Source organism: Pseudooctadecabacter sp. (genome assembly GCF_965657175.1).
GTDB lineage: Bacteria > Pseudomonadota > Alphaproteobacteria > Rhodobacterales > Rhodobacteraceae > Octadecabacter.
The window spans coordinates 1-56420 of the sequence record NZ_CBFHNH010000013.1 but is presented as its reverse complement, the minus strand read 5'-3'; the positions used below and the strand labels follow the sequence as shown (position 1 = coordinate 56420).

Annotated in this window: 58 protein-coding genes and 1 tRNA gene (1 of these 59 running past the window's edge); 37 read left to right on the top strand and 22 right to left on the bottom strand. The window is 59.9% G+C overall.

The genetic code is table 11. The features are described from left to right. From ACTG36_RS11710 to ACTG36_RS11655, 12 genes are all read left to right on the top strand, one after another. On the top strand, window positions 1–46 hold the final stretch of the coding sequence (locus ACTG36_RS11710; protein WP_375280717.1) for a hypothetical protein. 158 nt of this gene lie to the left of the window's left edge; 46 of the gene's 204 nt are visible here — the last part of the coding sequence; the start codon falls outside the window, past its left edge; it ends in the stop codon at window positions 44–46. A 170-nt stretch (window positions 47–216) separates the two neighbouring features. After that, the gene (gene sucC / locus ACTG36_RS11705; protein WP_375280716.1) at window positions 217–1410 is read left to right on the top strand and encodes an ADP-forming succinate--CoA ligase subunit beta; all 1194 of its coding nucleotides are present in this window, start codon (window positions 217–219) and stop codon (window positions 1408–1410) included. A gap of 47 nt (window positions 1411–1457) precedes the next feature. Beyond that, window positions 1458–2339, top strand: coding sequence for a succinate--CoA ligase subunit alpha (gene sucD, locus ACTG36_RS11700; protein ID WP_375280715.1), 882 nt, complete (start codon window positions 1458–1460; stop codon window positions 2337–2339). 48 nt (window positions 2340–2387) lie between these two features. Beyond that, complete coding sequence (locus ACTG36_RS11695; RefSeq protein ID WP_375280714.1) at window positions 2388–3446, top strand: hypothetical protein; 1059 nt, start codon at window positions 2388–2390, stop codon at window positions 3444–3446. Beyond that, the gene (locus ACTG36_RS11690) at window positions 3443–6403 is read left to right on the top strand and encodes a 2-oxoglutarate dehydrogenase E1 component (RefSeq protein ID WP_375280713.1); all 2961 of its coding nucleotides are present in this window, start codon (window positions 3443–3445) and stop codon (window positions 6401–6403) included. Before ACTG36_RS11695 ends, ACTG36_RS11690 begins: the two co-directional genes overlap by 4 nt. Continuing rightward, window positions 6403–7941 carry a 2-oxoglutarate dehydrogenase complex dihydrolipoyllysine-residue succinyltransferase gene (gene odhB, locus ACTG36_RS11685; RefSeq protein ID WP_375280712.1) on the top strand — a complete coding sequence of 513 codons (1539 nt, stop codon included), beginning with the start codon at window positions 6403–6405 and terminating at the stop codon, window positions 7939–7941. The genes ACTG36_RS11690 and odhB overlap by 1 nt, the downstream gene beginning before the upstream one ends. A 78-nt stretch (window positions 7942–8019) precedes the next feature. Continuing rightward, complete coding sequence (locus ACTG36_RS11680; protein ID WP_375280711.1) at window positions 8020–8403, top strand: cupin domain-containing protein; 384 nt, start codon at window positions 8020–8022, stop codon at window positions 8401–8403. 14 nt (window positions 8404–8417) lie between these two features. Beyond that, entirely contained in the window at window positions 8418–8804 is a 387-nt protein-coding gene (locus tag ACTG36_RS11675; protein ID WP_375280710.1) for an MAPEG family protein, read from the top strand. Then, window positions 8801–9337, top strand: coding sequence for a hypothetical protein (locus ACTG36_RS11670; protein ID WP_375280709.1), 537 nt, complete (start codon window positions 8801–8803; stop codon window positions 9335–9337). The genes ACTG36_RS11675 and ACTG36_RS11670 overlap by 4 nt, the downstream gene beginning before the upstream one ends. After that, window positions 9334–9747, top strand: a complete 414-nt coding sequence (locus ACTG36_RS11665; protein WP_375280708.1) for an MAPEG family protein — start codon at window positions 9334–9336, stop codon at window positions 9745–9747. Before ACTG36_RS11670 ends, ACTG36_RS11665 begins: the two co-directional genes overlap by 4 nt. A gap of 72 nt (window positions 9748–9819) precedes the next feature. After that, window positions 9820–11208: a dihydrolipoyl dehydrogenase gene (lpdA, locus tag ACTG36_RS11660; RefSeq protein WP_375280707.1), complete on the top strand. Its 1389-nt coding sequence runs from the start codon at window positions 9820–9822 to the stop codon at window positions 11206–11208. Window positions 11209–11369: 161 nt separating this feature from the next. Next, window positions 11370–12212, top strand: coding sequence for a TerB family tellurite resistance protein (locus ACTG36_RS11655; RefSeq protein ID WP_375280706.1), 843 nt, complete (start codon window positions 11370–11372; stop codon window positions 12210–12212). Here ACTG36_RS11655 and ACTG36_RS11650 read toward each other — a convergent pair. Beyond that, complete coding sequence (locus ACTG36_RS11650) at window positions 12209–12859, bottom strand: GntR family transcriptional regulator (RefSeq protein WP_375280705.1); 651 nt, start codon at window positions 12857–12859, stop codon at window positions 12209–12211. The two genes, ACTG36_RS11655 and ACTG36_RS11650, sit on opposite strands and share 4 nt — an antisense overlap. Before the next feature lie 31 nt (window positions 12860–12890). After that, window positions 12891–13580, bottom strand: coding sequence for a M48 family metallopeptidase (locus tag ACTG36_RS11645; RefSeq protein WP_375280704.1), 690 nt, complete (start codon window positions 13578–13580; stop codon window positions 12891–12893). 105 nt (window positions 13581–13685) lie between these two features. On the opposite strand from ACTG36_RS11645, the gene ACTG36_RS11640 reads away from it, so the two are divergent. After that, window positions 13686–14018, top strand: a complete 333-nt coding sequence (locus ACTG36_RS11640) for a TIGR02300 family protein (protein ID WP_375280703.1) — start codon at window positions 13686–13688, stop codon at window positions 14016–14018. A 117-nt stretch (window positions 14019–14135) separates the two neighbouring features. Further along, window positions 14136–14211 (top strand) — tRNA-Ala (locus tag ACTG36_RS11635). 118 nt (window positions 14212–14329) lie between these two features. On the opposite strand, the gene ACTG36_RS11630 is transcribed toward ACTG36_RS11635, so the two are convergent. The 3 genes from ACTG36_RS11630 to ACTG36_RS11620 all read right to left on the bottom strand — a co-directional run bounded on the left by ACTG36_RS11630 (window position 14330) and on the right by ACTG36_RS11620 (window position 17153). Continuing rightward, window positions 14330–14536 (bottom strand): hypothetical protein, encoded by a 207-nt coding sequence (locus ACTG36_RS11630; protein WP_375280276.1) that lies wholly within the window; start codon window positions 14534–14536, stop codon window positions 14330–14332. Between the two features lie 75 nt (window positions 14537–14611). Further along, window positions 14612–15439, bottom strand: coding sequence for a glutathione-dependent disulfide-bond oxidoreductase (yghU, locus tag ACTG36_RS11625; protein WP_375280275.1), 828 nt, complete (start codon window positions 15437–15439; stop codon window positions 14612–14614). Between the two features lie 97 nt (window positions 15440–15536). Beyond that, the gene (locus ACTG36_RS11620) at window positions 15537–17153 is read right to left on the bottom strand and encodes a GMC family oxidoreductase (protein WP_375280274.1); all 1617 of its coding nucleotides are present in this window, start codon (window positions 17151–17153) and stop codon (window positions 15537–15539) included. Between the two features lie 117 nt (window positions 17154–17270). Between ACTG36_RS11620 and ACTG36_RS11615 the strand changes: the two genes are divergently transcribed. The 4 genes from ACTG36_RS11615 to ACTG36_RS11600 all read left to right on the top strand — a co-directional run bounded on the left by ACTG36_RS11615 (window position 17271) and on the right by ACTG36_RS11600 (window position 21526). Next, window positions 17271–18506, top strand: coding sequence for a TRAP transporter substrate-binding protein (locus ACTG36_RS11615; RefSeq protein ID WP_375280273.1), 1236 nt, complete (start codon window positions 17271–17273; stop codon window positions 18504–18506). Between the two features lie 146 nt (window positions 18507–18652). Then, the gene (locus ACTG36_RS11610; protein ID WP_439142415.1) at window positions 18653–19351 is read left to right on the top strand and encodes a TRAP transporter small permease; all 699 of its coding nucleotides are present in this window, start codon (window positions 18653–18655) and stop codon (window positions 19349–19351) included. A 1-nt stretch (window position 19352) separates the two neighbouring features. After that, on the top strand, window positions 19353–20759 hold the full coding sequence (locus ACTG36_RS11605; protein ID WP_375280271.1) for a TRAP transporter large permease: 1407 nt from the start codon (window positions 19353–19355) through the stop codon (window positions 20757–20759). After that, the gene (locus tag ACTG36_RS11600) at window positions 20759–21526 is read left to right on the top strand and encodes an IclR family transcriptional regulator (protein ID WP_375280270.1); all 768 of its coding nucleotides are present in this window, start codon (window positions 20759–20761) and stop codon (window positions 21524–21526) included. Before ACTG36_RS11605 ends, ACTG36_RS11600 begins: the two co-directional genes overlap by 1 nt. Here the strand turns inward: ACTG36_RS11600 and ACTG36_RS11595 are convergent. From ACTG36_RS11595 to ACTG36_RS11565, 7 genes are all read right to left on the bottom strand, one after another. Further along, entirely contained in the window at window positions 21523–21909 is a 387-nt protein-coding gene (locus ACTG36_RS11595; RefSeq protein WP_375280269.1) for a Na+/H+ antiporter subunit G, read from the bottom strand. The two genes, ACTG36_RS11600 and ACTG36_RS11595, sit on opposite strands and share 4 nt — an antisense overlap. After that, window positions 21906–22193, bottom strand: coding sequence for a K+/H+ antiporter subunit F (locus ACTG36_RS11590; RefSeq protein ID WP_375280268.1), 288 nt, complete (start codon window positions 22191–22193; stop codon window positions 21906–21908). The genes ACTG36_RS11595 and ACTG36_RS11590 overlap by 4 nt, the downstream gene beginning before the upstream one ends. Further along, window positions 22190–22690, bottom strand: a complete 501-nt coding sequence (locus ACTG36_RS11585) for a Na+/H+ antiporter subunit E (protein WP_375280267.1) — start codon at window positions 22688–22690, stop codon at window positions 22190–22192. Before ACTG36_RS11585 ends, ACTG36_RS11590 begins: the two co-directional genes overlap by 4 nt. Before the next feature lies 1 nt (window position 22691). Continuing rightward, window positions 22692–24233, bottom strand: coding sequence for a monovalent cation/H+ antiporter subunit D (locus tag ACTG36_RS11580; protein ID WP_375280266.1), 1542 nt, complete (start codon window positions 24231–24233; stop codon window positions 22692–22694). Further along, a complete protein-coding gene (locus ACTG36_RS11575; protein ID WP_375280265.1) occupies window positions 24230–24574 on the bottom strand; it encodes a Na+/H+ antiporter subunit C in 345 nt (114 codons plus the stop codon). Before ACTG36_RS11575 ends, ACTG36_RS11580 begins: the two co-directional genes overlap by 4 nt. Window position 24575: 1 nt before the next feature. After that, a complete protein-coding gene (locus ACTG36_RS11570) occupies window positions 24576–27458 on the bottom strand; it encodes a monovalent cation/H+ antiporter subunit A (protein WP_375280264.1) in 2883 nt (960 codons plus the stop codon). A gap of 143 nt (window positions 27459–27601) precedes the next feature. Then, window positions 27602–27886 (bottom strand): DUF1330 domain-containing protein, encoded by a 285-nt coding sequence (locus ACTG36_RS11565; RefSeq protein WP_375280263.1) that lies wholly within the window; start codon window positions 27884–27886, stop codon window positions 27602–27604. 176 nt (window positions 27887–28062) lie between these two features. Here ACTG36_RS11565 and ACTG36_RS11560 point away from each other — a divergent pair, with 176 nt between their 5' ends. Continuing rightward, window positions 28063–29397, top strand: coding sequence for an NAD(P)-dependent oxidoreductase (locus tag ACTG36_RS11560; RefSeq protein WP_375280262.1), 1335 nt, complete (start codon window positions 28063–28065; stop codon window positions 29395–29397). Then, the gene (gene preA / locus ACTG36_RS11555; protein ID WP_375280261.1) at window positions 29398–30702 is read left to right on the top strand and encodes an NAD-dependent dihydropyrimidine dehydrogenase subunit PreA; all 1305 of its coding nucleotides are present in this window, start codon (window positions 29398–29400) and stop codon (window positions 30700–30702) included. 49 nt (window positions 30703–30751) lie between these two features. Here preA and ACTG36_RS11550 read toward each other — a convergent pair whose 3' ends face one another. Next, a complete protein-coding gene (locus ACTG36_RS11550) occupies window positions 30752–31357 on the bottom strand; it encodes a TetR family transcriptional regulator C-terminal domain-containing protein (RefSeq protein ID WP_375280260.1) in 606 nt (201 codons plus the stop codon). 162 nt (window positions 31358–31519) lie between these two features. Here ACTG36_RS11550 and ACTG36_RS11545 point away from each other — a divergent pair, with 162 nt between their 5' ends. From ACTG36_RS11545 to ACTG36_RS11515, 7 genes are all read left to right on the top strand, one after another. Then, entirely contained in the window at window positions 31520–32770 is a 1251-nt protein-coding gene (locus ACTG36_RS11545; RefSeq protein WP_439142409.1) for a Zn-dependent hydrolase, read from the top strand. Window positions 32771–32835: 65 nt separating this feature from the next. Next, window positions 32836–34290, top strand: a complete 1455-nt coding sequence (gene hydA, locus ACTG36_RS11540; RefSeq protein WP_375280258.1) for a dihydropyrimidinase — start codon at window positions 32836–32838, stop codon at window positions 34288–34290. Window positions 34291–34299: 9 nt separating this feature from the next. Beyond that, window positions 34300–34797, top strand: a complete 498-nt coding sequence (locus ACTG36_RS11535; protein ID WP_375280257.1) for a DUF4760 domain-containing protein — start codon at window positions 34300–34302, stop codon at window positions 34795–34797. Beyond that, on the top strand, window positions 34794–35570 hold the full coding sequence (locus ACTG36_RS11530; RefSeq protein ID WP_375280256.1) for an ABC transporter ATP-binding protein: 777 nt from the start codon (window positions 34794–34796) through the stop codon (window positions 35568–35570). Before ACTG36_RS11535 ends, ACTG36_RS11530 begins: the two co-directional genes overlap by 4 nt. Further along, entirely contained in the window at window positions 35571–36497 is a 927-nt protein-coding gene (locus ACTG36_RS11525; protein WP_375280255.1) for an ABC transporter permease, read from the top strand. Beyond that, a complete protein-coding gene (locus tag ACTG36_RS11520) occupies window positions 36497–37336 on the top strand; it encodes an ABC transporter permease (protein ID WP_375280286.1) in 840 nt (279 codons plus the stop codon). The genes ACTG36_RS11525 and ACTG36_RS11520 overlap by 1 nt, the downstream gene beginning before the upstream one ends. Before the next feature lie 52 nt (window positions 37337–37388). Next, entirely contained in the window at window positions 37389–38381 is a 993-nt protein-coding gene (locus tag ACTG36_RS11515) for an ABC transporter substrate-binding protein (RefSeq protein ID WP_375280254.1), read from the top strand. A gap of 526 nt (window positions 38382–38907) precedes the next feature. Here the strand turns inward: ACTG36_RS11515 and ACTG36_RS11510 are convergent. From ACTG36_RS11510 to ACTG36_RS11480, 7 genes are all read right to left on the bottom strand, one after another. After that, window positions 38908–40179, bottom strand: a complete 1272-nt coding sequence (locus tag ACTG36_RS11510) for an ABC transporter permease subunit (protein ID WP_375280285.1) — start codon at window positions 40177–40179, stop codon at window positions 38908–38910. A 272-nt stretch (window positions 40180–40451) separates the two neighbouring features. After that, window positions 40452–41258, bottom strand: a complete 807-nt coding sequence (locus tag ACTG36_RS11505; RefSeq protein ID WP_375280253.1) for an ABC transporter ATP-binding protein — start codon at window positions 41256–41258, stop codon at window positions 40452–40454. A gap of 88 nt (window positions 41259–41346) precedes the next feature. Further along, window positions 41347–42348 (bottom strand): taurine ABC transporter substrate-binding protein, encoded by a 1002-nt coding sequence (locus tag ACTG36_RS11500; protein WP_375280252.1) that lies wholly within the window; start codon window positions 42346–42348, stop codon window positions 41347–41349. Window positions 42349–42626: 278 nt separating this feature from the next. Then, the gene (locus ACTG36_RS11495; RefSeq protein WP_375280251.1) at window positions 42627–43640 is read right to left on the bottom strand and encodes a biotin-dependent carboxyltransferase family protein; all 1014 of its coding nucleotides are present in this window, start codon (window positions 43638–43640) and stop codon (window positions 42627–42629) included. Continuing rightward, window positions 43633–44310 carry a 5-oxoprolinase subunit B family protein gene (locus ACTG36_RS11490; protein WP_375280250.1) on the bottom strand — a complete coding sequence of 226 codons (678 nt, stop codon included), beginning with the start codon at window positions 44308–44310 and terminating at the stop codon, window positions 43633–43635. The genes ACTG36_RS11495 and ACTG36_RS11490 overlap by 8 nt, the downstream gene beginning before the upstream one ends. A 3-nt stretch (window positions 44311–44313) precedes the next feature. Then, a complete protein-coding gene (locus tag ACTG36_RS11485) occupies window positions 44314–45111 on the bottom strand; it encodes a LamB/YcsF family protein (RefSeq protein WP_375280249.1) in 798 nt (265 codons plus the stop codon). Next, the gene (locus ACTG36_RS11480; RefSeq protein ID WP_375280248.1) at window positions 45065–45454 is read right to left on the bottom strand and encodes a methylglyoxal synthase; all 390 of its coding nucleotides are present in this window, start codon (window positions 45452–45454) and stop codon (window positions 45065–45067) included. Before ACTG36_RS11480 ends, ACTG36_RS11485 begins: the two co-directional genes overlap by 47 nt. Before the next feature lie 187 nt (window positions 45455–45641). On the opposite strand from ACTG36_RS11480, the gene ACTG36_RS11475 reads away from it, so the two are divergent. The 4 genes from ACTG36_RS11475 (at window position 45642) to ACTG36_RS11460 (ending at window position 47376) form a co-directional block, all read left to right on the top strand. Continuing rightward, window positions 45642–46019 (top strand): hypothetical protein, encoded by a 378-nt coding sequence (locus tag ACTG36_RS11475; RefSeq protein WP_375280247.1) that lies wholly within the window; start codon window positions 45642–45644, stop codon window positions 46017–46019. Window positions 46020–46091: 72 nt separating this feature from the next. Then, window positions 46092–46217, top strand: coding sequence for a hypothetical protein (locus ACTG36_RS11470; RefSeq protein ID WP_375280246.1), 126 nt, complete (start codon window positions 46092–46094; stop codon window positions 46215–46217). 81 nt (window positions 46218–46298) lie between these two features. Beyond that, complete coding sequence (locus ACTG36_RS11465; RefSeq protein WP_375280245.1) at window positions 46299–46688, top strand: hypothetical protein; 390 nt, start codon at window positions 46299–46301, stop codon at window positions 46686–46688. Window position 46689: 1 nt separating this feature from the next. Further along, on the top strand, window positions 46690–47376 hold the full coding sequence (locus ACTG36_RS11460) for a surface lipoprotein assembly modifier (RefSeq protein WP_375280244.1): 687 nt from the start codon (window positions 46690–46692) through the stop codon (window positions 47374–47376). A 27-nt stretch (window positions 47377–47403) separates the two neighbouring features. Here ACTG36_RS11460 and ACTG36_RS11455 read toward each other — a convergent pair whose 3' ends face one another. Further along, on the bottom strand, window positions 47404–48387 hold the full coding sequence (locus tag ACTG36_RS11455) for a hypothetical protein (protein WP_375280243.1): 984 nt from the start codon (window positions 48385–48387) through the stop codon (window positions 47404–47406). A 302-nt stretch (window positions 48388–48689) separates the two neighbouring features. Between ACTG36_RS11455 and ACTG36_RS11450 the strand changes: the two genes are divergently transcribed. The 6 genes from ACTG36_RS11450 (at window position 48690) to ACTG36_RS11425 (ending at window position 55571) form a co-directional block, all read left to right on the top strand. Then, the gene (locus tag ACTG36_RS11450) at window positions 48690–49283 is read left to right on the top strand and encodes a response regulator transcription factor (RefSeq protein ID WP_375280242.1); all 594 of its coding nucleotides are present in this window, start codon (window positions 48690–48692) and stop codon (window positions 49281–49283) included. A 51-nt stretch (window positions 49284–49334) separates the two neighbouring features. Then, the gene (locus tag ACTG36_RS11445; protein WP_375280241.1) at window positions 49335–51056 is read left to right on the top strand and encodes a sensor histidine kinase; all 1722 of its coding nucleotides are present in this window, start codon (window positions 49335–49337) and stop codon (window positions 51054–51056) included. Then, window positions 51053–52345 carry a sigma-54-dependent transcriptional regulator gene (locus ACTG36_RS11440; RefSeq protein WP_375280240.1) on the top strand — a complete coding sequence of 431 codons (1293 nt, stop codon included), beginning with the start codon at window positions 51053–51055 and terminating at the stop codon, window positions 52343–52345. The genes ACTG36_RS11445 and ACTG36_RS11440 overlap by 4 nt, the downstream gene beginning before the upstream one ends. Window positions 52346–52477: 132 nt before the next feature. Then, the gene (dctP, locus tag ACTG36_RS11435) at window positions 52478–53488 is read left to right on the top strand and encodes a TRAP transporter substrate-binding protein DctP (protein ID WP_439142401.1); all 1011 of its coding nucleotides are present in this window, start codon (window positions 52478–52480) and stop codon (window positions 53486–53488) included. 62 nt (window positions 53489–53550) lie between these two features. Further along, the gene (locus ACTG36_RS11430; RefSeq protein ID WP_375280238.1) at window positions 53551–54171 is read left to right on the top strand and encodes a TRAP transporter small permease subunit; all 621 of its coding nucleotides are present in this window, start codon (window positions 53551–53553) and stop codon (window positions 54169–54171) included. Then, entirely contained in the window at window positions 54171–55571 is a 1401-nt protein-coding gene (locus tag ACTG36_RS11425; protein WP_375280237.1) for a TRAP transporter large permease, read from the top strand. The genes ACTG36_RS11430 and ACTG36_RS11425 overlap by 1 nt, the downstream gene beginning before the upstream one ends. Before the next feature lie 79 nt (window positions 55572–55650). Here the strand turns inward: ACTG36_RS11425 and ACTG36_RS11420 are convergent. Further along, the coding region (locus ACTG36_RS11420) for an autotransporter domain-containing protein (protein WP_439142398.1) at window positions 55651–56420 on the bottom strand (770 nt) is incomplete at its 5' end.

Below are 56420 nucleotides of genomic sequence, written 5' to 3'. Positions count from 1 at the left end.
CAACCCGTTGCGCTGCGGGCCGCAGGCCCAGCCGATTCCGCGTTAAATCACTGTTAACCCTAACATCCGTTCGCGTTTGATATTTTGTGATCACACTTTTCAATCGTGTGATCACAAATGTCGCTTTTTCGGGTCTGATATCAAAAAAGTCATTTAGAGAGCGCTTCCGACAGGTTTATAGCGGGATCAACGCATATCAGACCGAGGGACGGCTTTATGAATATCCACGAATATCAGGCCAAGGCACTTCTTGCCCAGTTTGGCGCCCCTGTCAGCGACGGACGCGCTGTCCTGAAGGCAGAAGACGCCAAGACCGCCGCAGGCGAACTTGATGGCCCCCTTTGGGTGGTCAAGGCGCAGATCCACGCAGGTGGCCGCGGCAAGGGCAAATTCAAAGAGGCCGATGCAGGCGATGCAGGCGGTGTGCGCCTGACCAAATCCGTGCAAGAGGCCGCCGAGGAAGCCAAAAAGATGTTGGGCCGCACGCTGGTCACGCACCAGACCGGCCCTGCGGGCAAGCAGGTCAATCGCGTCTACATCGAAGACGGGTCCGGCATTGAAACAGAGATGTATCTGGCCCTGCTCGTCGACCGCGCCACATCGCGCATCGGGTTCGTGTGTTCCACCGAAGGCGGCATGGACATCGAAGAGGTGGCCGAGGCCACACCCGAAAAGATCCTGAACTTCACCGTTGATCCCGCCACCGGTTACCAGCCCTATCATGGCCGCCGCGTGGCCTTTGCGCTGGGTCTTGAGGGCCAGCAGGTCAAGCAGTGCGTCAAGCTGATGGGCCAGCTTTATAAAGCCTTCACCGAAAAAGACATGGAGATGCTGGAGATCAACCCGCTGATCGTCACCGACAAGGGCGACCTTAAGGTTCTCGATGCGAAAGTGGCCTTTGATGGCAACGCCGTCTACCGCCACAACGACATCGCCGCCCTGCGCGATGAGACGGAAGAGGACCCCAAAGAACTCGCGGCGTCCAAATACGACCTGAACTATATCGCGCTGGACGGCGAAATTGGCTGCATGGTCAACGGCGCGGGTCTGGCCATGGCGACGATGGACATCATCAAGCTGTACGGGGCTGAGCCTGCAAACTTCCTCGACGTAGGTGGCGGTGCAACCAAGGAGAAGGTGACCGAGGCGTTCAAGATCATCACGTCCGACCCCAACGTCAAAGGCATTCTGGTCAACATCTTCGGCGGCATCATGCGCTGTGATGTGATCGCTGAGGGCGTTGTGTCTGCGGTGAAGGAAGTGGGCCTGAAGGTGCCGCTGGTTGTCCGTCTTGAAGGCACGAACGTCGAAGAAGGCAAGCGCATCATCAACGAAAGCGACGTTGATGTGATTGCTGCTGACGACCTCAAAGATGGCGCGCAGAAGATCGTGAAAGCGGTCAAGGGCTGAACCCATTTCGCGGTTCGCCGCACCAAGATTTCTAAGGAGCCAACACCATGGCCATTCTCGTAAACGAAAACACTCGCGTGATCTGTCAGGGCCTTACGGGTTCGCAGGGGACGTTCCACTCCGAACAAGCCATCGCCTACGGCACCAAAATGGTGGGCGGCGTGACGCCGGGCAAAGGTGGGCAGACCCATCTGGACCTGCCGATCTTCAATTCCGTCCATGAGGCCAAGCACGTGACCGAGGCCAATGCCTCCGTCATCTATGTACCGCCCCCTTTCGCCGCAGATTCCATTCTTGAGGCGATCGATGCGGAGATGGAGCTGATCATCTGCATCACCGAAGGTATTCCGGTTCTCGACATGATGCGCGTCAAGCGCGCGTTGGAGGGCTCTGCCTCCCGTCTGATCGGGCCGAACTGCCCCGGTGTCATCACGCCCGATGCCTGCAAGATCGGCATTATGCCGGGTCACATCCACAAACGTGGGTCCGTGGGCGTTGTGTCCCGGTCTGGTACGCTGACCTATGAGGCTGTGAAACAGACCTCTGACAGTGGCCTCGGCCAGTCCACCGCCGTGGGCATCGGCGGCGACCCGATCAAGGGCACCGAACATATCGACGTTTTGGACATGTTCCTTGACGATGATGAAACCCAGTCGATCATCATGATCGGTGAGATCGGCGGCTCTGCCGAAGAGGAAGCCGCAGAATTCCTCGCCGAGCAGAAGAAGAAGGGCCGTTGGAAGCCCGTTGCCGGTTTCATCGCAGGCCGCACCGCGCCTCCGGGCCGCCGTATGGGCCACGCTGGTGCCATCGTGGCAGGCGGCAAAGGCGACGCTGAAAGCAAGATCGAAGCCATGAAATCCGCGGGTATCGTGGTGGCCGACAGCCCCGCGACACTGGGCGAGGCTGTGTTGAAGGCGATTGGCTAACATGGCTCAGCAGCGGCCCCTTTTCCTCAAACGTTCAGGGCTCGGCCTGTGCCGGGCGCTGCCATTTGGGCTGGGGGCCGTCTGACTATGGTGCCGGGGTCCGACAACCTGCGATATGATGGCGCAGAGGCTGATCGCCGCGCGATCATTCACATCGGGTTGCCGAAGACCGGAACGACGACCATTCAGTCGTTCCTTGCCCTGAATGCGGACGGGCTCAAGGCGCGGAACATTCACACACAGAACCCGGCAGACCATCCCGAATGGGGAAGAAATTTCCATGCAGGGGCCGCCACAGTGGCGCTGTCACGCAACAAGGTGCTGTATCAAAATCACCTCGTGCGCCGGAGCCTTGGGATTGAGACGTTCGATGATCAGGCTGAGTTGGCCGAGTCATTTGCGAAAAACTACGCGGCCTTCGTTAAACAGCGCGGGACCGGTTTGTATGTCATGTCCGGCGAGCCGATGTTCAACACCCTCAAATCGCCCGATCTGATCCGTGCGCTTGACGAATTTCTTGCGCAGTTCTTCGGAAAACGCACCTACCTCGTCTATCTCCGCGAACAGACCGACTGGGTCGCAAGTTCATTTTCGCAAGCGGCCGGCGCGGGGAGCGATATCTCGGTCGAAAAGATCATCAGCAACCTGACCCGCGAAAGCCAAAGCGCGCAGATCCAGAAGTGGGATGATATGCTGCCCGATGCAGGGTTCACATTGCGCCTCATGCATGCGGATCGGCTCAAGGATGCTGATCTGCTGTTGGACTTTTGCGCCGAGATCGGAACATCGCTGGACGGGCTCGAACGCCCGACCAACCGAAATATCGGATGGTCCGTGCCTGAAATTCGTATCTTATCCGCGGCACGCAAGATCGGGGCCTTTGCATCTGCCCGCTCCCTGCTTGTGCGCGCCCGCAATTACGGTCTGTTTCGCAAGGCGCCCAAATACCGCCTGACTGCCCAGCAGGCGCAAAAGGTGCGGACCCTCTGTGCGCCCTCAAATGAAACGCTGCGTCAGCGCTATTTTCCACATCTCACCGCCTTATTCCCGGACCCCAATCAGCCCCAAGACGGCACCCAACCGTACCCGCAAGAGGTCTCAACATGACTCACCAATCCCCCAACGACGTCTTCCATGCCTCCTCCTTCATGCAGGGGCACAATGCGGAGTATATCGAGCAGCTGTATGCCAAATACGCCGACAATCCCGGTGCAGTGGACGAACAATGGCAGGCGTTTTTCCGGTCCTTGGGCGATGCCCCTGCGGACGCCAAGGCGGAGGCCGCGGGGCCGAGCTGGGCACGCAGCGATTGGCCGCCGCAACCCAATGATGACCTGACTGCGGCACTCGACGGGCAGTGGGCGGCGGAGCCTGAGGCCGCTGGCAAGAAGATCAAGGACAAGGCCGCCGAGAAGGGCGTGCAGATCAGCGAAGAACAGGTACGGGCGGCCGTCCTCGATAGTATCCGTGCATTGATGATCATCCGCGCCTACCGGATCCGTGGTCATTTGGTGGCTGATCTGGACCCGCTGGGCATGCGTGACCAGACCCCGCATCCGGAACTGGACCCTGCGTCCTATGGCTTCACCGCCGCCGACATGGACCGCCCGATTTTCATCGACAATGTCCTTGGTCTGGAAATGGCCACGATGAATGAAATTCTGGCCATCGTGCAGCGGACCTACTGCGGCACGTTTGCGCTGCAGTACATGCATATTTCCAACCCCGAGGAAGCGGGCTGGTTAAAGGAACGCATTGAGGGCTTCGGGAAAGAGATTTCATTTACCCAAAACGGACGCAAAGCGATCCTGAATTCCATCGTGCAGGCCGAAGGGTTCGAGAAGTTCCTGCATGTTAAATATATGGGCACCAAGCGGTTTGGCCTCGACGGCGGCGAAAGCCTGATCCCGGCGATGGAACAGATCATCAAACGCGGTGGGCAGCTGGGCATGCAGGACATCGTGATCGGCATGCCCCACCGGGGCCGCCTGTCGGTCCTGGCCAATGTGATGAAGAAGCCCTACCGCGCGATCTTCAACGAATTCCAAGGCGGCAGCTTCAAACCGGAGGATGTCGACGGATCGGGCGATGTGAAATACCATCTCGGCGCGTCCAGCGACCGGGAATTTGACGGCAATTCCGTGCATCTGTCGCTGACCGCGAACCCGTCCCACCTTGAGGCCGTGAACCCGGTCGTTCTGGGCAAGGTCCGCGCCAAGCAGGACCAGATCAACGATGAAGACCGCACCAAGGTCATGGCGATCCTCCTTCACGGTGATGCTGCGTTTGCGGGCCAGGGTGTCGTGGCAGAGGGCTTTGGTCTCAGCGGGCTGAAAGGCCACAAGACCGGCGGCACCATGCATATCGTGGTGAACAACCAGATCGGCTTTACCACGGCGCCGCATTTCAGCCGGTCCAGCCCCTACCCCACGGACATCGCGCTGATGGTGGAGGCCCCGATTTTCCACGTGAATGGCGATGACCCAGAGGCTGTGGTCCATGCTGCCCGCGTGGCGACAGAGTTCCGCCAGAAGTTCCACAAGGACGTGGTCCTCGACATCATCTGCTACCGCCGGTTTGGCCACAACGAGGGCGATGAGCCCATGTTCACCAACCCGGTCATGTACAAAAAGATCAAACAGCAAAAGACAACGCTGACGCTTTATACCGAACGGCTGGTCCGCGACGGTCTGATCCCCGAGGGTGAGATCGAGGACATGAAAGCCGCCTTCCAGGCCCATCTGAACGAGGAGTTCGAGGCCGGGAAGGATTACAAACCCAACAAAGCCGACTGGCTGGATGGCAAGTGGTCCCATTTGGACAAGCGCAACAAGGACAAGTACCAGCGCGGCAAAACCGGCATCAAACCAGAAACCTTTGATGAGGTCGGCCGCGCCCTGACGTCCGTGCCGGACGGCTACCCCATGCATAAAACCGTGGGCCGTATTCTGGACGCCAAGGCCAAGATGTTTGAAACCGGCGAAGGCTTTGACTGGGCCACCGGTGAGGCGCTGGCGTTTGGCTCCCTGCTTACCGAAGGCTATCCGGTCCGTCTGTCCGGTCAGGATTCCACCCGCGGGACGTTCTCCCAACGGCATTCGGGCATCGTCAACCAAGAGACCGAAGACCGCTACTACCCCCTCAACAACATCCGTGAGGGGCAGTCGCGCTATGAGGTCATCGACAGCATGCTGTCTGAATATGCGGTGCTGGGTTTTGAGTACGGCTATTCGCTGGCCGAACCCAATGCGCTGACCCTGTGGGAAGCGCAGTTCGGTGATTTCGCCAACGGCGCGCAGATCATGTTTGACCAGTTCATCAGTTCCGGGGAAAGCAAATGGCTGCGGATGTCGGGCCTCGTCTGTCTGCTCCCCCACGGCTATGAGGGCCAAGGGCCGGAGCATTCCAGCGCACGGCTTGAACGGTTCCTGACCATGTGTGGCGGCGACAACTGGATCGTGGCCAATTGCACGACGCCTGCCAACTACTTCCACATCCTGCGTCGCCAGCTGCACCGCAGCTACCGCAAGCCGCTGATCATGATGACGCCGAAGTCGTTGTTGCGCCACAAGATGGCCGTCAGCAAGGCCGAGGAATTCCAGACCGGAAGCTCCTTCCACCGCGTGCTGTGGGACGATGCGCAATACGGCAATTCGGACACCACATTGGTGGCCGACGACAAGATCAAACGGGTCGTGATGTGTTCCGGTAAGGTCTATTACGATCTGCTGGAAGAACGCGATGCCCGTGGGATCGACGACGTCTACCTGATGCGGTTCGAACAATTCTATCCGTTCCCCGCGCAATCGGCGGTCAAGGAACTTGAACGGTTCAAAAACGCCGAAATGGTCTGGTGTCAGGAAGAACCCAAAAACCAAGGCGCGTGGTCGTTCATTGAACCCAACATTGAATGGGTCCTGACCCGCATTGGCGCCACCCACACACGGCCGGTCTATGCCGGACGGGCGGCAGCCGCGTCGCCCGCGACCGGTCTGGCGTCCCAGCACAAAGCACAACAAACGGCGCTCGTTGATGACGCGCTGACCATCGAAGGATCAAAATAATGACCGAAGTCCGCGTCCCTACCCTTGGTGAAAGCGTCACCGAAGCCACCGTCGCCACTTGGTTCAAAAAGCCCGGCGATAGCGTCGCGCAGGACGAAATGCTGTGTGAACTTGAGACAGACAAAGTCACGGTTGAGGTTCCGGCCCCCACCGCCGGCACGTTGTCTGAAATCGTCGCCGGCGAAGGCGACACCGTGGGCGTTGACGCCCTGCTGGCACAGATCAGCGCCGGAGGCGAAGCCTCCGACGACGCGCCCAAAGAGGCCCCCGAAGCCATCGACGCAGGTGCCGAGGATGTGAAGCCCCGCGAAGACGACCGCGCAGGCGGCGGCGATGAGATCGACGTCATGGTCCCCACCTTGGGCGAAAGCGTGACCGAGGCGACAGTCTCCACTTGGTTCAAAAAACCAGGTGAGGCATTCGAAGCCGATGAGATGCTGTGCGAATTGGAAACCGACAAAGTCTCGGTCGAGGTTCCGGCCCCCGCTGCCGGTGTCATGACCAAACTGCTGGCCGAAGAGGGCAGCACGGTTGAGGCCGGTGGCAAGCTGGCGATCATGTCCACCGACGCCAAGGCCCCCGCTACCGCACTGGCCAACAACGCGCCTGAAACCACCACTGCCCCCGCCGCCCAAGGCGGCGACGCTGGCAAGGACGTGGAAGACGCCCCATCGGCCAAGAAACTGATGGCGGAAAACAACCTGTCATCTGGCGATGTGGCCGGGTCCGGCAAGGATGGCCGTGTGATGAAAGAGGACGTGTTGAAGGCCCTTGAAGGGGGCGCGAAACCTGCCCCCGCAGCCGCAGCCCCCCGCGCGCCTGTGGCCGCCGATCAGGCCGCCCGCGAAGAACGGGTCAAAATGACCCGTTTGCGCCAGACCATCGCAAAGCGCCTGAAAGACAGCCAAAACACTGCCGCCATGCTGACCACCTACAACGAGGTCGATATGACCGAGGTCATGGCGCTGCGCAACGAATACAAAGACTTGTTCCTCAAGAAGCACGGTGTGAAACTGGGCTTCATGTCCTTCTTCACCAAGGCCTGCGTGCACGCTCTGAACGAAGTGCCCGAGGTCAACGCAGAGATCGACGGCACCGACATCGTTTACAAAAACTATGTCAACATGGGCATCGCCGCAGGCACGCCCACGGGACTGGTGGTGCCGGTGATCAACGACGCCGATCAGATGTCCTTTGCGTCCATCGAAAAGGCGATTGCCGAAAAGGGCGCTAAGGCGCGCGACGGCAAGCTGAGCATGGCGGAAATGCAGGGCGGGACGTTCACGATCTCCAACGGCGGTGTTTACGGCTCGCTCATGTCGTCGCCCATCCTGAACCCGCCGCAGTCGGGCATTCTGGGGATGCACAAAATCCAGGACCGCCCCATGGCGATCAAAGGTGAGGTCGTGATCCGCCCGATGATGTATCTGGCGCTGTCCTATGACCACCGGATCGTAGACGGCAAAGGGGCTGTAACGTTCCTCGTGCGGGTGAAAGAAGCGCTTGAGGATCCGCGGCGGTTGTTGATGGACCTGTGACCAAACACCTCGGCGTGGCGATGCAACCGGGCGTCGCCACCTGCGTTGCGTTGCACACGTAATTTGGAAGGAACCATCATGTCTTTGCCCGTCCACATTCCCGCCAGCGCCCCCGGTATTCGGGTCATGAACGAAGCCCGCAAAGGCGGGATGAAATACAGCCTATTGGTTGACGCAGAGGGGGGACCTTCGACCGATCTTTCACAGGGTATATTTTTCCTCGGTGCTGGTCATACGGAGGCGCTTCACCGCCACGACATCGTTGAAACGATGTACATTCTTGAGGGCACCGGCCACGCGTTGCTGTCAGATCAAAAGATCGATCTGGCCCCCGGTGACACGCTCTTTATCCCGGCTGGGCAACCGCACGGGTTTGTAGCCGAAACTGACATGAAGATGCTGTTTACATTTCCTGTACCTCGATTCAGCGATGTGACTTATCATTTCGAAAATGCCGCTTGATGTAAGGACGTATCATGACCCCCGAACTTACCTACCTTCTTTACGCGGCGATCCTGCTGGTCGCTCACACCCTCATCCAGGCGACATTTTCCGACCTGTCCAAAGGCCTTGGCTGGGCGCTGGGGCCGCAGGATGAGGACCGCGATCAGAATGTCATCGCGGCGCGCATCGAACGCAGCTTGCGCAACTATCTGGAAACCCTGCCGGCCTTCATCATCCTTGCGGTCATCATCGCGCTGACCGACGCCAGCACGTCGTCCACCGCCACAGGTGCGGCGGTCTATTTTTGGGCGCGTATCGCCTACATCCCCGCCTATGCCTCGGGTATCCCGCTGGTGCGGTCGGTGGCGTGGTTTGCGTCCCTCGCTGGCCTCGCGATGATGGCGCTGCCGCTCCTGTGACCTACGCCGCCGCCATAGCGGCCCGTCGGGCCTTTGCCCTGCCGGGCTATCCTACCTTGGCGGATGAGGGGTTTGACGGCGACTATGTCTGCCCCATCCAAATGACGTCAGGCAATCTGACGGGGCCCATGTTCATATCCAAAGACTGGCTGGATGCGCCGTCCGTGCGTCAGCACCGCCGGGTCCTGACCAAACAGGGTTACCTGCCCGACAATCCCTACAACCGCGTCATGGACATGGTGCTGGGCCTGCTGAATCTGACCCGTGCGGATATCTACATCACGCCCATTTTCCACCTGCTTACGCCCCAGCGCAGCAGCACCATCCCGCCCGCCCACGCGCGCGCGTCTTTTGACGCCGTGGGGCGACATGAACTGATGGGCCGCCGTCCTGTGGCCCTTGGTCACGACAGCGCCCGTGTCTTGCGGCACTTCGATGTGCCCCATGTGCAGGCCCCCCACCCGTCTGCCCGCACGGGCACATACGCGGCCAAAGCCGAACAGATCGCAGATGCCGCGAGGGCCGCCGCATGACAGACGAACTGACCATCCTTGCCCTTGCAGGGCTGCTGCAGGCGGTCCAGTTCGTCCTGATGGCCATGCCCGCGAACATTGAATTGGGGGTGGGCAAGACCGCCTCCCCCCGTGATCCCGACAAGATGGGCGGCAAAACCATGCTGGAACAACTGTCCACCAAAACCGGCCGTCTGGCGCGCGCCATGAACAACCATTTCGAGGCCCTGATCCTGTTCACGCTGGCCGTCGTTGTGGTCGAGCTCAGCGGACAGAACACCGCGCTGACAGCGGCCTGCGCCACGGCCTATCTGGCGGCCCGCGTTCTTTATATTCCGGCCTATTACTTCGGCTGGGTCCCGTGGCGGTCCTACATCTGGTTCGTTGGCTTTATCGCAACCGTCATCATGCTTATCTCAACCTTGATCTAACTTCATCTGGCCCGGAAAACTCTGGGGGTCCGGGGGCTGGCCCCCGGCGCGACCAACAAAGGAACACGACCCATGGCAAACTACGACGTTATCATCATCGGCTCCGGCCCCGGCGGCTATGTCTGCGCCATCCGCTGCGCACAGTTGGGTTTGAAAACGGCCGTCGTCGAAGGCCGGGACACGCTGGGCGGCACCTGCCTGAACGTGGGCTGTATCCCGTCCAAGGCCCTGCTGCACGCCACGCATATGCTGCATGAGGCGGAGCATAATTTTGCGGACATGGGCCTGAAGGGCAAGTCGCCGTCTGTGGATTGGAAGCAGATGCAAAGCTATAAGGCAGACACCATTGGCGCGAACACCAAGGGTGTGGAATTTCTGTTCAAGAAGAACAAGATCGACTGGCTCAAGGGGTGGGGATCAATCCCTGCGGCGGGTCAGGTCAAGGTCGGAGATGACGTGCATGAGGCGAAGAACATCATCATCGCGTCCGGGTCTGACGTGGCCCCGCTGCGCGGTGTTGAGATTGATGAGAAGACAGTTGTCAGCAGCACCGGCGCGCTGGAGCTGGGCAAAATCCCCAAGAAGATGGTTGTCATCGGTGCGGGTGTGATCGGGCTGGAACTGGGGTCGGTGTACAAACGTCTGGGCGCCGAGGTCACGGTTGTTGAATTCCTCGACGTGATCACGCCGGGCATGGATGCCGAAGTGCAGCGGACCTTCCAGAAGCTGTTGAAGAAACAGGGGCTTGAATTTGTCATGGGCGCCGCCGTTCAGGGTGTTGAGACAAAGGGCAACAATGCCACCGTCACCTACAAGATGCGCAGCGATGACAGCGAACACACCCTTGATGCGGACACGGTGCTCGTCGCCACAGGCCGCCGCCCCTTCACCGACGGGCTGGGTCTGGACGCTTTGGGCGTTGAGATGTCAGAGCGCGGCCAGATCAAAACCGATGGCCAGTACAAAACCTCCGTGGATGGGATCTATGCCATCGGGGATTGCATCGACGGCCCCATGTTGGCCCACAAGGCCGAGGACGAAGGCATCGCCTGCGCCGAAGGCATCGCCGGTCAGAAACCCCATGTGAACTACGACGTGATCCCCGGTGTGATCTACACCCATCCTGAGGTCGCGAATGTCGGCAAAACCGAAGAGCAGCTGAAAGAGGACGGCCGCGACTATAAGGTCGGCAAGTTCAGCTTTATGGGCAATGGGCGTGCGAAGGCGAATTTTGCAGCAGACGGCTTTGTCAAAATCCTCGCCGATGCGGCCACGGACCGGATTTTGGGGGCACATATCATCGGGCCGATGGCGGGTGATTTGATCCATGAAATCTGCGTGGCCATGGAATTTGGCGCAGCGGCCGAAGATTTGGCACGGACATGCCACGCGCATCCGACCTATTCGGAAGCCGTACGTGAGGCGGCCTTGGCCTGTGGGGATGGGCCTATCCACTCCTGATCCTGTTGATCCTTTTGTAGCGCCCGCCCAGCCTGAACCGGTTGCGGCGGGCGTTCTTTTTTGGGCCGGTCCGCCAGTCCCGAGTTTGACGCCACTGCGCCACATCTTCGCCCAAACCGGCCCCTACAACCTAAAGGAGTTAACCGTGATTTAGGTGTACAATGCGTCACATTTTCAAAACAACTCTTCCCGCTCTTGTCCTGATCCTTGGCGCATTGACCGCCACGCCCGCCACTGCTGGTGCCGGTAAATATGGGACCGATCTGCACTTTGTTGCCCAGACAACGATCCCAAGCCCCGGCAACGGCCAGACCATCGCGCTGTGCCATTTGGTGGATTACATGCACATTTTATTCGTGCCCGTTTACACAATCGTCGAAGGCTACGCCTTGGCGACAGACAATTGCGCCTCTGACACCTACCGCGATTTGAGCGCTGAAAATCTGGCCGATCTGCAGGCTGCTGGATTCATTGATACCAGCATTCCGGCGACGCCACAGGTGACGCTGGCGGATTTGGCGTGGGGCCATGCGTGGTTGATCGCGGGCGCCCTTGGCCTTCTTTTTCGGGGGCTGTCGATGCTACCACGTGGCAGGCGGCGGCGTGCGGCCACGCCCGACAATCTGGCCATTCATTCCTTGGTTGCTATGTCGCAGGTCGCAGTTGCGGATGGGCACATTGATGATCGCGAAATCCGGCAGATTTCCAGCATTCTGACACGGTTGACCGGACAGGGTTATTCTATCCAACAGGTGTCTGACCTGTTGCAGCAGTTGAACCCGTCGCCCAATGATCTGGTGCAGGTCGGTCAGGATCTGTCCGATGCCGACCGGCAAATCGTGCTGGAGGCCGCGCTGAACATTGCTGTGGCCGACGGTGAAATTCATCCCAGTGAATACGCGGTGGTGTCAGATTTGGCCCAGCGGATGACGATTGGGGCAGAGGCATTTCGCGGTGCCCTCAACCGCATTTCCGCAGATATGCAGACCGGCCAGCCGGTCTAGACCTTCAGCATCCGCAGACCTTGGGTGGCGTCCGATCGCACGGCGAGTTTCAGGCTCGCCTCGTCCCCTGCCTTGAGGGCTGCAAGGATCAGCTTATGATTGCGCGGGGTTTCGGTGCGGCGCAGGCGACCGTAAAGCTTGGACATGGTCGGGCCCAGTTGTAGCCAGACCGTTTCCGCCATGGCCAACATCGCGGGGGCTTGGGCGCGCAGATACAGCGTGCGGTGAAATTCGAGGTTCAGACGGATGTATCCTGGCGCGTCCTGCCGCGCGATCACCGGTGCGATGCGGTTGTTGATTTCCTCAAGTCGGTCGATCAAGGCAAGGTGGGCGCGCGGCAAGGCACGTGCGGCCAGTTCCGGTTCCAGCAGCGCCCGCAAGGTGGCGAGTTCTTCGATCCGTTCATTGCTGAGTTCGGGTGTCGACACGCGGCCTGATGAGGACAAAAACAACGCGCCTTCGGCCACCAAACGCCGCAAGGCTTCGCGGGCGGGGGTCATGGAGACGTCGAATTCCTTGCCGATGCCGCGCAGGGTCAGGGCTTGGCCGGGGTGGACCTCCCCGTGCATGATGCGCAGCCGCAAGGCGCGATAGACGCGGTCATGGGCCGCCCCTGTGGGTTCGGTCGCTTTGGATTGGATCAACATGGGACCGTTGTGATCACAAGCGCGCGCTTGGTCAATCGAAACGGACGCGGTGCAGGCTGCCACCGTGGTCTTTCAACCACGCACGGCAGGCCTTGTGATCGGGGAACAGGCGTTCAACCGTGGCCCAGAAACGCGGTGAATGATCCATATGTTGCAGATGCGCGACCTCATGTGCGGCGACGTAGTCAAGGACCTGTGGTGGGGCCATCACCAGCCGCCACGAATACATCAGATCGCCCACCGATGAACACGACCCCCAGCGGGTTCGTGTGTCGCGCAAAGACATTCGGCCATAAGGTTTGCCCAAGGCGGCGGCATACCTGTCGGAAGCCGCGGCCAGCGCATCACGCGCTTGCAGCTTCAAGAACGCCGCGACACGGGTGCCGACCTTTTCGGGGTCAGCGGGCACGATCAGCCCCTGCGGGGCCAACCGCGCCCGTTTCACGTCCCCCGCCACAATTGCCAGCGATTCACCGCGAAACGGCAGGCTGCCACCGATCCGCACTGGGGTTTCCGGCGCGATATCGGCAAGGTGTTTGCGCAGCCATGTTTCGCGGTCACGCAGAAAGGCCATTCCTTCGCGTTCGGGCACCCGTGGGGGCAATGTCAGCGTCGCGCGTCCGTCCAGCCGCGAGATCCGCAAGCTGAGCCTTCGCGCCCGCGCAGAGCGGCGCAGCAGGACTTCCACAGGGGGGTTGCCATCAAGGATCAAACAGCCCATATCCGCCTTTCAGTATTCACGTGCCAAACTCTTTGACACCTTTGTGGTGTTATGGCAGTTGGCGACGATCCGGCCAAGTGGCCGCACGGCTCAAAGGAAGAACATATGCCTAAGGAAGAGTGGGGAACCAAGCGCGTTTGCCCGACCACCGGAAAGCGGTTTTATGACCTGAACGCTGACCCCATCGTCAGCCCCTACACGGGTGAGGTCGTGACGGTTGAGACCGGCAAGACCCGCACCATGGTGGCGGACGCGGAAGATGCGCAGTCCAAGAAGATGAAAGACGACGCGGCGGACGAGGATGATCTCGTACTGGATGACGACGACGATGATGTCGATGCGGATCTGGGCGATGACGTTCTGGAAGATGACGACGACGATGATGATGTGTCCTTGGACGAAATCGCCGACGTCGCAGCGCCGGACGACGATTCTTAAGAATTTGGGTTTTAGGGCGAGAATCCCTCTTGATCTCGCCCGCCCTGCTGCGTAATCAGCACCTCGTTGCCATTGCCGTTTTCGGGCGGATACCAGACCGGCAACACCCTATGGTTTGGGGCATTAGCTCAGCTGGGAGAGCGCCTGCATGGCATGCAGGAGGTCAGCGGTTCGATCCCGCTATGCTCCACCAAACCACCCTTATCTTCTGACGATTGAAATCGCTGCGACCCCTGCAGCGTTTCGCGTTTTGCAAACAAAAACGCCACCCCGAGGGATGGCGCTGATACTCATTACAAAAAAGTTTGGACCTAGCCGATGATCGAACGGGAGCTTTCGATCAACGACTGGGCGAAACGCGTGCCGTCTTTCATCTTCTCGGACGCGGCCTGCATCCGGATCGCGTTGATCCGCATGATTTCGCAATCCAGCAACAAAGCTTCAGCCTCACGTCGCTGTTGCTGTGCCTGCGCATGAAGTCTGTCGGACCAGCGCGTCATATCGATCGTGTTTTCCATGCACACAAACGCGTAGATCCGCGTTCGGTTCCACAAATTTTGAAAATTTGTTTCGTTCCAGATCAGTGACTTAGGTTATAGGCCGTCAAAATCTTTCGCGTCATGGCGTTCGCGCAATTGTTCGTGGGGTTCCCCCCAAGCGCGGTTGACCTTGCGGCCACGCTGAAAAGCAGGGCGGGACATCACATCATCAGCCCACCGGTTGACGTGTTCATAGCTGGCCACATCAAGGAATTCGGCCGCGTCATAAACAAGACCTTTGACCAAGGCACCATACCACGGGGCCGTCGCCATGTCGGCAATCGTGTAGGTATCGCCCGCCAGATAGCGGCGGTCTTCGAGGTTCTGGTTCAACACATCGAGTTGGCGCTTGGCCTCCATCGCGAAACGGTCGATGGGGTATTCGAATTTCTCAGGCGCATAGGCGTAAAAGTGGCCAAAGCCGCCGCCCAGATAGGGCGCGGAGCCTTGCAGCCAGAACAGCCAATTCAAGGTTTCGGTCCGGCCTTCGATATCGCGAGGCAGGAAGGCGCGATATTTTTCCGCCAGATAAAGCAGGATCGCGCCAGATTCGAACACGCGCACACCAGTGGATTTGTCGAATAGGGCGGGGATTTTGGAATTGGGGTTCACATCCACAAAGCCGCTGGAAAACTGATCACCTTCGTTGATGTCGATGAACCATGCGTCGTATTCGGCGGCATGCCCTTCGGCCAGAAGTTCTTCCAACATAACAGTCACTTTGACGCCGTTTGGCGTGGCGAGGGAGTGGAGCTGCAAGGGGTGTTTGCCCGTCGGCAGGTCCTTGTCATGGGTGGGGCCTGCGATGGGGCGGTTGATACTGGCAAACTTGCCGCCGCTCTCAGTATCCCAAGTCCAAACCTTTGGTGGTGTATATGTCATGCTGTGCTCCCTATTGTCTTAGGACATAGCTAACCGGCAAGGGGCCGAGAGCAATGGGAACAGCCAAAAAGAATCGTTCAGATCATCGTGAAACGGGTCAGGCCATGGCCATGGCATCTTCCAAAACCAGATCGCTGCATTTCTCACCGATCATGATGGCGGGGGCGTTGGTGTTGCCGGACACGATTTCGGGCATGATCGAACAATCCGCCACCCGCAGACCTGCGATGCCATGCACCCGCAGGCGGTCATCCACGACGCTGTCGGGGCCGGTGCCCATTTTGCAGGTGCCGGTGGGGTGATAGATGGAGGCGGTGTTGTTGCGGACCCAATCCAGGGTCGCATCGTAGTCATTGATGTCGAGGCTGCTGTGGGGCCGGAACTCCTCCGATATCTTGGAGGTCAGCGGCGCGTGGCGCGCGATGGTCCGCGCAATGTTCACGCCTGCCACAACGGTGTCGCAGTCGGTCTTGGTCGACAGATAATTCGGCACAATCGCCGGATAGTCCCGTGGATTGCCGGATTTCAGACGGATTTCACCGCGGGATTCGGGCCGCAACTGGCAGACCGACATGGTGAAAGCCGAAAATTTGTCGGCCCCCTTGCCGGGGTTTTCCGCAGACAGAGGTTGGACGTGGAACTGAATGTCGGGCGTATCCAGATCGCCGCGGGTTTTCAGGAAACCGGTGGCCAGACTGGCGGCCATGGTCATGGGACCTGCGCGGAACATCAGGTACTTCAGGCCGATTTTGGCCTGCCCCATAAGGCTTGAGACTTCGTCGTTGAGGGTCGGTTCATTGCATTTGTAGACCAGCCGCGCCTGAAGGTGGTCTTGCATGTTTTTGCCCACGGCGGGCAGATCGGCCACGACGTTGATGCCGTGTTCGGCCAGTTCATCCGGTGCGCCGATCCCCGACAGCATCAACAACTGGGGTGAATTGATGGCCCCACCCGAGACGATAATTTCTCGTCGGGCTGTTACTTTCACCTGCTGGCCCGTGCGGTCGGTGTACAAAACGCCCGTGGCGCGTTTGCCGTCGACGATAATCTTGTCGGCCTGTGCGCGGGTGATGATCCGAAGGTTCTCGCGGGATTTAACGGGGTTGAGATAGGCCACGGCCGCCGAACACCGCCGTCCGTTGCGACTGGTCAATTGGAAAAAGCCCACGCCTTCCTGATCCGCCCCGTTGTAATCGGGGTTGAATTTGTAGCCCGCCGCCTGCGCCGCTGCGACCCAAGCGTCGGTGATGGGGCGTTGAATGCGCATGTTGCTGACGGACAACGGGCCTTGGTCGCCGTGAAATTCATCCGCGCCGCGTTCGTTGTTTTCCGCCCGCTTGAACAGCGGCAACACATCATCCCAGCCCCAACCGGAATTGCCCATCTGCCGCCAACGGTCGTAGTCCTGACTTTGCCCGCGCACGTACAACAGCCCATTGAGGGACGACGACCCCCCCAAAACCTTGCCGCGCGGCCATTCTATGGACCGGTTGTTCAGGCCGGGATCGGGTTCGGTTTTGTAACACCAATCGACCGACGGGTTATGGATGGTCTTAAAATACCCCACCGGGATGTGAATCCATGGGTTAAGATCACGACCACCGGCCTCAAGGAGAATCACCTTGGTCTTTGGATCGGCACTCAAACGGTTGGCTACGACACAGCCAGCAGAGCCTGCGCCTACGACAATATAGTCGGCTTCAAGGTTTTCCATGTCCTAGGTCTCCCGCCTAAAAAGTGTGCCAAATAAAAAAATTCCTTGCCACAACGCAATAATGCGTCCCAGTATTGAGACTGCAAGTATCAATCTTGCCATAGGGAGGAAAATTTTATGAAAGCATCGAAGGTGCTCAGCACCATCTCACGCCGTGATCTGTTTAAGTTAACAGGCCGTTACGGCATTTCGTCTGTTGTGATGGGGGCCGCTGGCCTCACCGGCGCGATCACGCTGCCAAACATCGCGAAGGCGGCCGAATCAGAGTACGAGAAGCGATTCGCAAATGAGCCGAAGCACACGCTGACGCTGGGTGCCGCTGGTTTTAACCCGCAGAACCTTTTGATCGAACGCGCTGGCGTTTTGACCTTCGCACGCGATCTTGAAGAGCGTACCGAAGGTGAAATTCGCGTTGAGTTCGTCGGCGACAACCAGATTTGTGGTCAGCTGTCTTGCGCAGAAAAGGCCCAGTTGGGCGTGATCGACATGTATTCTGCATCCACGCAGAACTCTGCTGGGTCCACGCCTTATCTCAACGTGCTGGACTATGCGTATATGTTCCGCACACGCGCCGACCAGTACCACTTCCTGTATTCGCCAGAGTCCATGGACCTGCTGCGCAACCCACTGGAAGAGCGGCATGGCCTGAAGTTCCTCTTCAGCCACGCGGAACTTCGCGGCATTCAGTTGGGCAACAGCTTTGCCGACCGCGGGCCGATCACGTCGGTGACACAGCTGGCCGGCACAAAGAACCGCGTGACCGGCACCCAGTTGGGTCGTATCGCGATGGAGCTGATGGATCTGAACCCAGTGCCAGTGGCATGGGAAGAAACCCTCGACGCCCTGCGCACCGGCCTGATCGACGGCGCCGAGACATGGGCATCGGCCGTGGCCTACGCCAACATGGCCCCTGCTGTGACCCAGTCTGTGGACCTGGGCTTCTTCTGCGGCACAGAGCACACCGGCATGAACGCCGCCGTGTTTGACGCCATGGAAGAGTATCTGCAGGAAGCGATCATGGAATCCGCCTATCTGGCACAGGTTTTTGTCCAGCACGCCAACGAGGCTGCTTTGGTCAACACTGTTGGTTTCACCGATCCGCCAATGCCGGGCACGATCTTCGCCGAGAACGATGTGGCTGTGTCCATCTTCACCGACGAAGCCCGCAAAGAGGCAGAAGAGATGTGTTCGCCTGAGTTCCAGCCTGCGGCTTGGGAACAGTGGCGTGAGCGCATCAACGGTTGGGCCGGTGGCCGCGACACGTATCAGGAAATCTATGACCTGGTCCGTAACGGCAACCCACACACCATTGCCGAGAACGTCGAGCCTCGTCGCTGGTGGCGGTCCGCGTAAACGGCGCGCAAACCAACGACACGAGATTGGGGCGGGTGGCAGATGCCTCCCGCCCTTTTTCATCCAAGACAAAAAAGCCATAGACGCACGCCGGTAGGCGGCACACTGTCAGTTTAGGGTGGGGCTGACATCGGGAGGGACCTAAAATGTTAGAGCTGTTAAGCGGCACAGGACAGATATTCGCCGGATTGGGCGGCGTGTTTGTGGATGTGCTGACCGGCAATGAACCGGACTTTTTTCCATTGCGCCGGTTGATGTTGTCGAATGCCGTTTGGATGTGGGGCGCGGTCACAACATTGTTGGGCGGCCTTTTGATTGCCCTGCTGTACCGTGCTGTCCCTTGGGTGGAACGCAATCTGGACCCGACACTGATGGTCGTGTCCTATCTGACCATCGGCGCCATCATCTTTGTTGAGGTGATCCGCCGCTTTGTCTTTTCCGAACAATTTCCGTGGTCCACGACGATCCCTGGGTATTTGTTCCTGATTATGACGTGGACCGGCTGCAGCTATAACGTGCGGCTGCGCACGCATCTGTCGTTCTCTGAATTCCGGTCAAAAATGCCGCGCATGCCTCAATTTATTTTGCTGATGGCGGATGCTGTTTTGTGGTGGGGGATTTGCCTAATGGTCATCGTGACCGCCACTGGCGTGATGGTGAATGCCGGCAACAACTTTATGATCGTCACCGGCACCAACAACGTCATGGTGTGGTGGTTCATGGCCACATTGCCGATTGCCTTTGTACTGCTGTCGGCGCGGGTCTTTCAAAACCTGTTTCAAGACATCGGCAATTACCGGAACGGTCGTCCCATGATCGAGCAAGCCGTGTTGGGAGGTCAGTAAAATGGATACATCAACCGCTGTTACACTGATCTCAGTCGGCGTCACCATCATGTTCATGCTGGGAATGCCCGTCTTTCTGGTCATCGCCTATTGGGTGCTGGGCACGTCGCTGGCGCTGGGCCAGCCGCTGGTCAACATCGGCACGGCTTTGTCGGATGTGTTCACCGATGGTTTTGCCCTATTGGCGATGCCGCTGTTTATCTTGACCGGGGACCTAATCAACCGTGCGGGCATTGCGCGACGGCTGTCAGACTTTGCCTATGCCTGCCTTGGCTGGCTGCGCGGCGGTCTGGCCATGGCGGCCATTGGCGCGTCGGGTCTGTTCGCGGCCATCTCGGGGTCGAATTCGGCCACGACGGCGACCATCGGGTCGATGCTGCACCCTGAAATGGTCAAGGGCGGCTACGATCCCCGCTTTTCAGCGGCAACCGCAGCCGCGGGTGGTACGGTCGGGATCATTATCCCGCCGTCGATCATCTTTATCGTCTACGGCTTCATCATGAACCTCAGCATCAATGACCTGTTCATCGCGGGCATTCTGCCCGGTGCGCTGATGGTTTTGTCGATGATCATCACGGCCTTCATTGTGTCGACGATGAACAAATGGGGCGTGCTGATTGGTCTGGACCCGATCCGCGTGATGAAAACCGCATTGGGCGGCTGGCTGGGCTTCTTTGCCATCGGTCTGGTGCTTTGGGGCATCTACACGGGCAAATTCTCCCCCACTGAGGCGGCGGGCGTGACCGTGGGCTTCTGTGTGCTGGTCGGATTTATCTGCCTGCCGATCTACAAGGCGATGAAGATCGACGAGGACCGCGATATCAACGAACGCGGATTCCAGGAAATGGTGGTTGTGCGCGGCTTTGGCCCGCTTGAGCTGCCGTCGATCACCATGCGGTCCGCGCAGATCACCGGCATCCTTGCGCCGCTGATCGCCATTTCGGTGGTGATGCAACAGAACCTGTCATCGCTTGGCGCGAAGGAGCTGATCGAAGGGTTTCTGACGTCGATGGGTGGCTACTACCCCGTTCTGTTCACGGCCATGGCCATCGTGTTTGTGTCCGGCATGGTTCTGGAATCACTGCCGGTGACGATCATTCTGGCGCCGATCTTGGCCCCGATTGCGCACTCTGTGGGCGTTGATCCGATCCAGTTTGCGGTCGTCTTCCTTGTGGGGGCGTCCATCGGGTTCATCACGCCGCCCTATGGGCTGAACCTCTATGTGGCGTCTGGCGTCACGGGGGTTCCGTATTTCAGGCTGTTGCGGTACTCGACCATGTATCTTGTCGCGCTGATTTCGGTGTGGTTCCTCGTGGCGCTTGTCCCAAGTATCTCGAAGACCCTGCTGCCGGGCGGCTGGTTCTATGAGACATTGCAATCGCTGTTCAGCGGAGGAGCACCAGCCTAATGGACGGACAGACCTCGGATACGATCCCGACCAACTTGCGGCTTTTGCTGGTGCTGGAAGAGGTCGCGCGCGTGGGGGTGCCTATCACCCCCACCGAGGTCAACGCCCAACTAGGGCTGCCCAAACCCACCATCCACCGGCTGTTTGCCACGCTGGAGGACGAGGGGTTCCTACAAAGAGACATCGACGGGCGGGCCTATTCGCCTGGCCGTCGGTTGCGTGGAATGGCGACGGGCGTTTTGTCGTCCCTGCGCATCCGTGCGGCCCGCCTTGCGGTGCTGCGTAAGCTGAGCGCGCAGATCGGGGAAACCTGCAACATCGCCCTGCCCGACCGCGACAGCATGATTTATCTCGAACGGGTTGAGACGGAGTGGCCGCTGCGCATTCAGTTGCCCGTGGGCACGACCGTCCCGTTTTACTGCACAGCGTCGGGCAAGATGTATCTGTCGACCCTGCCCGAGGCCCATCTGGCCCGCTATGCCGCCGCTGAGGATTTTGAGACCAAGACCGCCAACACCATCACGACCGCAGATCAGCTGATCAAGGCCGTGGAACAGGTGCGAGCGGACGGATATGCCACCGACAACGAAGAATTCATGGACGGGATGATTGCCCTTGCCGTGCCGATCATGGACGGAAACGACCGTCTGGTGGCCACGCTATCTTTCCATGCGCCCACGGTGCGGTTTGATCAGCAAAGGGCGCTGAACTACCTCGACGAGATGCACAGCGCCGCCAAACATCTGGCAAGCCTGCTGCAGGACTAGTTTTCCGCAGGACGCGCGCCTTGGTCTTCTTCGCGCTGCACCAAGGTGGACCATTCTTCACTGTCAGGCACCGCAGGCGGCGCATCGCAGCTGCGACGATGGATATTCACCTTGCTGATGAAGTTGGCTGAAATCGGGGCCGTCACAAACAGGAAGGCCATGATCAAAAGTTCATGGAAGGACCCTTGCCCCTGCACAATGGAATACACCATTGACGCCAGCAGCAACATGCCGATGCCCATGGTCCCGACTTTGGTGGGCGCGTGCAGGCGGGTCATGCTGTCATTGAGTTTCAGAAGGCCAAAGGTGCCCACAAGTGCAAAGAATGCGCCGATGAAAAGGCAGATGGCTGCGAAGTAGGTTCCGATCTCTTCCCAGTTCATTCGATGATGTCCCCCCGCAAGACAAACCGCGCATAGGCCACGGTGGAAACAAAACCCAGCATGGCAATGATCAGGGCGGCCTCAAAAAACAGCTGCGTGCCCTGCCAGATGCCGATCAGCACGATCAGGCCAATGGCATTCACGACCATGGTATCCAGCGCCAGAATACGGTCGCCGGTGCCCGGTCCGATGACCAGCCGCACCATGGCGAGGACTTGGGAAATGGCGATAATGGCAAAGGCCACCACAACGCCCCACGACATGAGGTCTTCTGCGGGCATCATACGAAAATCTCCTTCAAACGGGCCTCATAGCGGGTCTTGATGTCATTGCGCACGGCGTCTGGGTCCGGTGCGTCCAGCGCGTGCACCAACAAATGGCGTCCGGTGTTGGACATGTCCGCTGACACGGTGCCGGGGGTCAGGGTGATGGTGCCCGCCAACACGGTGATCGCCTCGGGGCTGCGCAAATCCAGCGGGATGACGATCCAGGCCGGGCGCAGGTTTTTGTTGCGGCGGGTCAGGATGATCCAAGCGACCTCAATGTTGGCGATGATGATGTCCCACAGGACCAACAGCACATAGCCGATCATGCGGCCCACGCGGAACCCTGCGGGGCGGTCCGGCCACCACCGTGCGGTCAGACGCGGGATCACCACACCAAGGATCACGCCAAAGACGGCCATCCCCCACGAAAACTGGTTTTGCAGCAAAATCCAGACCACGGCCATCAGCAGGGTCAGGAACGGGTGGGGGAACAGCCAGTTGAAAGCGCGGGTCATGTCAGTAGCCCTCCGTCGGGGAGCTGAGCTTGCCGGGTGTGTCCACCACGGTTGAGATATAGGGCTCAGGGTTGAACAGCTGGTCGGCGGTCGCGGTGGTGAAGTCGTGGACAAAACCGCCAAAGACCGTCAGCGCCACGGACATTGCCAAGAGGCCAAAGACCGCAGCATAAGCCATGACGCTGGGCGGTAAGGTCAGTTCGGCGTCATCATCTACGGGCATCGATTTGGCCTTCCAGAACACCGTGCTGCCTGCGCGCCCGAAGCCCACGATGGCAATCAGGGACGAGGCAAGGATCACCGTCCAGATCACCGGCTGGATGTCGGACGCAAAGGCCGCATCAAGGATCAGCAGTTTGCCGATAAAGCCCGACAGGGGCGGCAGACCCGCCATGGCGATGGCTGCGGCAAAAAACAGACCGGCCGTCAGGGCTGCACCCGCCACGGGGGGCATGGTGCGCAGCGCCAAAGACCCGCGACTGTCTTTGACCAGATCCACGATCAGGAACAGCGCCGCCCCCGCCAACGTGGAATGGATGATGTAGTACAGCGCGGCGGCGATACTGGCCGGTGTAAATATGGAAATCGCGACCAGCACCATGCCCATGGACCCGATCACCGAAAACGCCACCAGACGGTCCAGCTTTTTCGCAGCCAAGACACCAATCATGCCCAAAGCCACCGACAGCAAAGCGGCCGGTTGCAACCAGACGTCGTGCAGACCCTGTGTAACCTCTAGGTCGGGGGGGAAGATGATCGTATAGACGCGGATGATCGCATAAGCGCCGACCTTGGTCATGATCGCAAAGAGGGCTGCAACCGGACCCGGTGCCTCGGCGTAGCTGCTGGGCAGCCAGAAGTGCAGCGGCACAAGGGCTGCTTTGATGGCGAAGACCAACAGCAGCAGAACAGCCGCCACACGAATGCCGACAGTTGCATCTGCGCTGATCAGGTCTGCCCTTGCCGCAAGATCGGCCATGTTGAGCGTTCCGGTCTCGGCGTAAATAGCGCCCAGCGCGAACAGAAACAACGTGGACCCAAGCAGGTTGAACAGCACATATTGCACGCCCGCCCGCAAGCGGTCGTTGCCACCCGCGTGGATCATCAACCCGTAGGATGCGATCAACAAAACCTCAAAGAACACAAAGAGGTTGAACAGGTCGCCTGTCAAAAACGCACCCATGATGCCCATGATCTGGAACTGGAACAGCGCATGGAAATGTCGCCCACGGTCATCCCAGCCTGATCCGATGGCGTAAAGCAGCACCATCAGCGACAGGACTGCCGTCAGCAGCACCATCATGGTCGACAGACGGTCCCCCACCAGAACGATGCCGAAGGGTGCCGCCCAATCGCCCAGTTGATAGAGCATGATCGTCCCGTCGGACGCAGCCCACAAAAGACCGATGGCAATGGCGATTTGCGCCAGAACACCCACCACGGAAAACACCCGCTGGATGCTCAGATGATAGCGCGCGGCCAGCACGATAAACGGGGCCAGCATGGCAGGCAGGATGATGGGCACGATGAGCCAATGGGTCATGTCACGTCCTCCTCATCCACGGGCTGCGGGTCGTTCACGCGGTCGTCGTTGGACCCCAGATAGGACCCAAGCGCGATCATCACGACCACAGCGGTCATGCCGAAGGAAATCACGATAGCGGTCAGAACCAGCGCCTGCGGCAGCGGGTCTGAATAGACCTCAGCATCCGTCAGGATGGGCGGTGCGCCGATGGTCAGACGACCGGAGGCAAACAGGAACACGTTGACCGCATAGGTCAGCAGCGAAATGCCAAGGATCACGGGGAACGTCCGCAGGCGCATGACCAGATAAAGGCCAGCGGCGGTCATGATCCCGATGGCGGAGGCGACGAGGACTTCCATATCACACCCCCTCCTTTGCGGTCTCTGCATCAAGGAAATCCTCATGCATCGAAGGGTCAACATCCATCGGGTGGTCTGGATCCTTAACATGGGCACGCCGTGCCAGGCGTGAGAAACTCTCCAGCGACAACATCACCGCGCCAACGACGGCCAAGAAGACGCCCACATCAAACAGGGCGGCCGTGGCCAGTTCGAATTCCTGAAATGGCGGGATGCGCACATAGGTGAAATCAGAGGTCAGGAACGGTTTGCCGAAGAACCATGACCCGATGCCCGTCAGGCCCGCGATCAAGACGCCGGCACCGATGATCCCGTGATAGGGGAAGCGCTGCCGGTCCTCGGCCCAGGCAAAGCCCGACGCCATGTATTGCATCACCACACCGATCGACACGACCAGACCCGCGATAAACCCGCCGCCCGGTTCGTTGTGACCACGTAGGAAGATGTAGAAGCCGACCATCAGCACGACGGGCATCATCACGCGCGTCAGCACGACCATCATCATTGGGTGCTGCGTGCCCGACAGGGGTTTGTCCGGCACACGGTTCAGCAGACGCGCGCGCACTGGGCCGCTTAACAGGGTTTCCGTAAGCGCGTAGATCAGCAGGGCCGCGATGCCCAGCACGATGATTTCGCCGAAGGTGTCGAAGCCACGGAAATCCACGAGGATCACGTTGACGACATTGGTGCCGCCCCCGCCTTTGTAAGAATTGGCAAGGTGGAATTCGGAAATGGGCGACGAGACCGCGTCGCGCAGCAAATAGTGATAGGCCAGCGCCATCGTAGCAAGGCCCCCGACACCTGCAATCACCATATCCCGCGCGCGCATGTACCATGGGCTTTCTTCGGGCGTGGTGTTGGGCAGGAAATTCAGCGCCAGCAGCAACAGGATGATCGTCACCACCTCAACCGTGATCTGCGTCATGGCCAGATCAGGTGCCGACAGGAAGACAAACCCAATGGACACCATCAGGCCCACGATCCCGATCAGGATCAGCGCCAGCAGGCGGTTGTGGTGCATAGCCGCAAGGCCAACGGTCGCGGCGACCAGCATGGCCCAGCCTGCGACTTCGACCCAGCCGACAGGCTGCACGGCGCGGCTGGCCTCAGCCACGGTGCCGGTTGTCCACGCGTGATAGCCTGCGGCGACAATGACCACGGTGGCAATCATCGCGTAGCGGGTGAAGGCGCCGTTGTGCAGCGGATGGATGGCCCAGCGCGCCCACATGACCACCGCTGCCACGATATTGTCGAAGATGGTCTTGGCCTCGGGCCTTGGGGTGGCTTCCCACAGGGCGGACAGGGGTTTGAACAGGGCAAGCACAATCAGACCGCCGACGATGGCCGTGATCGAAAGGTAAAGCGGCACGTTAAAGCCATACCAGATCGCGATGTTATAGTCGGGCACCTCAGCCACGTCGCCTAGAACCGCTGCTGTCACGAGCTTGATGAAGGGTTCGACCAAGAACGGGGCGACGCCAATGCCAACCACCAAAACGATCAGGATCGCAGGGGGAAGCCACAGACCCGCGCCCGGATCATGGGGCTTGGCCGGATAGCTTTCAGGATCACGTTTCTTGCCCAGAAACGTATGGCCGATCATACGGAAACAATAGGCCGCCGACATGAGCGAGCCAAAGGTCACAAAAGCAGGCACCAGCCATTCGGGGCCAAAAAGGTACGTCTTCTCCATCTCCTTGAGCATCATTTCCTTGCTGAGAAACCCGTTGAGAAGCGGGATGCCCGCCATGGACAGCGCGCCAAGCGTGGCGATGACAAAGGTAATGGGCATGAGGTGGCGCAGGCCGCCAAGGATGCGGATATCGCGGGTTTTGGTTTCATGATCCACGATACCGGCGGACATGAACAACGCCGCCTTGAACGTCGCGTGGTTGAGGATGTGGAACACAGCAACCATCGCGCCAAAGGCCGTGCCAGTGCCCAACAACATGGTGATGAAACCCAGTTGGGACACGGTCGAAAACGCCAAGAGCGCCTTCAGGTCATGTTTGAAAAACGCGATGACTGCGCCCAGCACCATGGTGATCAGACCAGCGGTGGTGACGATGTAGAACCATTCGGGCGTGCCCGACAGCACCGGCCACAAGCGTGCCATCAGGAAAATCCCCGCCTTCACCATCGTGGCAGAGTGCAGGTAAGCCGACACGGGCGTGGGGGCCGCCATGGCGTGGGGCAGCCAGAAATGGAACGGAAATTGCGCGGATTTGGTGAAACAGCCCGTCAAGATCAACAACAGCGCGGGGACATACATCGGGTCGGCCTGAATGGCATCGCGGTTTTGCAAGATCACGCTCAGGTCATAGGACCCCGCGATATTGCCCAGCAGCAACATGCCACCGATCATCGCAAGGCCACCCATGCCTGTCACAGTCAGCGCCATGCGCGCGCCTTGGCGTCCGGCCTCAAGATGTTTCCAGTATCCGATAAGCAGGAAGGACGACAGCGATGTCAGTTCCCAGAAAATGAGCAAGAGCAGGATGTTATCTGACAAGACGATGCCGACCATCGCACCCTGAAACAACAACAGGTAAGTGAAGAATTCGCCCATGTTATCTTCGCGCGCCAGATAGTGGCGACCGTAGACAATGATCAGCAATCCGATGCCAAGGATCAGCGTGGCAAAGAAGAACCCCAGACCGTCCAACATCAAGGTGACATTCAGACCCAGCTGCGGGAACCAGTCGAACCCGGTTTGAACAACCTCACCGGCCAGAATGGCAGGCAGATTGGTCATCAGACCAATAAAGGCGGCCAGAGTAACCGTGAACGTCACGCCCCCAACGGCCTGCCGGCCTGCGGAATTCATCAAGCTGGGAAGCAATGCGCCCAAGAATGGCAAGGCGACGATAAGGAAGAGGGACACGCGAACTCCTGATCTTTGGGGCCTATTGGCTGATTGCGGCCTATCTGGGCAGGAAATAGCCCAACCTCAAGAGATTCCGACAAAAATCGTCATGAATCCGGTCGATTTTGACGGAATCTACCGTCAACTGGGTATGTCTTGGGCTAAATGCCTTCGACGAACTTATAGTCGCGGTCAGAGACCGGGAGCGCAAAACTCAGCGCCTTTTGATATTCGGGGCCGTGATAGAACGCCTTTGCGGTCGCCATATCGGGGAAACGGATGATGACGCAGCGGGCGCGGGTTGTGCCCTCCATCACCTCAACCTGCCCCCCACGGGCGAGGAATTCACCACCGTATTGGGCGACTGCAGGGCCTGCCAGTTCGGCGTATTTGGCGTATTCATCGGCGTCTTTGACGTCGACTTGGACAACGGCATAGGTGGGCATGTGGGGGCCTCCGGCTGGGGGATGGTGCATAAACTGCCGCCAGTTTAGGCAAATGCGGCGCGGGGTCTATCGAAACATGGGCAGAGGCAGGCGCGCTGGGTGGTTCATAATTTTACCGTTTGATAAAAAAATAAACTGTGCCAAGGTGAACCCGTTATCAACCGACGGGAGCCACGATGAATTCGCCCTACACCCCCGGAATTGCCGCTGCACGTCTAGCCGCAGAGGCCTTGGCCGAGAATTTTGCAGACCTGCATGCGCCGCTGGATGGTCATGAAGCCGCGGTCGCAGCCGACCGCTGTTATTTTTGTCATGACGCGCCCTGCATCACGGCCTGCCCCACGGACATCGACATTCCACTGTTCATCCGCCAGATCGCCACGGGCACGCCTGAGGCTGCGGCGAGGACGATCTTTGACCAGAATATCCTAGGCGGCATGTGCGCCCGCGTGTGCCCGACCGAAGACCTGTGTGAACAGGCCTGCGTGCGTGAGATGGCCGAGGGCAAACCCGTCGAAATCGGCCGCCTGCAACGCTACGCCACCGACACCGTGATGGCAGCGGGTGTGATGCCGTTTGAAAGGGCCGCGCCCACAGGCAAGAAGATCGCCGTCATTGGCGCGGGGCCTGCGGGCCTGTCTTGTGCGCACCGTCTGGCAATGCTGGGACATGACGTCACCGTCTATGATGCCATGCCAAAACCCGGTGGGCTGAACGAATACGGGATCGCCGCCTATAAATCGACCGATGACTTCGCCGCGCGCGAGGTCGAATGGCTGTGTTCCATCGGCGGGATTGAGATCAAGACCGGTATGGCGCTGGGTGAGGCGTTGAAACTGGACGATGTGGTTGGCTGCTTTGAGGCCACGTTTTTGGCCGTGGGTCTGGGCGGTGTGAATGCGCTGTCTGTGGACGGGGCCGACAAAAATGGCGTCGAAGACGCCGTGTCGTTCATCGAAACGCTACGCCAGACGGACGATCTGTCCTCCCTCCCCGTTGGTCGCAACGTTGTTGTGATTGGCGGCGGGATGACGGCGGTGGATGCCGCCGTGCAGTCCAAATTGCTGGGCGCGGACAATGTGACCATCGCCTATCGTCGGGGCCGCGACGCCATGGGGGCCAGCCGCTATGAACAGGATCTGGCCGCATCCCACGGGGTAAAGCTGATGTTCAACGCGCAACCCAAAGCGATCCATGGCAACGGATCAGCCGCTGAGATTGAGTTGGAATTGACCGAGACCGTGGACGGCACCCTGCGCGGCACGGGAGAGACCGTCCGCCTGCCCGCCGACCAGGTTTTCCGCGCCATTGGCCAGACCTTGACCTCGGACGGGGGATTGGACCTCGACGGGCGTAAGATCGCCGTGACCGGCGCGGGCCGCACCTCCCGTGCGGGCGTCTGGGCGGGGGGCGATTGCGCCGCCGGTGGCGATGACCTGACCGTAACGGCCGTGGCCGAGGGCCGCGATGCGGCGATGGATATTCATGCGACATTGATGGGAGGTTCATAAATGGCCGATCTGACAACCGACTTTCTGGGCATCAAAAGCCCCAACCCCTTCTGGCTGGCCTCTGCCCCGCCAACGGACAAGGAATACAACGTCCGCCGTGCGTTTGAGGCCGGATGGGGCGGTGTGGTATGGAAGACGCTGGGGTCCGAAGGGCCGCCCGTCGTCAACGTCAACGGGCCGCGCTATGGTGTGATCTATGGCAAGGACCGCACGGTGTTGGGGATCAACAATATCGAATTGATCACCGACCGCGACCTTTACACCAACCTTGACGAAATCAAGCGCGTGAAGGCCGACTACCCTGACCGCGCCATTATCGTGTCGATCATGGTCCCGTGTGAAGAACAGGCGTGGAAGGACATCCTGCCGCTGGTCGAAGACACGGGCGCCGACGGGATTGAGCTGAACTTTGGCTGCCCCCACGGCATGTCTGAGCGCGGTATGGGCGCCGCCGTGGGCCAAGTGCCCGAATATATCGAAATGGTGACGCGGTGGTGCAAGCAGTATTACAGCAAACCCGTGATCGTGAAACTCACGCCCAACATCACCGATATCCGCAAACCGGCGGCAGCCGCGAAACGGGGCGGGGCGGATGCGGTCAGCCTGATCAACACGATCAACTCGATCACGTCAGTGAACCTCGACACGATGTCGCCAGAGCCCAGCATCGACGGCAAAGGCACCCACGGCGGCTATTGCGGCCCTGCGGTCAAACCGATTGCGATGTCCATGGTGTCCGAAATTGCCCGTGATCCTGAAACCGCTGGTCTGCCCATTTCGGGCATCGGCGGCGTGACCACGTGGCGCGATGCGGCGGAATTCATCACGCTGGGCTGCGGTAACGTGCAGGTCTGCACGGCGGCCATGACATATGGCTTCAAGATCGTGCAGGAGATGATCAGCGGGTTGTCCCAATGGATGGACGAAAAGGGCCACACAAGCATCGCGGATTTCTGCGGGGCGGCGGTGCCCAATACGACCGATTGGCAATACCTGAACCTCAACTACATCGCCAAGGCGAAGATCGACCAAGACGCCTGCATTTCCTGCGGACGGTGCTATGCGGCCTGCGAAGACACCTCACACCAAGCGATTTCGATGAGCGCAGATCGTGTGTTTGAGGTTATCGATGCGGAATGCGTGGCCTGTAACCTCTGCGTGGATGTCTGTCCGGTGGAAAACTGCATCTCAATGGTCGCAATGGAACCCGGCAGTGTTGACCCGCGCACAGGCAAGACCGTCGAAAAGGACTACGCCAACTGGACGACCCATCCGAACAATCCGGCGGCCACGGCCGCGGAATGATGTCTCCCTGAGTGACTGGGGCCGGTGCACCGCTGTATCGGCCCCATTTTTATGTGGGCTGCAAAAGACCGCGCAGGGTCATATCCAGATGGGTTTGTGCGCCTTCAAACGGGTCAACATCGCCCAAGATTGCCCGCACCTGAACATCAAAATCCGCATAGTGTTGGGTCAATGACCAGATGGTGAAGATCAGGTGATAGGGATCGACCGGTTTGATCCGACCCGCTGCAGCCCAGCCGTTGATGACGACGGCAATCTCATCCACCAAATCTTTGAGTTCACCTTGCAAAACATCCCCGATCCGCGGCGCGCCTTGGATGATTTCATTGGCAAACAGGCGACTTTCGCGGGGGAAATTTCTGGACATATCAAGCTTGCGATTGGCGTAGCCCAACAGCTGTTCGACAGGATCACCATCGCGGTCGATCGCCTTGAGCGGTTCCAGCCAGTTTTCCAAAAGCCGCGCAAGAAGGGCCGTGTAAACGGCCTCTTTCGATTTGAAATAATACAGCAAATTGGGTTTTGACATGCCTGCCGCCTTGGCGATCTGATCCAAGGTCGATCCGCGAAAACCGAACTGTGAAAACACCTCAAGCCCCGCTTGCATGATCGTGGCCTGGTTCTTTTTCTGAATGCGTGTGTCAGTCTTGGCCATGGCTGTTATCACTCTGATCATCTTTTGGGCAAACACACCCGCCTTAGCAGGGTTTAACGGCAAGCTGCCCAAGGGTTAAGCAAAATCCTTGACGGATGCCTGACCTCTGGTAGCGTGGGTTTGACCGATTGGTCAAATAATGCAGCCAGCCTTGGGGGTGTCATGCCAGCAGCAGGTGAGAATTTACGCATCAACGGGACCCGCTTGTGGGACAGCCTGATGGAGATGGCCAAGATAGGCCCCGGTGTCGCCGGTGGTAACAACCGCCAGACCCTGACCGACGAAGACAGCGAAGGCCGCCATCTGTTCCAACGCTGGTGTGAGGACGCGGGCTGCACCATGGGCGTGGATGAGATCGGCAATATGTTTGCCCGCCGTGAGGGCACGGACCCCGACGCCCTGCCCGTTTACGTGGGATCGCACTTGGACACCCAGCCCACGGGCGGCAAATACGACGGGGTGCTGGGCGTGTTGGGCGGGCTTGAGATTATCCGCACGATGAATGACCTCGACATCAAGACCAAGCACCCGATTGTGGTCACCAACTGGACCAATGAAGAGGGCACGCGGTTTGCCCCTGCAATGCTGGCGTCGGGTGTGTTCGCCGGAAAGCATGACCTGGACTGGGCCCGTGACCGTGTGGATGCCGACGGCAAACGGTTCGGGGATGAGTTGGACCGCATCGGCTGGAAGGGCGACGAAAAAGTCGGCACGCGCAAGATGCATGCCTTCTTTGAATTGCACATCGAACAGGGCCCGATCCTGGAGGCCGAGGGCAAAGACATTGGCGTTGTCACCCACGGCCAAGGCCTGCGCTGGATCGAATGCACGGTGACCGGCAAGGAAAGCCACACAGGCTCAACGCCCATGCATATGCGCCGCAATGCGGGGCGTGGTTTGGCGTTGGTGACCGAACTGGTGCACGAGATTGCCATGGCCAACCAGCCCAATGCGGTGGGTGCCATCGGCCACATCGACGTCTTCCCCAACAGCCGCAACGTGATCCCCGGTAAGGTGGTCTTCACCGTCGATATGCGCACGCATCTGCTGGATAAGCTGAACGCGATGGTGGCGGAATTTAACGACCGCGCACCGGGGTTGTGCGCAGACATCGGGCTGGAGTTTTCGTGCGAGATCGTCGGCCAATTCGACCCGCCCGCCTTTGATGAGGCCTGCGTAGGTGCCGTGCGCGATGCAGCTGAACGGTTGGGGTATAGTCACATGGACATCGTGTCCGGTGCTGGCCATGACGCCTGCTGGATCAACGATTNGTACCCCACGGCGATGGTCATGTGCCCCTGTGTCGATGGACTGTCGCACCACGAAGCGGAAGAGATCAGCCCCGAATGGGCCGCAGCGGGCGCGGATGTGCTGATGCATGCGGTGTTAGAGACGGCGGAGATTGTGTCTTAGCGCCGGACTGGGGGCCAGCCCCCAGACCCCCGGAGTTTGCGGATCAGAAGAATGAAGGACCTACCATGAGCAAAGTCATCAAGAACGGCACGATCGTGACCCATGATCTGACCTATGAAGCGGATGTGTTGATTGAGGGCGGGGTGATCGTTGAGATCGGCAAGGGCCTCAAAGGCGATGAAGAACTCGACGCGACGGGTTGCTATGTCATGCCCGGTGGGATTGATCCACATGTGCATCTGGAAATGCCGTTTATGGGGACCTATTCGACGGATGATTTCGAAAGCGGCACGCGCGCGGGTCTGGCGGGCGGCACCACGATGGTCGTGGATTTCTGCCTGCCCAATCAGGGCGAAAGCCTGATGGACGCGATCAAACGCTGGGACAACAAATCAACCCGTGCCAATTGCGATTATTCTTTCCACATGGCGGTCACGTGGTGGGGGGAGCAGGTGTTCAATGACATGAAGACCGTGATAGAAGAGCGCGGGATCAACACCTTCAAACACTTCCTCGCCTATAAGGGCGCGTTGATGGTGAATGACGATGAATTGTTCAGCTCTTTCAACCGACTGGCGGAACTGGGCGGGATCGCCATGGTGCACGCGGAGAACGGTGATGTGGTGGCTGAACTCAGCGCCAAACTGCTGGCGGAGGGCAATACGGGACCCGAGGCGCACGCCTATTCGCGGCCCTCACAGGTTGAGGGCGAGGCCACCAACCGTGCGATCATGATCGCCGATATGGCGGGCGTGCCTTTGTACGTCGTCCATACGTCCTGCGAAGAAGCCCATGAGGCGATCCGGCGCGCGCGCCAGCAAGGCAAACGGGTTTGGGGGGAGCCGCTGATCCAGCACCTGACCTTGGATGAATCCGAGTATTTCGACGCCGATTGGGACCACGCCGCGCGCCGCGTCATGTCCCCGCCGTTCCGCAACAAGATGCATCAGGACAGTCTGTGGGCGGGCCTGCAATCGGGGTCGCTGTCTGTCGTGGCAACAGACCATTGCGCGTTCACCACGGCGCAAAAACGCACTGGTGTGGGCGATTTCACCAAGATCCCCAATGGCACAGGCGGGCTTGAAGACAGGATGCCGATGCTCTGGACCCACGGGGTCGCGACGGGCCGTCTGACGCCCAATGAATTTGTGGCCGTGACCTCAACCAACATCGCGAAAATCTTGAACTGCTATCCCCGTAAGGGTGCCGTAGCGGTTGGGGCTGATGCAGATTTGGTGGTGTGGGACCCGGAAAAGGAAAAAACGATTGCAGCCAGCGCCCAGCAATCGGCCATTGATTACAATGTGTTCGAGGGCCAGCGGGTCAAAGGCCTGCCACGTTTCACCCTGACCCGCGGCCATGTGGCGGTGCATGACGGAGACATCCGCACGCAAGAAGGCCACGGCAAATTCGTCCGACGCGAAGGCAACGGCGTGACCAACCGCGCGCTGAGCACGTGGAAGGACCTGACCGCGCCGCGCCCCGTTCAGCGAACGGGTATTCCGGCGACGGGGGTGTAATCGAAGCCTATGCCTGCTTGGCTCCAACTGCTTGAAATCGTCGCAGACGCGGCTGCCATCCTTGCGGCACTCGCGGTGATTGCGACGGCCCGTTTTGTCTGGCGGCAAACGGCCATTCAGGCCAAATCCGACAGCAAGGACGAACGCCGGTTTCTGAGGGAAAGCATCTTTGTCGTTCACGATACCCTGCAGGGGGAGCAGTTCCGCAATGCGCGGCTGAACTTCTTTGGCGCAGACCGGCATCAGGAGGATTTCAACGCGATGACCAGCGATGATCGGGGGCGCGCGCGCTATATCCTGAGCGTCTACGGGCTGCTGTCCCGACTTATCGACCATGATGCCGTGGATGAGGACGTCGCCCGTGGATATTGGAAAACGGCCCTTTATCGGGACTGGGACAGACTGGAGAATTTCGTGAGCGGCGACCGGCTGCGCACGGGCAACGGAAAACTTTATGCTGCGACCGAACAGATGGTGTCGCGGTGGAAGAAGGCAGACGCGGTATGAGCGTGATTTCAGCGAGCTCTTTGGACCTGACGTTTGAGACGAATGATGGACCGGTGCACGCCCTCCACGACGTGAACCTGGACATCGAGAAGGGCGATTTTGTCAGCTTTATCGGGCCGTCGGGCTGTGGCAAGACCACGTTTTTGCGCTGCATTGCGGGGCTTGAGACGCCCACCGGTGGCGACATTTCCGTCAACGGGATGACCCCGGATGAGGCGCGCCGTGCGCGCGCCTATGGCTATGTGTTTCAGGCAGCGGGGCTGTACCCATGGCGCACGATTGGCGGCAACATTCGTCTGCCGTTGGAGATTATGGGCTTTTCCAAACCTGAACAGGCCGAACGGGTGGCCCGTGTGTTGGACCTTGTCGACCTTGCAGGGTTTGAGAAGAAGTTTCCTTGGCAGCTGTCCGGCGGGATGCAGCAACGGGCCTCCATTGCGCGGGCCTTGGCCTTTGATGCGGATATTTTGTTGATGGATGAACCCTTCGGCGCACTGGATGAAATCGTGCGCGACCATTTGAACGAACAGCTCCTCCAGCTTTGGGCGCGCACCGAAAAGACCATCGGCTTTGTCACCCATTCCATCCCCGAGGCGGTGTATTTGTCCACGAAGATCGTCGTCATGTCGCCCCGTCCGGGCCGGATCACCGATGTGATCGACAGCCCCCTGCCCCGCGAGCGGCCCTTGGATATCCGCGACACGCCGGAGTTCATCGAAATCGCCCACCGCGTCCGCGACGGGTTGCGTGCGGGTCATCAGGATGATGTGTGAATGAAAGCGCTGTGGCCCCCTTTGTCGATTGTTCTGGTGATCGTGTGTCTTTGGATCGCGGCGGTGGTGCCAATGAACATCCACCTGACGGCGGATCAGGCCGCACGGCAGGATATCGTCGTGACGCCGGACACCCCGGCTGAGCGCAAAGAGGTGTCGGGCATTTCCCTCGCCCTGCAAAACCCTGATATCTGGGGGATGACCTATACGTTGGACCGGCCCAACCTGCCGTCGCCTCACCAGGTGGGGGCGGAGCTGTACAAGACCATCTTCACCGTCGCGCCCACATCGCGGCGGTCTTTGTTGCATCATGCGTGGGTGACGTTGTCGGCAACCTTGCTGGGGTTCGTGATTGGCACAACCGTGGGCATCTTGTTGGCTGTTGGCATCGTCTACAACCGGACGATGGACAAGTCGGTTATGCCTTGGGCGATCACGTCACAGACCATTCCCATTCTGGCGCTGGCGCCGATGGTGATTGTGATGCTGGGGTCGATTGGCATTCAGGGGCTTTTGCCAAAATCCATCATCTCGGCCTATTTATCCTTCTTCCCCGTGGTCGTGGGCATGGTGAAAGGGCTGCGCAGTCCGGACGCGATGCAGTTGGACCTGCTGCGAACCTACAACGCAAGCCCCAATCAGGGGTTTTGGAAACTGCGTCTGCCGGCGTCGATGCCCTATCTGTTCGCATCGCTCAAGATCGGGATTTCTGCGTCTTTGGTGGGGGCCATTGTGGGTGAATTGCCCACCGGTGCACGGGCCGGATTTGGTGCGCGGATGTTGGTGGGGGATCAATACGGGCAGCCGATTGTGACTTGGGCTGCGCTCTTTGGGGCGGCGATTACGGCGGCGCTTTTGGTGGCGATATTGAGCCTGATTGAACGGCGCACGCTGCGGCGTATGGGCATGGTGGGGGCTGCGGCATGATGGCGTTCGCGATTGCCGGTTTGATCTGGGCTGCGGGGTGGTTCATCAACAGCCGTCTGGCCAATAGTCCGGCGTCAGACAGCCGCGCGGTCAGCCTGCTGATCCCGGCAATTTTTGGCATCACGCTGATCGCCATGTGGCAGGTCTTGGTGACCATGCTGGGCGTCAGCCCGATCATCCTGCCCGCCCCTTCGGCCATTGCGGCGACCTTTGCGTCATCCATCCCGACGTTGTTTGCGGATTTCAACCAGACGATCATCAAGGGCGCCTTGACCGGTTACATCGCCGGAATGATCGCGGCCTTCGCGGTGGCGTTGCTGGCGGACAGGTCCGATTTTCTGACAAAAGGTATTTTGCCGGTCGGGGCCTTTATGGCGGCCCTGCCCATCGTCGGCACGGCACCGATTTTCGTCAAATGGCTGGGCAGCGACTGGGAAAGCAAGGCGGCCGTTGTGGGCGTCATGGTGTTCTTTCCCATTCTGGTCAACACGGTCGCGGGCCTGAAAGATACATCCGCTATGCAGCGCGATTTGATGCGGACCTACGGGGCGGGCTACTGGCCTAGCCTGTTCAAACTGCGGCTGCCAGCGGCGATGCCGTTCATCTTCAACGGACTCAAGATTGCGACGACACTTGCCTTAATCGGCGCCATCGTCGCTGAATTTTTCGGCTCCCCCACGGTGGGCATGGGTTTTCGGATTTCAACATCCGTGGGCCAGCTTGCCATGGATATGGTCTGGGCTGAAATTGTGGTCGCGGCCCTTGCGGGTTCGGCCTTTTATGGGGCGATGGCCCTGATCGAAAAGCGGGTGACATTCTGGCACCCGTCACAACGGTGAGACCGCGGGGACACATCCGTGCGGCCGTCCAACATGACACTGGAGGTCAACAATGAAGACACTGACAACAACCGCCCTGATCGCGGGTCTAATGGGCACCAGCGCGCTGGCCGATGGCCACGCCAACGACGTCACCTTGCAATTGCAGTGGGTCACGCAGGCGCAGTTTGCGGGCTACTATGTTGCGCTGGAAAAAGGGTTCTATGACGAGGAAGGTCTGAACGTCACGATCCTGCCCGGTGGGCCGGATATCGCCCCCCCTCAGGTGCTGGCAGGCGGTGGGGCGGACATTATGCTCAACTGGATGCCGTCCGCGTTGGCGGCCCGTGAAAAGGGCCTGCCGGTGGTGAACATCGCGCAGCCGTTCGTGTCGTCCGGCCTGATGCTGACCTGCTGGAAAGACACCGGCATCGAAAGCGTTGAGGATTTTCGCGGCAAGACCATCGGCGTGTGGTTCTTTGGCAATGAATACCCGTTCCTCAGCTGGATGAGCCAGGAAGGCATCCCCACAGAGGGCGGTGAAGACGGTGTGACAGTCCTTAAGCAAGGGTTCAACGTGGACCCGCTTTTGAACCGTGAGGCCGACTGCATTTCAACCATGACCTATAATGAATACGGTCAGGTTCTCGATGCGGGTGTCGACCCCGATGAATTGGTAACGTTCAAATACGAAGAACAGGGCGTGGCCACGTTGGAGGACGGCATCTACGCGCTGGAAGAGAACCTTGAGGATCCGGTGTTCGTGGACAAAATGGTCCGCTTCGTGCGCGCCTCGATGGAAGGGTGGCGCTATGCGGAGGCCAACGTGGATGAAGCCGCGGCCATCATCATCGAATACGATGAAACCGGCGCCCAGTCCGAGGCCGCACAGGCCCGCATGATGGGTGAGATCGCCAAGCTGACCCAAGGCAGCACCGGTGCGCTGGATGTGGATGCCTATCAGCGGACGGTGGACACCCTGCTGGCCGGTGGGTCCGATCCGGTTATCACGGCTGAACCTGAGGGCGCGTGGACGTCGGCGATCACGGATGCTGCATTGAACTAGGCCTGCGCCAGTTTCACGAAGGGCCCGCTTGCAGCGATGCAGGCGGGCTTTTTTGCGGGTGAAGTCCACGGGCGGACCGCAAAAGGAATGCCCGTGCTTTGCGCGGGCAGCGCCCGGACCTCCCCCACGGGGAGGGCGCGGTTGTCTGCGGAGACTTTGGGACAACAAGAAAAGGCCGGGCCGGGTGCTCCGGCCTTTGGTTCTCTGTCGCTTTACTCGCGTGCCGCGGGGCTCCGCCCGCAAAGGCTACAAAGGGTCCGCTGGACCCTTTGCCGAGCAAAGCTCGGACTAGCGCCAGATGTCCGATGGCGAACATGCAGCAGACCTATCAAGGGCCATGTCCCCCGGGGCTCCGCCCGCAAAGGCTACAAAGGGTCCACTGGACCCTTTGCCGAGCAAAGCTCGGACTAGCGCCAGATGTCCGATGGCGAACATGCAGCAGACCTATCAAGGGCCATGTCCCCCGGGGCTCCGCCCGCAAAGGCTACAAAGGGTTCACTGGACCCTTTGCCGAGCAAAGCTCGGACTAGCCTTTGCCCTTCCATGGGACCAGTCTGCGTTCGGCCATGCGCATCAGCATGTCGATGCCAAAGCCCACGATGCCGATGATGATCACGCCCAACAGGATGATGTCCGTCGATTGGAATTTGGACGCTGTGGTGATCATCTTACCGATGCCTTCTTCGGCGGCCACCAGTTCAGCGGCCACAACCGTGCCCCAGCAGACACCCATGGCGACCCGAGCACCGGTGAAGATTTCCGGCAAGGAGTTCGGGATGATCACATGACGCAGGATTTGCCATTTCGACGCGCCCAGCGAATAGGCGGCGTGCACTTTGGTGATCCGCACGCCGGACACCCCAGATCGCGCAGCGATGGCCATGATCCAAAGGGCCGCAAGGAACAGCAGGAAGATTTTGCCTACCTCGCCGATGCCGAACCAGATAATCACCAGCGGGATCAGGGCTAAGGGCGGCACAGGGCGCATGAATTCTACGATGGGGTCAAACCAGCCACGGAACCAGTTGGACAGGCCCATGGCGTAGCCCAGCGGAATGCCCACCAAAGCGCCCAGCAAGAAGCCCACGACAACGCGGAACAACGAAAATCCAAGATGAACCGTCAGATAGACGTTCTGGTAGCCATACTTGGCAATGTTGATGAAGGACGACCAGACAACCTCTGGCGCAGGCAGATAGAGAGGCTGCATCTGCCAGCCCTGATCCGGCACCACGTTGATGGTGCCACGGTCGGTGATCGCGACACGGCCAAAGTCCAGATCGAAAGACGGCGCGGTGTCGATCAGGTTGCCGTCCGCATCGCGGTTTTCGGCGTCGAACTGGAATTCCTGACCGTTGATCGCCACGACACGGGCGCCGGCATCGCGGTCGACCTCATCGTTGCGGTCCCAACGCACAATGCCGGACCGGTAGACGGAAATGTCGGTCGCATCGTTCTTCGCGGTGCCCTCGCCTTCGGGAATCTGCTGTTCGGCGGGGTCTTCGCCCACGGGCAGGACCCGTACGAAGACTTCGGCGTCATCGCGGTTTCCGGCAGCATCTTCGACGGTATAGGTAAAGGACGCCTCACCGGTGAAGGGGCCAGGCAAGTGCAAGAAACGCGGGATCAGGGACGATCCGGTGAAGGACCCCCAGATCACGAAGATTAACACGATTGAGATGATCGAGGCTGACAACATCGACCGCACGGCGCTTTCGTCCCCGAAAGTCACGGTTTTCAGCGATGTGTAATCCCGCGTCGGCGTCAAAAAGGTTTTCAGCGCGCGCCAGGCGAACATGAACGCAAGGATGATCCCCACATAAAGCGCAATGGACGGGATGGCGCCAAGTGCGGCGATAAAGACGTTCTGGGTCTCGGTCCAAAGTTCGGAGCCGAGGACACCCATCTGGCCGGAGAAGACTTCCCATCCGGTGGCGACCTCGCAGCCCTCCGGCGGGGTGAAGTTTTCACCGACGGTCTGGCCTTCGGCCACAGGGGAGGCGCGCAATTCAGTGCGGGTTTCACCCAGACGTTCGAAGGTACACATGAGGTTGACGGTATCAGCCATGATTATGCCCCTTCCTCGGTTCTGCCCATGATTTCCTCTTCCATGTCCCAGATCATCGTCAGGATCTCTTCACGGGTGGGGGCGTATTGGGGGTGCTCTTTGACCTCACGCAGGTCGGCGTTCACGCCCATTTCCGCAAACGGCAGGCGGTATTCTTTGTGGATGCGACCGGGGCGCGGGGCCATGACCAGCACACGTTCGCCCAGCAGCAACGCCTCATCAATCGAGTGGGTGATGAGGATGATCGTCTTGCCCGTCTCTTTCCACAACTTGAGCACAAGCGATTGCATCTTTTCGCGGGTCAGCGCATCCAGCGCGCCCAGCGGTTCGTCCATCAAGATCACATCGGGGTCGTTGGCCAGACAACGGGCCAAAGCCACACGTTGCTGCATCCCGCCCGACAGCTCGTAAACCATCTTTTCCTTAAAATCCTGCAGACCCACGATGTCCAACAGGCGGTCCACATTGGGTTTGTAATCGGCTTTCTTCTTGCCGGCCATACGGGGACCAAAACTCACATTGTCGCGGACGGACATCCATTCAAACAGCGCGCCTTGCTGGAATACCATGCCGCGTTCTGCGTCGGGGCCTTCGACCACGTGATCGTTCACACGGGTTTCGCCTTCGGTTGGGGCCAAAAAGCCTGCCACGATGTTCAAAAGCGTGGTTTTACCACAGCCCGAGGGGCCAAGGACGCTCATGATTTCGCCGGGCTTGATGTCGAGGGTGACATCCTGAAGCGCCTGAACGTGGCCGCCATTGGGCAGGTCAAAACGCATTGAAATATTGTCGATGGCCAATCCGGACATTGGGGCCCCGCTAAGGTTTGGTGATTTCGTGGATAGGGTGTGCCTGGGGTGAAAGAGGCCGCCGATGCGGCCTCTTTCCAATCGTCATTTACATGTCAGCGGCGGATGCCAATGGACCTGTGTTGATGTTGCCTTCGTAGCTGTCCAGAGCGCCTTCGATGGAGCCGGATTCAACGAACACATCTGCCACGCCGGACAGGAAGGATGGGGCCGCAGCGCCCAGCCATGCATCGCCCAACTGCTCTTCCACGGATGGGAAGACGAAAGTGGCGAGGGTCTGTTCGGTGGCTTCAAGGTCCATCCCAGCGTCCTGTGCGATCACGGGCAGCATTTCGTCCTTCATGGACCCTTCGTTCCACATGGCGTTTGCTTCGGCGGTCACAGCAAGGAACTTGGCGACAGTTTCTTCGTTCTCAGCAACCCAATCAGTCGGGCCGGAGGTCACGTCGAAGACGAGGATGCCAAGTTCGGTTTTCTCGTCGCCGGTCAACAGTGTGTTGCCGTGCTCAAGCGCGCGACGCAGGGACCCGCCCCAGCCGCACATCATGTCGATGGAACCCTGTGCGATGGCAGCAGCGGAATCCGGTGGGGCCATGTCAACGATTTCCAGCGACGCGAGGTCCACACCGAAGTGGTCCATCTGGCGCAGGAAGCCGTAGTGCGCGGCGGTGCCCAGCGGAACAGCAACCTTGGAGCCTGCCAGATCGGCAGCGCTGTCCGCGTCGATTTCCAGATCAGAACGCACAACGCAGTTGTCGTTGTCCGCGTAGGACACAGCAACGTCGAGCATCTGAAGGTCCTGACCAGCAGAGGTCGCAACCACGAACGGAGGCACACCCTGAGAGACGGACAGCTGAACATCGCCAGAGGCCATCGCGGCGGACATCGCCGTACCGGTGTCGAAGGACACCCAGTTGATTTCCATGCCGAGGGCTTCTTCGTAGGTGCCGTTCACTTTCGCGAACTGGAATGGCATTGGCCACTCAAGGAAGTAACCGACGGTGATCGCGTGACCATCGGCCATGGCTGTCGTGCCGCTGAGTGCGGCAACAGCGCCGAGCACAATGGCGGAAGTTGTTTTCTTAATCATGAAGTGTTTCCCTGTTATTTGTCGTGTTGCTTGGCAACTTTTATGGACCGCATGACGCAGCCCCGCTTTACGCGTTGCCAGCCTAGGTAGGGAATCTACGCGACGTCAAATCATTTATCTTTTCTGGACTTATCGCGATCACGAAATTGGCCTTATAGATGGGCCAAATGCCTTTTTTCATGAGTGATTCTGCGTGTGTCTTGGGCAGCAGTTTCTACTTTGCAGGCAAAACGAGAACCTTGGCCGCATTTGGTCGGTCTACATCCTTGGCTGGGTCTTCACGGCGTGTCGTCCAAGGGGTCGTTTGGCCCTACATGGATCAGGTTTTCGCGCATCAAACGGTCCGCCAACGTGCCACGGGGTCGCCCAAGGTCGGCCAGATAGGCCGCCATCTGTCGGGCGTGGTCGCGGGTAAGGGTCAGCGCCTGTGACGGGGTCACCGGGGAGAACTGCACTGCCTCCCCCGCGCGCATTTGCGCCAAACGGTCGGTGTCGCCGGACACTACGGTGGCAATCTTAGGATAGCCGCCCGTGGATTGGTGATCTGCCATCAACACCGTGGGCACCCCGTCACCGGCCACTTGAACCGACCCGCGCAAAATGGGTTCGGACGGGATCGAAAGCGCACCGGCCAGCGGCAGGGGCGGCCCGTCAAGACGCAGCCCCATGCGATCCGATGCGGGGCTAAGGCGGAAAGGTTGGGTCAGGAAACGGTCGACCGTGTCCTGTGCAAAGAACTGGTCTTGTGGGCCAAGCACCACTCGGACAGGGCCAGTTGAAACGGGCGGCGGCGGTAAGGGGCCGATGCGGGCGGGCCGGACTTCAGGGGATTGGATATGCAGGGTGCTATGAGTGGCGACCGCCGCACTGCCCAGACCGGATTTGGAATGCCGTGCGGTACTGCCCATCCAGCGCGGGGCCGCGATCGTGCCGGCCACAGCGATATAGGCCCAAGCACCATCGGCACCGCCCCTGAGCGTCAGGATTTGACCAGGCTCCAGCGTGAGGACCTGTGGGGCGTGCAGGCGCGCGCCCCCAAGGTCAAAGACAAAGCCCCCGCCTATCACAGCCAACGTCAAAGGCGTGTCACTGGTCAGAGAGATGCCGCCCAGCGACACCTCAATCGCCGTGCTGCCCTGCGGATTGCCAAGGGCGGCGTTGGCCGCCGCAAAGGCCCCGCGATCCATGGGGCCAGAGGGCGACACGCCGTAACGCAACCCGCCACGTCGACCGGCATCTTGCAGGCTTACCAAGGGGCCCGCCTGTAGAATGCGAAGCGTCGCGTCAGACATGGCTGGCCTTGGCGAAGGCATCAGCGCCGATGCGGCGGAACTGGACGCGATCCCCCACGGCAAAAATCGTGGGGCTGTTTGGATCGTCCGTTAAAATGGGCGTGGGGGAGCGCCCGATGATTGACCAGCCCGTGGGCATGGTCAGTGTCGTGACCAGACACTGGCGGTCCGCGATCATGACAGCGCCCGCAGGCACATCCGCCACAGCTTTCGGTTTGCGCGGGACCTGAATGGCCTGATCGACGCCACCCAGATATCCGTAACCCGGCGCGAAACCGAACATCAGGACGTCGTATTGCCCCGCCAGATGCGCTGCGATCACAGCATCTATGCTGAGGCCGGTAGCTTTGGCTACGGCGGGCAAATCGGGGGCAAAGGGTGCGTCATAGCAGACGTCGATGGTGCAGGTCGCCCCGTTGGACTGGGTGGGTTTGAGGGTCGGCAAAAGATCCTCCACCGCGGTTTGCACGGCGATGTGGTCGGTGACCAGCGGGTCAAACACCACCATCAGGTTCACTAGGGCCGGCACGGTTTCAAGGACGCCTTGGGGCAGGTCTGCGTTCAGCGCCCGATCAAGGGCGCGAATTTGGGCGTGTGCGGCGTCCGAAAACGTCTGCGCAAAGGTCACAAGAACGCCGAAATCGGCGACCGGTTTGAACGTGGGCTGCATGGGCTAGCTGCCAGCAAAGGCGCGCAGGGTGACCCCCGCCGCCGTCAGGCGCGCGCGGATATCGGTGGCCATGGCCACCGCTGTGGGGCCATCCCCATGCACGCAGATCGACTGCGCCGCGAGGGGGATCGGATCACCGTCGGTGGTGGGCATCAGGCCAGTGTCGAGGAACGCCAGCAGCCGTGCGCTGGCCTCGGCAGCGTCGTGGATCATGGCGCCCGGCTGGTCGCGGGGCACCAGTTGGCCTGACGCAAGGTAGCCGCGATCCGCGAAGATCTCGGAAAACACCGGCTGCCCCGCATCCCGCGCGGCCTTTTCGGATTGCGTGCCGGATATCGCGAGGATCGCCATCGCGGGATCAATCGCTTGGACGGCCTGCGCAATCGCATCGGCCACGGGGCGGTCGCGGGCGGCCAGATTGCCCAGCGCCCCGTGCGGTTTGACATAGGCCACCGTGACGCCCACCTGTGCAGCGATCCCCTGCAACGCGCCGATCTGCGCGGCCACGAGGGCGGCAATTTCAGCAGACGACATCGGGATCAACCGCCGCCCGAACCCGATCGGGTCATTGAACCCAGGGTGCGCGCCAACGGTCACACCCGCATCGCGCGCAGCCTCAAGCGTGCGCCACATCGTTGTGGGGTCACTGGCGTGTCCACCGCAGGCCACATTGGCCGAGGTCACGATGCGTAACATCGCGGCATCGTCCCCCATGGACCACGCGCCAAAGCCCTCCCCCAGATCTGCGTTCAGATCAATCTGCATCCGCCCCGCCCGCACATAGCGCAAACAGAACCGCATCGGCGGTGGTTTCGTTCACGGCCAGCGGCGTGTCGTACAAAATCGCCAACCGCAGCAGTGATTTCACATCCACATCGTGGGGAACTGCTGTCATCGGGTCGATGAAAAACACCAACCCATCAAGGGTGCATTCCGCGATCATGGCACCCAACTGCGCGTCGCCCCCATAGGGCCCGCTGAGAAGTTTGGACACCGACAGCCCCGTGTCATCCGCCAACCGCCCGCCCGTGGTGCCCGTGGCATAAAGATCAAAGCCCTCAAGGTCGGACCGCTTGGCCTTCGCCCATGTCACGAGGGCGTCTTTCTTGGCGTCATGGGCCACAAGGGCAAGGCGTTTGGGCATGGGCAGGCTCCGGTTCTTTTGCGGTGCTATTGGGCCAGTTTTCGCGCGTGGGGACAAGCACGAAACCCGATGCGGGGCGCGCCCAGACCTAAGAGTTCCTCTAGGTTCTCACCCCCGACAGAATGGGCAACACCTGAAGGCGCCCCCGACCTTGTGGGGTTTCACATATTTTGGGGCATTCCGAACCATGAAAACACCTTCTACTTTTGCCCTTTTGGGCGTGGCCGCTGTGTCTTTGGCCGCGTGCGGGTCATCCGGCACGTCAGACCTTGCGCAATTTGATGATGAACTGGCTTTGTTTGATGCCATCGCAAACGGAGACCTGGCCGAGGTGGATACATCCACACGCACCAGCACCGCCACCATGACTGGCGCTGTGGGCATTGATGTCAGCAACGAAGAACAAGAGGTCGAAGTGGTCGGAAACCTGACGATCACAGCGGATTTCGACGCTGACACCGCGACCGGTACAGCCAGCGATTTCGGGGCCTATGACGGGGATGGCAACCTGTTGGACGGCGGCAACCTTGCCGGGTCGATGGATGTCACCAACGGCGCCATTTGAGGCACCGATTTCACCGCCGATCTGGATGGCACGCTGGTCAGCGAAGGCGATGATTTCACCTTTGATCTGACCATGGACGGTGGGTTCTACGACAACGATGGCGATCTGGCTGTCGCAGGTGAGGTGACGGGCAGCATGTTGGACGTCAGTGACGGCGGCACAGATGATGTCGACGGCGGCTTCGTGGCCACCGAATAATGGCACGGTCCCGCGCCGCCCTCATCCCGTGCTGCGCGGGCCGGTGTGCGCTGCGGATTTTAGTGTTCATATGCGTGGCGCTTGCCCTTTTGGGCCCCATCCGGCGCCCACGCGGAGGACCGCACCGCATCGCGCATTCACACCTTGGAACGATTGGCCCAGACGGGCGAAATCCGCCGCGCCGAAGCTGTCTTGACCCGCTTGATCCGCACGGCACCCAACGCGCAGGCCGCAGCCGCCTACAACAGAGCTTTGGCGCGGATCATGCGCACCGCCCAGGTGCGACTGCGCGAAGGGGTCAGCCTGCGGCCCAGCACAAACATCACCCGCGCGACCAGTGCGGCGCAGTTCACGACCCTCATCGGACATTTTGACATAACGGACGCCGGCCAGCCGCGCAGCGGTTTTGGCCTGAACGTCGATATTCCGGGCGACCTACCGGTTGCCGATCACCGAAGGACGCACGGTTGAGATGACGGGCCTTTTGGCGCGCGAATGGTTTGCCGAACGGGACCTTCGCCATATGTCGGCCACGGCGCGGGTGGATGTTGTGGACCGCCGCCAGGGCCAGACGTTCCGCTTTGGGGCTTATGTGACCCACACCCATCATGACGGGCGTGACGGGCCGCCGTCCTCCCTTCCCGATGCGACGCGATATGGGCTGCGCGGGGCGTGGCCGTGGGATGACGGCGACATGCGGCGCGGCCTGCGTGGCAAATTGGAATATCGCGACTACGTTCACCAAGACGCACGAGATGCGGGCTTTGCCAGCGTTGATCTTGATTGGTCGCGCCCTTTGTCGGACCGCACGCGGCTGTCGTGGGGTGGTGGGGTTGAACACATGCGGCCTGCGCTTTCCTACCAGCGCTATTGGGGTGCGAATGCCCATATGGGGGTGACACGACAGGTCACGGACACCACGCGGTTGGGGGCCACGGCACGGCTGGCCTTGCGCCGCTATGATCACGATTTTGCCTCCGTCGATTATGCCCGCACGGATGAGATTTTCAAACTGGGGCTGTCTGCGTCAAACAGCCAGATCCGCGTGGCCGGTGCAGTGCCGAAGTTGACGTGCAGTCACACCGAACACCGGTCCAACATCGCGCTTTACCAAACCCGTTACACGGATTGCGGCGTGACGTTTTCGTTTGATTCTTGAGGAATGGTGAGGGAGCCAAGGATTGCCTCAAGATTTTCGACCAAGGATCAAATGGCCCGCGTTTGGCACCCGTGTGAAGGGCACGCCGGGCAAGGCTGCGACCATGTCTTGTCCGTCTGCCACCGGACAAAGCGGGTCATCGTCCCCATGGATAAACCGCATGGGCAGGTCCAGTTTGAAGATGTCTTGCACCCAGTTGGATTGCAGGTGCGCGACCTCATCAATTGAGGCGCGCACGGCGGTGTTGGCAATCAGGCGCAGCCAGTCGGCCAGACGCAGCTGGGCGAAGGCCTCATCCACAGTGGCCAGATCGGACGGGGCCTGACGCAGCATCATCAGCACCAGCAGATTTAACGCCTTCAATGTTCTGACCATGTCGGGGGGGAAAATGATCGGGGCCAGCATCGAATGGAAAAACAGGATCGGATGACCCCGCCGTGCGCCGAATTCCCAAATGGGCACATCATCGGCACCGCCGTTGGACACGGAATGGATAACGATACCTCGGACGTAGACCTCTTGTGCGAGGACGGTTTCAGGGTTGCGTTGTTCGGGGCGGATGATCGCATCCAGAACGTACGCGGAGATGTGGAGCGTCACCGACCGCACAAGCGCCGTTTGCGCATGAACGCCGAATTTTTCCATCACCCGCCGCAGCTGTTTGCGTTTGGTGTCGTAGCTGGCCCCCGCAATACCAGCCGCCCCGCGCAGATCGCGACCGCACAGCAAAAGCGACACAAGCTGGTATTCGCTGGGCGTCAGGGACGCGCCGCTGTGCTGTTCAAACCATGCGCGGTCAATCAGGACGGCAAGGCTGTGCACGCTGGCCGGGGCTGAGGGCCACCGGTCCATATTGTCGTAAAGGTAGAACAGCTGACCGTCGGCATAGATCAGGTCAGGACCTGTTTCACGACTGGTGAAATCCGGTAGACGTTCGGGAAAAGGACCTGCCCCCGTGGGGTCCAGCGTGTCCACAAGACGGGCGCCTGTGGCATCGTAAATTGACGCCAAACAGGGGCAATCCCCGACGGTGCGATAAAAGAACGGTCGGCCTCATGCACGGCGTCGGGCAGCACAAGCGCGTCATCGGACGCACCGGGCCAAAGCGGCAGCCCGGTTTGCACCGTTTCCGTGAAACGGGACCTAGCTTTTCGAAACACGTTCATGGGGACAGGCTACGCCAAACGGTCCGGAAAATCACCTGTCTTGACGTACAGGTCAGGACAATTTTGCCCCCCCACCATCTGGGGGGGCGAGGGAGAGGCCCCCCATTTGCGAGGATTGGACACAGCCGAGAGGTTTCAGGTTTTCCAATGCTCCAGATTTTTACACCAGACCGTGATCTTATGACACTCGTGACCCATCAGACCGCCATTTTGCACGTGAGCGAGGGCGGCAAAATCGTCTCAATCAGTGAAGATGCCGTGCATCTTTTGACCACCTGTTCGGACGTTTTGCATATCGATCCGGAGGGCCTGCTGAAGGTTCCCACGCTGTCGTCTTCCGAGGCCTGCTTAACGCAAGCCTGCCGCAAAAGGGATGCTGCGGTTAGCCTGTTGGAGGTCTATTCGGACGATCTGGACAAGACGTTGACCCTGCATATTTTGCCACGTCCCGGAATGGGGGCCACGATTGTGATCTTCGCCTCTGGCTTGGATGATGTGCCCGCGCCGCAGATTTTGACGCCGCGGGAATGGGACGTTCTGTTTCTGGCGGCCAAGGGGCTTCGGCGTGACCGGATGGCTTTTGCGCTGGGCCTGTCGGTGGCCACCATTGATTTGCATTGCGCCAATCTGCGCAAAAAGATGGGCGCGCGCACCACCGCTGAGGCCGTCGCCAAAGCGCTGGCACAACGGGACCAGTTTGGGCCGGATGCGCGCCGCAAAACGGGCAAGTCTGGTCACTAGGGCGCGCAGCCCGGACTTGCATTTCAGCAAAAGGCGCGTCACTTCGGGGACATGCGTGCGGTTCAACTGACCTTTTTGGCGATTGTTCTGGCCCTTGCAGCAGGGCTGCATTGGGCGTCGTTTTCCTACTTCAAAGGACAAGAAATCGATCGGGCCGCCGCGCGGCTAACGCTGTATCGCAGCACTTTGGAAAGTGAACTGCGCCACTTCGCCCACCTGCCGTTTTTGCTGTCGCTTGACCCCATGGTGGCACAGGCCCTTGCGGGGGGTGCCACGGCGGCATTGGACCGCAGGCTGGCACGATTTGCACAAAGCGCGGGTCTTGATGCGATGTATCTTATGGATGACACCGGCCTGACCATCGCTGCATCAAACGCGGCCACCCAGACCAGTTTCAAAGGGCAGAACTACGGGTTCCGCCCCTATTTTCAGGCCGCGCTGACCGGTGCTTTGGGTGAATTCTACGGAATCGGCGCCACCACCGGCATACCGGGTTATTTCTATGCCATGGCCGTGCGGCCTGCGGGGACGGACACGCAAGGGGTTATCGCGATCAAGATTGATCTGTCCGAGGTTCAGGACAACTGGCAGGCCTCGGGGGAGAGGATCATCCTCGCCAACTCAGACGGGGTCGTTTTGTTGGCGTCGGACCCCGCGTGGCGCTACCGCACGCTTGCGCCACTGACGCAAGCCCAGCGCGCGCGGATCGATGCGCAACGTCAGTTCGGGGCGGAAGCGCTGACGCCATTGGGTGGGACATTGGATGTGGCCGCACAGACCGCCACAATCGACAATGAACGGTTGCTGTATTTGCTAACCGGCGATTTGCCAAACGGCTGGTCGCTGCATTTCTTTGTGCCGGATGATGCCGCACGGGCGCGGGCGTGGCTGGCGACGGGGGCCTTCCTGACGGTGCTGTTGATCACCTTCAGCGCGTTTCAGGTGGCCCGCGTGCGCCGCATTCGCACGGCTTTGCGGATATCGGAACAGGAGGAGAGCGCGCTGCGGCAGGCGAATGCCCGCCTCGCGATTGAGATCGACGACCGCCGCGCCGCCGAGGTGAGCCTGCAAAAGACACAACAAGAATTGGAACGCGCAGGCCGTCTGGCGGCCTTGGGCCAGCTCGCGTCATCAGTGACCCACGAGTTGGGCCAGCCCATCGCCGCCATGCGCAACCAATTGGCTGCGTCCGAGATGACTGTTGGCCCCACGCCGCTGCATGACAAGATGCAGGGGCTTGTGGCGCGGATGGAAAACATCACGCGGCAGTTGAAGTTCTTTTCGCGCAAGGGGCGCGACAGTTTTGACGATTTCGATCTGCGCTCCGCTATGGAAGCTGCGTTGGAATTGGTGGAGGCCGCGATCACCGCGCGCGATGCCACCGTCGCCTATACGCCGCCTGATGCCCCTGTCATGGTCTACGCCAACAAGTTGCGGATCGAACAGGTGATGACCAACCTCATTCGCAATGCGCTGGATGCTGTGGACGGCGCGTCTGAACGGCACGTCGGCATCACCATGGGCGGCGATCAGGAGGCCGTGTGGTTTGAGGTCGCTGACACTGGTCACGGGCTGCGCGGGCAGACCCTTGATGATTTGCGCGAACCCTTTGCCACCACCCGCGAAAGCGGTCAGGGCATGGGACTTGGCCTGACGATTTCGGCGGGGATTGTCACCGATCACGGCGGCACAATCACTGCGCAAGATCGCGCATCGGGGGGGGCTGTGTTCCACGTCACCCTGCCCCGCACAGATGTGAGGACAGCCAAATGACCGCCCCCCGCGTTTTGATTATCGATGACGACCGGATGATGCGAAATTCGCTGGTCGATCTGATTGAGGCCGCAGGCTGGACAGCGAAACCCTTGGCCCGCGCCACTGAGGCCACCCGCTGGATCACGCAGTTCCAGCCCGATGTGATTTTATCGGACGTGCGGATGCCCGATCTGTCGGGGATCGAGCTTTTGAAATCGCTTGAGGCAGCCCCACCCGTCGTTTTGATATCCGCCCATGGGGATATCCCCACGGCGGTCGAGGCGATGAACAACGGCGCCTATAGTTTCGTTGAAAAGCCCTTTGACCCCAAACGCCTGCTTTTGATCGTGACCCATGCGGCGGACCAACACCGCATGCGGCAAAGCAATGACCGGCTGAAGGGACGGCTGCGGCAGATGTCGGGGCTGGACAGCCGCGTGTTGGGCGACACACCGGACGTGCACCGGCTGCGCGACACGATTGTGTTGATGGCCGATGTGGATGCGTCCGTGTTGATCACCGGCGAAACCGGTGCGGGCAAGGATCTGGCGGCGCGCGCACTGCATGACTTGTCGCCCCGTGGCGACATGCCATTTGTGGCTGTGAACGCCGCACAGATCAGCGCCGACCAGCTGCCGCATATCGCGCGGTCGGCGGATGGGGGCACGTTGTTTCTGGATGAAATCTGCGCCTGTCCGGTCGATCTGCAACCCATGTTGTTGCGCCTGATTGATGCGGGCGAAGTGATGACCACGGGCCAAGGCAAGCCAGAAACCGTGTCGTTGCGCATCCTGTCGGCCACCAATGAGGACACGGGTGCTGCTGTGTCCGACGGACGTCTGCGGGCAGATTTGCTTTACCGGCTAAGCGGCTTCACCCTGCACGTCCCACCCCTGCGGGCGCGGCTTGATGATGTTCCCATTCTGGCGCTGCGGTTTTTGCAGGACAGTGCGGCGGGCTATGACTTAGCGGTGCCCGACCTGACGGAGGCTGATCTGGCCGTTCTAATGGCCCATGACTGGCCCGGCAATGTGCGCGAATTACGCAACGTGGCGGACCGGCGTGTGCTGATGGCCCGCCAGGGCGGCGGCACGATGCAAGATGCCTTGACCGGTGACGCAACAGAGGCCCCGATCCGCCCTGGATTGCGCGAAGCTGTCGCCGCCTTTGAACGGCAGATGATCGCGAGGGCCATTCAGGCCCATGCGGGCCGGATGGATGACGCGGCAGAGGCGTTGGGGATCGGGCGGCGCACGCTGAACGAAAAGATCGTCAAACTGGGCCTCGATAAAGACGCGCTTTTGTAGGGCCTTGACCCTAACGACGCCCCCTGCGGAAATCCGCAGGGCAGCCCCTAAAACGCCTCGCGTTTTTCTTCATGACGAAACGTAGCCGTTTGCGGCTAGAGTACCCCCACATAGATTCTGGGAGGACTCACTATGAAGAAGTATCTAAACCGTGCCGCCATTGCGGCCCTTGCAACCGCCTGCGCCACGACAGCTGTCGCGGAAGAATGGAACGTCTCGCTCTGGGGTTCCCCACGTGCGTTCACAGCCCATGTGGAAAAGCTGGCTGAATTGGTCAGCGAAAAGACAGGCGGCGAATTCACGCTGAACATCAGCTATGGCGGCCTGTCCAACAACCGCGAAAACCTTGACGGGATTTCCATCGGTGCGTTTGAAATGGCGCAGTTCTGTGCGGGCTATCACCGCGACAAGAACCCGTCGATCACCGTGCTGGAACTGCCGTTCCTCGGCGTGACATCGTTGGAACAAGAGGTGGCCTTGTCCATGGCTGTTTACCAGCACCCTGCGACTGTGGCCGATCTGGGCCGCTGGAACGCAACCTTGCTGATGCCATCGCCCCTGCCGCAGTACAATCTGGCAGGATCCGGCGACGCTCCGGCCACCTTGGCAGATTTCGAAGGTATGAGCGTCCGCGCCACAGGTGGTATCGGCGCCGCGATGCAAACTGTCGGCGCTGTGCCAACATCCATGTCCGCCACCGAAGTCCGTCAGGCCATGGACAGCGGCGTTGTCCAGGCCGTCAGCTTTGCCCCACACGCGCATATGTCCTTCGGCACGATCAAGAACGCCACTTGGTGGACAGAAAACCTGAACCCCGGCACGGTGAACTGCCCCGTTGTGGTGAACACCGACGCGCTGGACGGCCTGTCTGATGCGCACCGCGACGCCCTGCTGGGGTCCGTGGACGAAGCCCTCGACCATTACATCGCCAACTACAACGGCGCGACAATGGACGCTTGGGGCCCTGCCTTGGAAGAGCGCGGCATCGAACGCATCAGCTTCTCGGATGACGAACTGGCAGCCTTTGAAGAGGCGGCTGCGGCCCCTGCCGCACAAGCGTGGATTGAGCAGAACACGGCCGCTGGCCTGCCTGCCCAAGAACTTTACGATATGGTCACCGGCATGATTGCCGACGGCTCCTAAAGCGAACCGCCCTGCGCCGGATGACCGGCGCGGGGCATTTCATATGCAGGGGGGACCGCACAATGGCGACTGCATCGTTGGTGCTGACGGATGACAGCACACTCAGTAAATTAGACCGTATTCTATTGCGACTTGAACGGGGGTTCGCGCTGATCAGCGGGCTGGCTGTTTTTTCGTTGATGTTGCTGGCCGTCGTGTCCGTGACGGGCCGCAATGCCTTTAACCAGCCCTTGCCCGGCTATGTCGACTGGATCGAACAGGCCATGCCGTTGATCGCGTTCATGGGCATTTCCTATGTGATGCGGGAAGGCGGCCATATCCGCATGGATATTGTCGTCGGCAAACTGCGGGGGCGAACACTTTATATCGTAGAACTGATCACAACCTTGGCGGTATTGCTGCTGATGGTGATGTTGGTCTGGGGCACATGGGCGCATTTCCAGCGGTCGTTTGATTGGGCTGCCCCCATGTGGAGCCGCGACAGTTCCATGGATATTGCCCTGCCGATCTGGCCGTCCAAACTGCTGGCGCCCTTGGCGTTCAGCGTCTTGGTCCTGCGCCTTTTGTTGCAGGTCTGGGCCTACGGACGCGCGATTGTCACCGGCCACGCCATTGCCGTTCCCTTGATTGCCGATGCCGCCACACAGGCGCGCATGGAAGCCGAACAACTGGATGATAACTGATGGAACCGATTGATATTGGACTGTGGGTCACGGGTGGCATGTTGGTGCTTGTGGTGCTGGGCATGCGCGTGGCCTTTGCCGCCGGTTTGGCGGGCCTCATCGGGTTGGTCTGGATATTCTGGGCCAAGAAGGATTACGGCTTTGATGATCTGGGCTGGGCCATTGGCGTCGCTGCAAAAACGGCGGGGCAAGTGCCCCATTCGAAAGTGTCGTCACAGGCGCTGTCGCTGATCCCGACCTTCATCCTGATTGGCTATCTGGCCTATTACGCGGGCCTGACAAAAGCCCTGTTTGAGGCTGCCAAACGTTGGATCGCTTGGGTGCCGGGCGGCTTGGCGGTGTCCACCGTCTTTGCCACGGCGGGCTTTGCCGCCGTATCAGGCGCATCGGTGGCCACATCGGCTGTCTTTGCACGCATTGCCATCCCCGAGATGCTGGCGATTGGCTATAACAAGCAGTTCGCGGCGGGCGTTGTGGCCGCAGGCGGCACCTTGGCGTCGTTGATCCCGCCCTCTGCGATCTTGGTGATCTATGCGATCATCGTGGAACAGGACGTGGGCAAACTGCTGCTGGCGGGGTTCATCCCCGGCGCGTTTTCAGCGATCATCTACGCCGGTCTGATCATCGGCATGGCGGCGGTGTTCAAAAACATCGGACCACCGGTGCGCGGGTTCACGTGGAAAGAACGGCTCGTGTCCTTACCGCCTGCCCTGCCGATTGTCTTCGTTGTCCTGACGATCATCGGCTTTGTCTACAACCCCTTCGGCGGCGACGCATGGGGCACGCCGACCGAAGGCGGGGCGATTGGTGCTTTCGTGGTGTTCCTGATGGCGCTTTACCAAGGGATGCGCTGGACGCAGCTGAAAGACGCGTTGATTGAGACCGCGAAGTTGAGCGTGATGATCTTCACGATCATCTGGGGCGTGCTGATCTATGTGCGGTTCCTTGGCTTTGCTGATCTGCCCTCCGCATTCTCAGACTGGATTACATCGCTGACGATGGAGCCGATGTTGATCCTGATCTTTATCCTGTTGGCCTATGCCGTCTTGGGGATGTTCATGGACGCCATCGGGATGCTGCTGTTGACCCTGCCTGTGGTTTATCCGGCTGTCATGGCGCTGAATGGTGGGGCGGATGTGGCCGCAGCCGACAGCACCTTCGGGATGTCTGGTCCCATGTCCGCCATCTGGTTCGGTATTCTGGTGGTCAAAATGGCGGAGTTCTGTTTGATCACCCCGCCCATCGGATTGAACTGTTTTGTGGTGGCAGGTGTGCGCGATGACCTGTCCGTACAGGACGTGTTCAAAGGTGTGACACCGTTCTTCATTGCGGACGGGATCACCATTGCCCTGCTGGTGGCCTTCCCCGCCATTGTGTTGTGGCTGCCAAGTCTGGCCTAGGCCACTTCAAAACCTTGAACAGCAAAAGGCCGCCGCAGTGTTCTGCGGCGGCCTTTTTGGTTGCTCTATGGGGCCTACCCTAGAACTCAAGTTCATACAGCGCGTTGATCGAGATGTCTTCGTCCCCTTCAACGTTCTTGTAATTGAACCCGATCGAGAAGCGGTCATCCTCGGAGGTGTAGTTGACCCCCAACCCGTAGCCGCAGGCCTCTGTCGTGCCCGAGGACCCGCTTTCGCTGCGGCAGACCAGACTTGGCGCGAATACTGCACTGCCTTCGGCCATTGAAATGTGGATTTCAGGCGTGATGGTCAAATCAGCGACCGACACCCGACCGAAGTCCGCACTTTCGATGGACGTCAGGCCAAAGGCTGTGGCATCGAACGCGGCCACGCCGATGTCGGACGACCCGTAGTCCAGTGAGACCGTTGGCCGGACCTCAAAACCGTCCATAGCAACCGTCCCCGCCAGCTTGATACCCGCATAAACGTTGGTGGAATCGTAGGTCCCATCCAGTTCCAACGTGCCGTTGGTCATCGAAATGTCGGACTGGGTGTAGCCCAGCGCGCCGTAGCCGCTCAGGAACAGGTTTTCGCCTAGCTGTTTCAGGCCGAAGCCACCGACAGTTGCGTTGACCGACGATACATCGCCTGTGAACGTGCCATTCAATTCGGAGCTGCCGAAGCCCAAGCCCACGAAGTAGCCCGCGCTCAGCGTGTCATCCACGTCGTATTCGACCGCGTAACGCCCCGACAGTTGCCCTGTGACAGACCCGTTCTCATCACGGGCCATGTTGAACTGACCCAAGGTGTAGCGCCGCGCATCGCCTTCGGCGTTCAGCCCGAAGAAGG

Excerpts from the sequence above, each read along its gene's own strand:
- sucC (WP_375280716.1), top strand. The coding sequence starts at position 217 with ATGAATATCCACGAATATCAGGCCAAGGCACTTCTTGCCCAGTTTGGC.
- sucD (WP_375280715.1), top strand. The coding sequence starts at position 1,458 with ATGGCCATTCTCGTAAACGAAAACACTCGCGTGATCTGTCAGGGCCTT.
- ACTG36_RS11690 (WP_375280713.1), top strand. The coding sequence starts at position 3,443 with ATGACTCACCAATCCCCCAACGACGTCTTCCATGCCTCCTCCTTCATG.
- odhB (WP_375280712.1), top strand. The coding sequence starts at position 6,403 with ATGACCGAAGTCCGCGTCCCTACCCTTGGTGAAAGCGTCACCGAAGCC.
- ACTG36_RS11680 (WP_375280711.1), top strand. The coding sequence starts at position 8,020 with ATGTCTTTGCCCGTCCACATTCCCGCCAGCGCCCCCGGTATTCGGGTC.
- ACTG36_RS11675 (WP_375280710.1), top strand. The coding sequence starts at position 8,418 with ATGACCCCCGAACTTACCTACCTTCTTTACGCGGCGATCCTGCTGGTC.
- ACTG36_RS11665 (WP_375280708.1), top strand. The coding sequence starts at position 9,334 with ATGACAGACGAACTGACCATCCTTGCCCTTGCAGGGCTGCTGCAGGCG.
- lpdA (WP_375280707.1), top strand. The coding sequence starts at position 9,820 with ATGGCAAACTACGACGTTATCATCATCGGCTCCGGCCCCGGCGGCTAT.
- ACTG36_RS11655 (WP_375280706.1), top strand. The coding sequence starts at position 11,370 with ATGCGTCACATTTTCAAAACAACTCTTCCCGCTCTTGTCCTGATCCTT.
- ACTG36_RS11650 (WP_375280705.1), bottom strand. The coding sequence starts at position 12,859 with ATGTTGATCCAATCCAAAGCGACCGAACCCACAGGGGCGGCCCATGAC.
- ACTG36_RS11645 (WP_375280704.1), bottom strand. The coding sequence starts at position 13,580 with ATGGGCTGTTTGATCCTTGATGGCAACCCCCCTGTGGAAGTCCTGCTG.
- ACTG36_RS11640 (WP_375280703.1), top strand. The coding sequence starts at position 13,686 with ATGCCTAAGGAAGAGTGGGGAACCAAGCGCGTTTGCCCGACCACCGGA.
- ACTG36_RS11630 (WP_375280276.1), bottom strand. The coding sequence starts at position 14,536 with ATGGAAAACACGATCGATATGACGCGCTGGTCCGACAGACTTCATGCG.
- yghU (WP_375280275.1), bottom strand. The coding sequence starts at position 15,439 with ATGACATATACACCACCAAAGGTTTGGACTTGGGATACTGAGAGCGGC.
- ACTG36_RS11620 (WP_375280274.1), bottom strand. The coding sequence starts at position 17,153 with ATGGAAAACCTTGAAGCCGACTATATTGTCGTAGGCGCAGGCTCTGCT.
- ACTG36_RS11615 (WP_375280273.1), top strand. The coding sequence starts at position 17,271 with ATGAAAGCATCGAAGGTGCTCAGCACCATCTCACGCCGTGATCTGTTT.
- ACTG36_RS11610 (WP_439142415.1), top strand. The coding sequence starts at position 18,653 with ATGTTAGAGCTGTTAAGCGGCACAGGACAGATATTCGCCGGATTGGGC.
- ACTG36_RS11605 (WP_375280271.1), top strand. The coding sequence starts at position 19,353 with ATGGATACATCAACCGCTGTTACACTGATCTCAGTCGGCGTCACCATC.
- ACTG36_RS11600 (WP_375280270.1), top strand. The coding sequence starts at position 20,759 with ATGGACGGACAGACCTCGGATACGATCCCGACCAACTTGCGGCTTTTG.
- ACTG36_RS11595 (WP_375280269.1), bottom strand. The coding sequence starts at position 21,909 with ATGAACTGGGAAGAGATCGGAACCTACTTCGCAGCCATCTGCCTTTTC.
- ACTG36_RS11590 (WP_375280268.1), bottom strand. The coding sequence starts at position 22,193 with ATGATGCCCGCAGAAGACCTCATGTCGTGGGGCGTTGTGGTGGCCTTT.
- ACTG36_RS11585 (WP_375280267.1), bottom strand. The coding sequence starts at position 22,690 with ATGACCCGCGCTTTCAACTGGCTGTTCCCCCACCCGTTCCTGACCCTG.
- ACTG36_RS11580 (WP_375280266.1), bottom strand. The coding sequence starts at position 24,233 with ATGACCCATTGGCTCATCGTGCCCATCATCCTGCCTGCCATGCTGGCC.
- ACTG36_RS11575 (WP_375280265.1), bottom strand. The coding sequence starts at position 24,574 with ATGGAAGTCCTCGTCGCCTCCGCCATCGGGATCATGACCGCCGCTGGC.
- ACTG36_RS11565 (WP_375280263.1), bottom strand. The coding sequence starts at position 27,886 with ATGCCCACCTATGCCGTTGTCCAAGTCGACGTCAAAGACGCCGATGAA.
- ACTG36_RS11560 (WP_375280262.1), top strand. The coding sequence starts at position 28,063 with ATGAATTCGCCCTACACCCCCGGAATTGCCGCTGCACGTCTAGCCGCA.
- preA (WP_375280261.1), top strand. The coding sequence starts at position 29,398 with ATGGCCGATCTGACAACCGACTTTCTGGGCATCAAAAGCCCCAACCCC.
- ACTG36_RS11550 (WP_375280260.1), bottom strand. The coding sequence starts at position 31,357 with ATGGCCAAGACTGACACACGCATTCAGAAAAAGAACCAGGCCACGATC.
- hydA (WP_375280258.1), top strand. The coding sequence starts at position 32,836 with ATGAGCAAAGTCATCAAGAACGGCACGATCGTGACCCATGATCTGACC.
- ACTG36_RS11535 (WP_375280257.1), top strand. The coding sequence starts at position 34,300 with ATGCCTGCTTGGCTCCAACTGCTTGAAATCGTCGCAGACGCGGCTGCC.
- ACTG36_RS11530 (WP_375280256.1), top strand. The coding sequence starts at position 34,794 with ATGAGCGTGATTTCAGCGAGCTCTTTGGACCTGACGTTTGAGACGAAT.
- ACTG36_RS11525 (WP_375280255.1), top strand. The coding sequence starts at position 35,571 with ATGAAAGCGCTGTGGCCCCCTTTGTCGATTGTTCTGGTGATCGTGTGT.
- ACTG36_RS11520 (WP_375280286.1), top strand. The coding sequence starts at position 36,497 with ATGGCGTTCGCGATTGCCGGTTTGATCTGGGCTGCGGGGTGGTTCATC.
- ACTG36_RS11515 (WP_375280254.1), top strand. The coding sequence starts at position 37,389 with ATGAAGACACTGACAACAACCGCCCTGATCGCGGGTCTAATGGGCACC.
- ACTG36_RS11510 (WP_375280285.1), bottom strand. The coding sequence starts at position 40,179 with ATGTTCGCCTGGCGCGCGCTGAAAACCTTTTTGACGCCGACGCGGGAT.
- ACTG36_RS11505 (WP_375280253.1), bottom strand. The coding sequence starts at position 41,258 with ATGTCCGGATTGGCCATCGACAATATTTCAATGCGTTTTGACCTGCCC.
- ACTG36_RS11500 (WP_375280252.1), bottom strand. The coding sequence starts at position 42,348 with ATGATTAAGAAAACAACTTCCGCCATTGTGCTCGGCGCTGTTGCCGCA.
- ACTG36_RS11495 (WP_375280251.1), bottom strand. The coding sequence starts at position 43,640 with ATGTCTGACGCGACGCTTCGCATTCTACAGGCGGGCCCCTTGGTAAGC.
- ACTG36_RS11490 (WP_375280250.1), bottom strand. The coding sequence starts at position 44,310 with ATGCAGCCCACGTTCAAACCGGTCGCCGATTTCGGCGTTCTTGTGACC.
- ACTG36_RS11485 (WP_375280249.1), bottom strand. The coding sequence starts at position 45,111 with ATGCGGTTCTGTTTGCGCTATGTGCGGGCGGGGCGGATGCAGATTGAT.
- ACTG36_RS11480 (WP_375280248.1), bottom strand. The coding sequence starts at position 45,454 with ATGCCCAAACGCCTTGCCCTTGTGGCCCATGACGCCAAGAAAGACGCC.
- ACTG36_RS11475 (WP_375280247.1), top strand. The coding sequence starts at position 45,642 with ATGAAAACACCTTCTACTTTTGCCCTTTTGGGCGTGGCCGCTGTGTCT.
- ACTG36_RS11470 (WP_375280246.1), top strand. The coding sequence starts at position 46,092 with ATGGACGGTGGGTTCTACGACAACGATGGCGATCTGGCTGTCGCAGGT.
- ACTG36_RS11460 (WP_375280244.1), top strand. The coding sequence starts at position 46,690 with ATGACGGGCCTTTTGGCGCGCGAATGGTTTGCCGAACGGGACCTTCGC.
- ACTG36_RS11450 (WP_375280242.1), top strand. The coding sequence starts at position 48,690 with ATGCTCCAGATTTTTACACCAGACCGTGATCTTATGACACTCGTGACC.
- ACTG36_RS11445 (WP_375280241.1), top strand. The coding sequence starts at position 49,335 with ATGCGTGCGGTTCAACTGACCTTTTTGGCGATTGTTCTGGCCCTTGCA.
- ACTG36_RS11440 (WP_375280240.1), top strand. The coding sequence starts at position 51,053 with ATGACCGCCCCCCGCGTTTTGATTATCGATGACGACCGGATGATGCGA.
- dctP (WP_439142401.1), top strand. The coding sequence starts at position 52,478 with ATGAAGAAGTATCTAAACCGTGCCGCCATTGCGGCCCTTGCAACCGCC.
- ACTG36_RS11430 (WP_375280238.1), top strand. The coding sequence starts at position 53,551 with ATGGCGACTGCATCGTTGGTGCTGACGGATGACAGCACACTCAGTAAA.
- ACTG36_RS11425 (WP_375280237.1), top strand. The coding sequence starts at position 54,171 with ATGGAACCGATTGATATTGGACTGTGGGTCACGGGTGGCATGTTGGTG.